The organism is Holzapfeliella floricola DSM 23037 = JCM 16512 (genome assembly GCF_001436605.1).
Lineage (GTDB): Bacteria > Bacillota > Bacilli > Lactobacillales > Lactobacillaceae > Holzapfeliella > Holzapfeliella floricola.
The window spans coordinates 1-57,671 of the sequence record NZ_AYZL01000008.1 but is presented as its reverse complement, the minus strand read 5'-3'; the positions used below and the strand labels follow the sequence as shown (position 1 = coordinate 57,671).

54 protein-coding genes and 1 riboswitch (1 of these 55 running past the window's edge) are annotated in these 57,671 nt (G+C 34.0%); of the genes, 13 read left to right on the top strand and 41 right to left on the bottom strand.

Going from position 1 to position 57,671, the window contains the following annotated elements; translation table 11 throughout:
• The 15 genes from helD to FC86_RS01365 all read right to left on the bottom strand — a co-directional run.
• Positions 1–1,087, bottom strand: partial view of an RNA polymerase recycling motor HelD gene (helD, locus tag FC86_RS01435; protein ID WP_056974255.1) — the 5' portion only. Its footprint begins 1,229 nt before the window's first position; only the first 1,087 of its 2,316 coding nucleotides appear in the window; it begins with the start codon at positions 1,085–1,087; its stop codon lies off the left edge, out of view.
• 307 nt (positions 1,088–1,394) lie between these two features.
• Positions 1,395–2,657, bottom strand: coding sequence for a DUF1542 domain-containing protein (locus tag FC86_RS01430; protein WP_056974254.1), 1,263 nt, complete (start codon positions 2,655–2,657; stop codon positions 1,395–1,397).
• A gap of 199 nt (positions 2,658–2,856) precedes the next feature.
• Positions 2,857–4,317: a PH domain-containing protein gene (locus FC86_RS01425; protein WP_056974253.1), complete on the bottom strand. Its 1,461-nt coding sequence runs from the start codon at positions 4,315–4,317 to the stop codon at positions 2,857–2,859.
• On the bottom strand, positions 4,310–4,786 hold the full coding sequence (locus FC86_RS01420) for a PH domain-containing protein (protein ID WP_056974252.1): 477 nt from the start codon (positions 4,784–4,786) through the stop codon (positions 4,310–4,312). The genes FC86_RS01425 and FC86_RS01420 overlap by 8 nt, the downstream gene beginning before the upstream one ends.
• A 51-nt stretch (positions 4,787–4,837) precedes the next feature.
• Positions 4,838–5,185: a fluoride efflux transporter FluC gene (locus tag FC86_RS01415; protein ID WP_056974251.1), complete on the bottom strand. Its 348-nt coding sequence runs from the start codon at positions 5,183–5,185 to the stop codon at positions 4,838–4,840.
• The gene (locus FC86_RS01410; RefSeq protein WP_056974250.1) at positions 5,182–5,583 is read right to left on the bottom strand and encodes a fluoride efflux transporter FluC; all 402 of its coding nucleotides are present in this window, start codon (positions 5,581–5,583) and stop codon (positions 5,182–5,184) included. Before FC86_RS01410 ends, FC86_RS01415 begins: the two co-directional genes overlap by 4 nt.
• A 54-nt stretch (positions 5,584–5,637) precedes the next feature.
• Positions 5,638–5,699: riboswitch (Fluoride riboswitch) on the bottom strand.
• Entirely contained in the window at positions 5,686–5,865 is a 180-nt protein-coding gene (locus FC86_RS01405; protein ID WP_056974249.1) for a hypothetical protein, read from the bottom strand. It overlaps the preceding riboswitch by 14 nt.
• Positions 5,866–5,929: 64 nt before the next feature.
• Positions 5,930–7,150, bottom strand: coding sequence for a restriction endonuclease subunit S (locus tag FC86_RS01400; protein WP_056974248.1), 1,221 nt, complete (start codon positions 7,148–7,150; stop codon positions 5,930–5,932).
• Positions 7,143–8,702 carry a type I restriction-modification system subunit M gene (locus tag FC86_RS01395; protein WP_056974247.1) on the bottom strand — a complete coding sequence of 520 codons (1,560 nt, stop codon included), beginning with the start codon at positions 8,700–8,702 and terminating at the stop codon, positions 7,143–7,145. The genes FC86_RS01400 and FC86_RS01395 overlap by 8 nt, the downstream gene beginning before the upstream one ends.
• A 20-nt stretch (positions 8,703–8,722) precedes the next feature.
• A complete protein-coding gene (locus FC86_RS01390) occupies positions 8,723–11,608 on the bottom strand; it encodes a type I restriction endonuclease subunit R (protein WP_056974246.1) in 2,886 nt (961 codons plus the stop codon).
• Between the two features lie 102 nt (positions 11,609–11,710).
• Complete coding sequence (locus FC86_RS01385; protein WP_056974245.1) at positions 11,711–12,583, bottom strand: ROK family protein; 873 nt, start codon at positions 12,581–12,583, stop codon at positions 11,711–11,713.
• Between the two features lie 185 nt (positions 12,584–12,768).
• Entirely contained in the window at positions 12,769–13,770 is a 1,002-nt protein-coding gene (locus FC86_RS01380; protein WP_056974244.1) for a hypothetical protein, read from the bottom strand.
• Positions 13,771–13,860: 90 nt separating this feature from the next.
• The gene (locus FC86_RS01375; protein ID WP_056974243.1) at positions 13,861–15,756 is read right to left on the bottom strand and encodes an FtsX-like permease family protein; all 1,896 of its coding nucleotides are present in this window, start codon (positions 15,754–15,756) and stop codon (positions 13,861–13,863) included.
• Positions 15,757–15,928: 172 nt separating this feature from the next.
• Positions 15,929–17,755 (bottom strand): FtsX-like permease family protein, encoded by a 1,827-nt coding sequence (locus FC86_RS01370; RefSeq protein WP_056974242.1) that lies wholly within the window; start codon positions 17,753–17,755, stop codon positions 15,929–15,931.
• A 15-nt stretch (positions 17,756–17,770) separates the two neighbouring features.
• Complete coding sequence (locus tag FC86_RS01365) at positions 17,771–18,529, bottom strand: ABC transporter ATP-binding protein (protein ID WP_056974241.1); 759 nt, start codon at positions 18,527–18,529, stop codon at positions 17,771–17,773.
• A gap of 189 nt (positions 18,530–18,718) precedes the next feature.
• On the opposite strand from FC86_RS01365, the gene hflX reads away from it, so the two are divergent.
• On the top strand, positions 18,719–19,987 hold the full coding sequence (gene hflX / locus FC86_RS01360) for a GTPase HflX (protein WP_056974240.1): 1,269 nt from the start codon (positions 18,719–18,721) through the stop codon (positions 19,985–19,987).
• A gap of 26 nt (positions 19,988–20,013) precedes the next feature.
• Here hflX and FC86_RS01355 read toward each other — a convergent pair whose 3' ends face one another.
• From FC86_RS01355 to FC86_RS01325, 7 genes are all read right to left on the bottom strand, one after another.
• Positions 20,014–21,270, bottom strand: a complete 1,257-nt coding sequence (locus FC86_RS01355) for an ABC transporter permease (protein WP_056974239.1) — start codon at positions 21,268–21,270, stop codon at positions 20,014–20,016.
• Positions 21,263–22,162 (bottom strand): ABC transporter ATP-binding protein, encoded by a 900-nt coding sequence (locus FC86_RS01350; protein ID WP_056974238.1) that lies wholly within the window; start codon positions 22,160–22,162, stop codon positions 21,263–21,265. Before FC86_RS01350 ends, FC86_RS01355 begins: the two co-directional genes overlap by 8 nt.
• Before the next feature lie 99 nt (positions 22,163–22,261).
• Entirely contained in the window at positions 22,262–22,915 is a 654-nt protein-coding gene (locus FC86_RS01345) for an amino acid ABC transporter permease (RefSeq protein ID WP_056974237.1), read from the bottom strand.
• 16 nt (positions 22,916–22,931) lie between these two features.
• Positions 22,932–23,573, bottom strand: a complete 642-nt coding sequence (locus FC86_RS01340; RefSeq protein WP_056974236.1) for an amino acid ABC transporter permease — start codon at positions 23,571–23,573, stop codon at positions 22,932–22,934.
• Positions 23,570–24,394, bottom strand: a complete 825-nt coding sequence (locus tag FC86_RS01335) for a transporter substrate-binding domain-containing protein (protein ID WP_056974235.1) — start codon at positions 24,392–24,394, stop codon at positions 23,570–23,572. Before FC86_RS01335 ends, FC86_RS01340 begins: the two co-directional genes overlap by 4 nt.
• Positions 24,395–24,407: 13 nt before the next feature.
• The gene (locus FC86_RS01330; protein ID WP_056974308.1) at positions 24,408–25,145 is read right to left on the bottom strand and encodes an amino acid ABC transporter ATP-binding protein; all 738 of its coding nucleotides are present in this window, start codon (positions 25,143–25,145) and stop codon (positions 24,408–24,410) included.
• Between the two features lie 205 nt (positions 25,146–25,350).
• On the bottom strand, positions 25,351–26,058 hold the full coding sequence (locus FC86_RS01325; protein ID WP_056974234.1) for a C40 family peptidase: 708 nt from the start codon (positions 26,056–26,058) through the stop codon (positions 25,351–25,353).
• A gap of 195 nt (positions 26,059–26,253) precedes the next feature.
• Here FC86_RS01325 and FC86_RS01320 point away from each other — a divergent pair, with 195 nt between their 5' ends.
• Entirely contained in the window at positions 26,254–26,460 is a 207-nt protein-coding gene (locus FC86_RS01320) for a DUF2187 family protein (protein ID WP_056974233.1), read from the top strand.
• A gap of 33 nt (positions 26,461–26,493) precedes the next feature.
• On the opposite strand, the gene FC86_RS06665 is transcribed toward FC86_RS01320, so the two are convergent.
• From FC86_RS06665 to FC86_RS01305, 3 genes are all read right to left on the bottom strand, one after another.
• Positions 26,494–27,108: a hypothetical protein gene (locus FC86_RS06665; RefSeq protein WP_236692274.1), complete on the bottom strand. Its 615-nt coding sequence runs from the start codon at positions 27,106–27,108 to the stop codon at positions 26,494–26,496.
• A 116-nt stretch (positions 27,109–27,224) separates the two neighbouring features.
• On the bottom strand, positions 27,225–28,541 hold the full coding sequence (gene brnQ, locus FC86_RS01310) for a branched-chain amino acid transport system II carrier protein (protein WP_056974232.1): 1,317 nt from the start codon (positions 28,539–28,541) through the stop codon (positions 27,225–27,227).
• 18 nt (positions 28,542–28,559) lie between these two features.
• Positions 28,560–29,528 carry a hypothetical protein gene (locus FC86_RS01305; RefSeq protein ID WP_056974231.1) on the bottom strand — a complete coding sequence of 323 codons (969 nt, stop codon included), beginning with the start codon at positions 29,526–29,528 and terminating at the stop codon, positions 28,560–28,562.
• 450 nt (positions 29,529–29,978) lie between these two features.
• On the opposite strand from FC86_RS01305, the gene nrdH reads away from it, so the two are divergent.
• Genes nrdH through nrdF form a run of 4 tightly spaced genes read left to right on the top strand, consistent with a single transcriptional unit; the run spans position 29,979 to position 33,750 of the window.
• Positions 29,979–30,212 carry a glutaredoxin-like protein NrdH gene (gene nrdH, locus FC86_RS01300; protein ID WP_056974230.1) on the top strand — a complete coding sequence of 78 codons (234 nt, stop codon included), beginning with the start codon at positions 29,979–29,981 and terminating at the stop codon, positions 30,210–30,212.
• On the top strand, positions 30,209–30,577 hold the full coding sequence (gene nrdI, locus FC86_RS01295; protein WP_056974229.1) for a class Ib ribonucleoside-diphosphate reductase assembly flavoprotein NrdI: 369 nt from the start codon (positions 30,209–30,211) through the stop codon (positions 30,575–30,577). The genes nrdH and nrdI overlap by 4 nt, the downstream gene beginning before the upstream one ends.
• A complete protein-coding gene (nrdE, locus tag FC86_RS01290; RefSeq protein WP_056974228.1) occupies positions 30,567–32,732 on the top strand; it encodes a class 1b ribonucleoside-diphosphate reductase subunit alpha in 2,166 nt (721 codons plus the stop codon). The genes nrdI and nrdE overlap by 11 nt, the downstream gene beginning before the upstream one ends.
• Before the next feature lie 37 nt (positions 32,733–32,769).
• Positions 32,770–33,750, top strand: a complete 981-nt coding sequence (nrdF, locus tag FC86_RS01285) for a class 1b ribonucleoside-diphosphate reductase subunit beta (protein ID WP_056974227.1) — start codon at positions 32,770–32,772, stop codon at positions 33,748–33,750.
• A gap of 20 nt (positions 33,751–33,770) precedes the next feature.
• On the opposite strand, the gene FC86_RS01280 is transcribed toward nrdF, so the two are convergent.
• From FC86_RS01280 to FC86_RS01245, 8 genes are all read right to left on the bottom strand, one after another.
• Positions 33,771–35,138, bottom strand: a complete 1,368-nt coding sequence (locus FC86_RS01280) for a glycosyltransferase family protein (RefSeq protein ID WP_338033309.1) — start codon at positions 35,136–35,138, stop codon at positions 33,771–33,773.
• Positions 35,139–35,374: 236 nt separating this feature from the next.
• Positions 35,375–35,743, bottom strand: a complete 369-nt coding sequence (locus FC86_RS01275) for a DUF1634 domain-containing protein (protein ID WP_056974225.1) — start codon at positions 35,741–35,743, stop codon at positions 35,375–35,377.
• A gap of 1 nt (position 35,744) precedes the next feature.
• Positions 35,745–36,587, bottom strand: a complete 843-nt coding sequence (locus FC86_RS01270) for a sulfite exporter TauE/SafE family protein (protein WP_056974224.1) — start codon at positions 36,585–36,587, stop codon at positions 35,745–35,747.
• Positions 36,584–37,123 (bottom strand): hypothetical protein, encoded by a 540-nt coding sequence (locus FC86_RS01265; RefSeq protein ID WP_156403316.1) that lies wholly within the window; start codon positions 37,121–37,123, stop codon positions 36,584–36,586. The genes FC86_RS01270 and FC86_RS01265 overlap by 4 nt, the downstream gene beginning before the upstream one ends.
• A gap of 190 nt (positions 37,124–37,313) precedes the next feature.
• Positions 37,314–38,027, bottom strand: a complete 714-nt coding sequence (deoD, locus tag FC86_RS01260) for a purine-nucleoside phosphorylase (protein WP_056974222.1) — start codon at positions 38,025–38,027, stop codon at positions 37,314–37,316.
• 17 nt (positions 38,028–38,044) lie between these two features.
• Positions 38,045–39,238, bottom strand: coding sequence for a phosphopentomutase (locus FC86_RS01255; protein WP_056974221.1), 1,194 nt, complete (start codon positions 39,236–39,238; stop codon positions 38,045–38,047).
• Positions 39,239–39,365: 127 nt separating this feature from the next.
• Positions 39,366–40,682 (bottom strand): MFS transporter, encoded by a 1,317-nt coding sequence (locus FC86_RS01250; protein ID WP_056974220.1) that lies wholly within the window; start codon positions 40,680–40,682, stop codon positions 39,366–39,368.
• 234 nt (positions 40,683–40,916) lie between these two features.
• Entirely contained in the window at positions 40,917–41,417 is a 501-nt protein-coding gene (locus tag FC86_RS01245; protein ID WP_056974219.1) for a GNAT family N-acetyltransferase, read from the bottom strand.
• Between the two features lie 119 nt (positions 41,418–41,536).
• Between FC86_RS01245 and FC86_RS01240 the strand changes: the two genes are divergently transcribed.
• Entirely contained in the window at positions 41,537–43,252 is a 1,716-nt protein-coding gene (locus FC86_RS01240; protein WP_056974218.1) for an ABC transporter ATP-binding protein, read from the top strand.
• An 18-nt stretch (positions 43,253–43,270) separates the two neighbouring features.
• On the top strand, positions 43,271–45,055 hold the full coding sequence (locus FC86_RS01235; RefSeq protein WP_056974217.1) for an ABC transporter ATP-binding protein: 1,785 nt from the start codon (positions 43,271–43,273) through the stop codon (positions 45,053–45,055).
• A gap of 41 nt (positions 45,056–45,096) precedes the next feature.
• Here the strand turns inward: FC86_RS01235 and FC86_RS06645 are convergent, their stop codons facing one another.
• The 3 genes from FC86_RS06645 to FC86_RS01220 are packed head-to-tail and all read right to left on the bottom strand — an operon-like array spanning position 45,097 to position 48,285.
• On the bottom strand, positions 45,097–46,356 hold the full coding sequence (locus FC86_RS06645) for a threonine/serine exporter family protein (protein ID WP_056974216.1): 1,260 nt from the start codon (positions 46,354–46,356) through the stop codon (positions 45,097–45,099).
• Between the two features lie 16 nt (positions 46,357–46,372).
• Entirely contained in the window at positions 46,373–47,920 is a 1,548-nt protein-coding gene (locus FC86_RS01225) for an ABC-F family ATP-binding cassette domain-containing protein (RefSeq protein WP_056974215.1), read from the bottom strand.
• A complete protein-coding gene (locus FC86_RS01220; protein ID WP_056974214.1) occupies positions 47,920–48,285 on the bottom strand; it encodes a hypothetical protein in 366 nt (121 codons plus the stop codon). The genes FC86_RS01225 and FC86_RS01220 overlap by 1 nt, the downstream gene beginning before the upstream one ends.
• A gap of 279 nt (positions 48,286–48,564) precedes the next feature.
• On the opposite strand from FC86_RS01220, the gene FC86_RS06705 reads away from it, so the two are divergent.
• Positions 48,565–49,092 (top strand): hydrolase, encoded by a 528-nt coding sequence (locus tag FC86_RS06705; protein ID WP_420835995.1) that lies wholly within the window; start codon positions 48,565–48,567, stop codon positions 49,090–49,092.
• A gap of 50 nt (positions 49,093–49,142) precedes the next feature.
• Here FC86_RS06705 and FC86_RS01210 read toward each other — a convergent pair whose 3' ends face one another.
• Entirely contained in the window at positions 49,143–50,261 is a 1,119-nt protein-coding gene (locus FC86_RS01210; RefSeq protein ID WP_082618814.1) for an LCP family glycopolymer transferase, read from the bottom strand.
• 152 nt (positions 50,262–50,413) lie between these two features.
• Here FC86_RS01210 and pepF point away from each other — a divergent pair, with 152 nt between their 5' ends.
• Entirely contained in the window at positions 50,414–52,228 is a 1,815-nt protein-coding gene (gene pepF, locus FC86_RS01205; RefSeq protein ID WP_056974213.1) for an oligoendopeptidase F, read from the top strand.
• Between the two features lie 227 nt (positions 52,229–52,455).
• Here pepF and FC86_RS01195 read toward each other — a convergent pair whose 3' ends face one another.
• Entirely contained in the window at positions 52,456–52,917 is a 462-nt protein-coding gene (locus FC86_RS01195; protein WP_056974211.1) for a DUF2798 domain-containing protein, read from the bottom strand.
• A gap of 150 nt (positions 52,918–53,067) precedes the next feature.
• Between FC86_RS01195 and FC86_RS01190 the strand changes: the two genes are divergently transcribed.
• Positions 53,068–53,535 (top strand): glutathione peroxidase, encoded by a 468-nt coding sequence (locus FC86_RS01190; protein ID WP_056974210.1) that lies wholly within the window; start codon positions 53,068–53,070, stop codon positions 53,533–53,535.
• Positions 53,536–53,572: 37 nt separating this feature from the next.
• On the opposite strand, the gene FC86_RS01185 is transcribed toward FC86_RS01190, so the two are convergent.
• The 3 genes from FC86_RS01185 to FC86_RS01175 form a co-directional block, all read right to left on the bottom strand.
• Positions 53,573–54,019, bottom strand: a complete 447-nt coding sequence (locus FC86_RS01185; RefSeq protein ID WP_056974209.1) for a hypothetical protein — start codon at positions 54,017–54,019, stop codon at positions 53,573–53,575.
• A 10-nt stretch (positions 54,020–54,029) separates the two neighbouring features.
• On the bottom strand, positions 54,030–54,434 hold the full coding sequence (locus FC86_RS01180) for a hypothetical protein (protein WP_056974208.1): 405 nt from the start codon (positions 54,432–54,434) through the stop codon (positions 54,030–54,032).
• An 85-nt stretch (positions 54,435–54,519) separates the two neighbouring features.
• Positions 54,520–55,206: a hypothetical protein gene (locus tag FC86_RS01175; protein WP_056974207.1), complete on the bottom strand. Its 687-nt coding sequence runs from the start codon at positions 55,204–55,206 to the stop codon at positions 54,520–54,522.
• A gap of 193 nt (positions 55,207–55,399) precedes the next feature.
• On the opposite strand from FC86_RS01175, the gene FC86_RS01170 reads away from it, so the two are divergent.
• Both FC86_RS01170 and FC86_RS01165 read left to right on the top strand, forming a co-directional pair.
• Positions 55,400–56,125 carry a gamma-glutamyl-gamma-aminobutyrate hydrolase family protein gene (locus FC86_RS01170; protein WP_056974206.1) on the top strand — a complete coding sequence of 242 codons (726 nt, stop codon included), beginning with the start codon at positions 55,400–55,402 and terminating at the stop codon, positions 56,123–56,125.
• Positions 56,126–56,137: 12 nt separating this feature from the next.
• Positions 56,138–57,517: an APC family permease gene (locus FC86_RS01165; RefSeq protein ID WP_056974205.1), complete on the top strand. Its 1,380-nt coding sequence runs from the start codon at positions 56,138–56,140 to the stop codon at positions 57,515–57,517.
• The last annotated feature ends 154 nt before the right edge of the window (positions 57,518–57,671 follow it).

The window sequence follows — 57,671 nt, the reverse complement described above, 5'->3', positions numbered from 1 at the left end:
CAATAAATGATTCACCACGGAATTTGATATCGCGAAATTGCACACCACCACGAGCTAAACGATTGCCATAGCGTGTTAATAAATTAAAGAACGCATAACTTGATTTTAAGTTTGTGATTTTTTCACTAGCATTTGATTGTGCTTGTTCAAATTGTTGGAATAAGTTTTGAACTTTGAATTTTGGTACTCTTCGCGATGCAAATTGCCAATATGTCATCTGTACCATGTTTTGTTCACCTAACTCAGGTAACACATTTTGCACATAATCATTGAATAACTGGTTAGGTGAAAACATAATGACTTGATCACTCGTTAGGTTCCCACGGTAACGATAAAGCAGGTAAGCAATACGTTGCAATACGGCACTCGTTTTACCTGAACCTGCAGCTCCTTGAACAAATAGTAAATCAGAATCGGTATCTCGAATAATCGCATTTTGTTCTTGTTGAATAGTTGTGACAATTGTTTTCATTTGAGAAGATGATTTTTCATTCAACACTTCAAGTAGCATTTGATCACCAATCGTTTCTTGGGTATCAAACATGTTTTCAATTTGACCATCTTTAATGATAAATTGACGCTTCAATGATAAGTTCACATCTTGCTTACCTTCAGGTGAATTGTAAGTGACATCTCCTAATTTTCCATCATAATAAATTGATGAAATCGGTGCTCGCCAGTCATAAACCAAGAACTCATCTTTATCATTGGTAAATGAACTCAACCCAATATAAATTGTTTCAGGTCCTGGTTCCCCTTTTTCTTTAAAATCGACACGAGCAAAATAAGGATTGTTTTCTAATTTTTCAAGAACATCTAATCGGCCACTGGCATGTTGCCAACTATTATTTCTTTCCATTAACATCTGCTGTTGTTGGCGAATAGATAAAGCGGTTTCAATCGTTGTTGAATCACCGACATAATTAATTTTGACATCATCATAAAAGTGCTCATTCAGATTCTTTTCTTCTGTCTTTGCACGTTTAATAGATCGATTTAGTTTTTGTTGACGCTTGTTAATTTCCCCTATCACATGGTCTAAACGAGCCTGTTCATCCCTGCGATTTTGTATATTATTACTTGTCATAAACTCACAACCTTACTATAGTTTCCCTAAAAAATTTACTAAATATGATACCACAATTTTTTTGTTAATAGCAACGACTATTCACTATCCTTAATCAAATCATTAAAAATATTCCTTTTTCTTATATCAATGCTTTATACTAATCTCTATTCAAGAAATGAATCATTTTATAACGGTATCTTAGGTTATGTATCCTTCAAATATACCGTAGGTAATGGCGACATTAAAAGAGTTAGCGATATAAAATTTATTAATACTGATTTCTATTAAAACTAAAATCCCCCTAAATATAATTTAGGAGGATTTTTTAATTACTCGGACCTTTGCTGATTGACCATGTTGCTGTCCCCGTATACGTTTCGGCATGCACGTTTTCAGGATAAACAATTAGCTTAACTCCTTCACTTGATTGTCTTTTTAATGTAAACTCACCACTTCTTTGAGTTCCTGAAATAAAGGCAAATGCTGTATTTGGCTTATATAGCTTATTACCCAACGCATACATAGCGCTTAGCGTATGTGTTTTAGACTTCAAATCTGAAATTGATAAGTTAACATTTATGTTTGACGGTGTAGTGGCATTCATCACTACCAACAGACCCTTAATCACTTGATCGTCCACAGTTTCATAGATTGTTTTTTTAGACTGGATTAATTGCACACCGAAATTTAAGTTAGGCAAGCTAGTGATTGTAAATTCACTTAAATTACCATAAGCATCGTTCATATTATCAATGGCTACATCTGCAATAGTTTCTATAGACTGTAATGTTTTATTTTCAAATTGAGTCTCACTATTAATTTTTTGAACAGCCTTACCCAATATATCTTTGATGTCAGAAGAGACCGCTTCTTTTGTTTTTTGACTTAAACTCGAATCATTTATTTTTTTGATTAAATCGTCATAGGTTTTTTTCAGTTTATCGATATTTTGGTCTTTTTCCGATTTCAATAGTGCTTCGTTGTATTGTTTTCCAAATTGACTATACTGTAGAATTCTTACAGCTTCAAATGACGGATAAACAGGTCTTGTAACTTCAGTACTTGAAATCATATAACTCGATATAAACGTGTTTTGAGGTATGAATGATCGACTTAGTGTGATGTAAATATTAGCGTCACCGCCATTATAACCACTTCCAAGATAAACTCCTGAAGAAAAAACTTTATAGCCATCCGAATCTTGTCCAACTCTATTTTCAAAGTTGTATTTCTTTTTACTATTGGGGGGTCTAGGATCTGCTTTGGCTCCAACTGGATCAATGCTAATTCCTGAAACAATTTTCTCTAAGTCTTTAGAAAACTTCACTCGGTATTCTAAAAACCTTTCAGCCCCACCTCTGGTCATTGGATACCCATATTGATAGACCAGTTGAAATTGACCACTGCTTGTCTTTTGTAATCTTGGAGTTGAAATAGCAATATTAGAAGCAATAAAAGGATATCTTCTCTTATTACCATTTGTTCGTTCACGTTCACCAACCTCATTTTCATAATTAGTATCAGAAAAACCATAACTTGTTTTGGCATTAACAGTATCAACATTAAAAGCACCTAGGATTAATATCATTGAAAGTAAGGAGCTCAAAAACCGCATACTTCTAATGCGATTATATTTATAATAATTGGGCAACACATTCTCACTTCCTCTTTTTTAAAAGTGAAAACACATATTAATTAATTGTTTTTCACGTCACTATCTAGTTTACACTAGTCTTTTAATATCCCACAAGTTAACAGTTCACTAATTAAATTAAAATATTATATTTTTAATTTTTATAGAATTCTTTTATCTGTTTACTTATTTCAATTGGAATAAAACGCAGTTTGATTTGCTCACCATGTCCACTGCTGATTTTAAGAGGTAGCTTGAGATGTCCGATTTTTTGATGACGATAAAGTAATGGCGTTGTCCTCTGTGTAATATTTTGCACTTTCTTCTTATCCAAAAAATTAATTTCTTGCGTTAAAAAATGATAACGCTGAATACAAATAAAGCATTGCTGACTAAAACCATAACCTTGTCCCTGGGCTTGTAGGTAATTACAAGCTAAAATAAATAGGCTACAAAACACAGCTAAAATAACAACCCAAATAGGTACAAATCGCCAAAATATAACTTCAAAACCCACCAAAATTGCCATTACTAGTAATGTCCAACGCATAAAGTACCATAATCGATTTTGCGTTAATAAGCTGATTTTAGGTGTGTGCAATTGCCATTCTGGTAAGTAAACAGATAAGAATGAATAAACTTCAGCTGTCTTAATAATAGGAAATAAGTATGTATGATTATCACTATTATCTTCTTTACTTTGTTTATCTTGACCACTGTACACATAAACTAAAATAGATGAAAAACCAAATAAACGACGAATCGGATGTTTTTTCACTTGAACATTTTGAATTTTGTGAATAGGAATTTGTTGCGTTTTTTCTTTTAGCAGACCACTCTTAATAGTCAACGTATTTCCTGTTCGAGCAATGCGAAAATCATAATAATTCAAAAGTGTGCGAATCAACGAATAGATAAAACTTAAAATAAGGACTGAAAAAATACCCATAATAATATAAAGCGTACTACTAAACATTACCCGAGTCACTTCGCTATTAGCTTTACTTCCCGCATGTTCTAAAATACGTGCTCCTAATCCAGCAATCACAGCTGACGAAGCTAAAATATTAAGATTAGTAATCGCAAATAGCAAGATATGTGAAGCCGGTAGCTTCTTAACTGCTGCTCTTTTTTGGGATTCACCCGTTTCAGTTGGTATTTTTTCTACGAATTCTTGTGATGTACTTTGCGGTTGACCTTGATTACGATACTTTTCAATCAAATCAAAAACAGCAATTGGAACAACTTTCAGTACTGCTTCTGATTTATTATCACTACCGCCAGCTGTTTCTATGTTGACTGTCGTCAAATCAAATGGTGCTAAAAAAAACCATTGGCTTTGGCGAACTGTTTGAATGCGATCATAAGGAATCACAGTTGTCGTTTTTTTGATAAGACCCTTTTGAATTGTGATATCTGCTTCATCAACCGTGTAGTAAGTCGTCAAGTAACTTACAATTTCTATTACAATATAAAGGACTGGCAACCATAGAAAAGTTAGTCGACCACTTGCAGCTCCTAAAATTGCCAAAATCAAAAAACCAACTAGCGTTTTGAATGACTTAAACAATGCCAGCACTAACGCCATTGGATGAAAACGTTTGTGATTATACATTCAAATCAGCCACCTTTGCACGTTTTGTCACTTCTTCACGAAGTTCAGAAGCTGTACTTGGATTAAGCCCTGAAATACTATGCTTTGTTGCAGCAGTGTGAATAATTAATTCTTCTAAATCAAAAATTTTAAGTATCGGGCCTTGTTCAATCTCAATATGTTGTACACGATTAAGCGGCACATAAACGGTTTTTCTAAAGAAAACCCCACGTTGAAAAGATATCGCATCCCCATCAATTTGATAACGATGAAAGTGATAACGATAAGGAATCAGCACTAAACTCCCCACAAAGAAAGCAACAATAGCAATCAACACTATTGGCATTACCCACTCCTTGTATGGAATTGGAAAAATATTGCCAACTGTCCCCACAACAATCAACGAAATAATTGCCTCAACAATATCTGATATAAACCAGGCTTTTTTAATTCGGCTAGGCATTTTTTGTGTTAGTAATTGATAATTCATCTTAACTCCTCCTGTTTTGGCATAAAGTATAACACAAGAACTGAACTTATTTTATAACCAGTACCCCAATGCCACAAAGATTAGACCTAAGCTATAGGTTACAACCATATGAATAACAAATAATGACAATTTCTTTTGCCTCATTAACTGAACTAATTCAACATTAAAAGTTGAAAAAGTGGTGTATCCACCCATTAATCCTGCACCTAATAATGGATAAGCCCACCATGAGCTATAGTTGTTGGCAAACACTCCCAGCAAAAAGCTTCCTGATATATTAATTATCATAGTCGCTAAAAAAGAATGAGTAAAATGTTTACGTTTATTCAAAAGTGCTGTCAAATTACGGCGACAAAGTGTGCCAACACCACTAGCAACTCCAACTAATAACCACATCATTTATCACTCTCCTCTTGCTCAATTACTTGTTCATCTGTTTCTTCGTGTGCTACTCCTGTTAATAGTGTCCCTAGATAGGCCAATAAAAAACCACCTAACACTGTTATAGTGGCATAGATTAACAAAGCTATGAATTGACCCTTAATAATCAAGGTTAACGTATCAAGCATCGCACTTGAAAACGTCGTGAATGCCCCAAAGAATCCTACCCCAATAATTTCTTTAAGTAGTGGGCGCTCTTTTTGGCGATCATTCCAAATGGGTAATAAAAAAGCCCCCAATAAATTGATGATAAGTGTTGCAATAGGAAACCCATTGATCATTAACCCTTGCCCGATAAAATAGCGCGTGATACCACCAATCGCCCCAAATATAAATAATAAAACTTGTAAAATCATGTTTCTTCCCCCAATTAATCTATTCAAGCAACAAAAAAACACCTGTTGAAATAAGCTTCAACAGGTGTCATCAGCAATACTTGCATTTAATGGCGAACACCATCACCGTTTATTTTGAAAGTGTCTTTTTAGTTGTGGAATCCAAAAGACAATCACATAACCGACTGCCATTCCCATTAACGTAAAGACAAGTACGGCACTTTTGTGTTGGTTCATTAGGATAATCCCAATAATTAAACCAATTAATGTACAGATACCTAATATCCATCTATTCTTTGTCATACTGTATCCCTCAATATCTTTACTATTATTATTCCACGATAATGACTTCTTTGCAAGGGATGACCTAACAGAATAGCTTTTGCAGATAGCCTTTTTTCAGTTGTTTAAGATGTTCAATCTTTTGTTTCCTAAAATAAATTAATTTATCTATTTTTGTTAAGAAATTGGCTATTTTATTTTGTTCATCGTAACCAGGAACCAATAAATCTAGATTTCCTAACGTCGACTTATTAATACTGGCTTGACTGACTGCTTTATTTGATCTGGAGATTATCCAATTTTTATATTCCTGCTTCGATAAGGTGTAGAAAATAAAGTAAGGATTAACGTTATTTATGGGAGACATTCTTAGTAAATTAATACCATGATAAATGGGTATTTCTAGATTAAATACTGCCATCTTTCCTATATGTTCAATAGAATTTATATTGCTAAACAGTATATCACCTTTTTTCAGAATTTTTTCTGCACTCGGTTTGGAATTAGTAAATCCTAATTTAGTTATATCTACAAATTCTTTTGAAATAGTCTCAATTCTAGTTAACTTATATCTACCACCATTTAATTTTACGTCACCCGAAATACCATTATTGAAATGTACTAATTGGTCAACAAGTTGTTTTACCCACAAAGTTTCTAGTCCTTTAAATCTCAGAGTTGGATAAGAACTGTTTCTCGATGGAATAATATTTTGAATATAAAAGTTTTTCATAATGTAATTATGGTTCATTTTTTTCTCTTGAAGTTCGATTAGCTTATCTATTTTTTTTAAAAAAGAGCCGATTTTTTGTTGTTCTTGTTCTAAAGGCATTAAGAAAGAGAATTTTTTAATATTATTTAAGCTAATAAATTTTTGGGTATTCCCTACGTTACTTTTTTTAATATAATTGGTGAAAGAACCTGATTGCAATAAAAATAATGTGAATAAACTATCTAATGAGTAATATTTTATTAAAGCAACGTTCTTTATAGCAAAATCATCTGAACTAACCCGAACAGGATTGCCTATCGTTCCTATCATTCCAAACAAGATGTCGCCAATATCGACCTTTGATCTATCATTTATATGATTAAAATCTTTTTTTGATATATAAGATACATCACTAAAATCTATTTTGTTATTTTTTAAATTTTTAGAAGTTATTAAAGGATAACCTTCCCCGACTTTTCTGGGTGATTCATGAGTTCCATCCTTAACAATGGCAACATTATTTAACTTGTTCTTCTCCCACTCACCTTCAAAGCCCTTAAATCTTAGTTGTGGCACTAATTTTTCTTTATTCATCAACATCAGTCTCCACTAATTGAGCTTCCATTTCAGCAAGTTCGGCTTCGATTTTGGCGATTTGTTGGTTCACTTCTTCAATATCAGCTTTCACTTGGTTGATATCGATTTCAGGCTCGGGTTCAAAAGTATCCACATAACGGGGGATATTTAAGTTAAAGTCATTTTCTTTAATTTCATCAAGTGAAGCCACATGTGCATACTTATCCACATCTTCACGAGCTTCATAAGTTTGTAAGATTTTATCAATGTGAGCTTGAGTTAAGCTATTTTGATTTTTACCTTTTTCAAACTCTTTTGAAGCATCAATAAAGAAGATGTCTGTTTGTGGACGGTTCTTTTTGAAAACAAGAATAGTTGTGGGAATTGACGTTCCAAAGAATAAGTTAGCAGGTAAACCGATAACCGCATCTAGCACATTATCTTGTTCAATCATGTACTTTCTAATAACACCTTCTGCAGCTCCTCTGAATAGTACACCGTGAGGCAACACAACAGCCATCGTCCCATTGTCATTCAAGTGGTAAAGCATGTGCGTCACAAAGGCTAAGTCAGCTTTTGATTTTGGTGCGACTTTACCATACTTACGGAAACGTTCATCAGTTAACTTATCAGCATTATCCCAGTTAGCTGAATAAGGAGGGTTTGCCACAACCGCATCGAACTTTTCATCAGGGAAGCGGTCATTTTCAAGCGTATCCCCTTGTCTAACACTGAAGTTGCTATAGTTAATGCCATGCATTAATAAGTTCATACGAGCCAAGTTATAAGTGGTTGAATTCCATTCTTGACCGTAATAATGACCAATTCGAGCTTTATCTCCGACAGTTAGTAATAATGATCCTGAACCCATCGTTGGGTCATAAATAGATTTGATTTCATCTTTACCTGCGGTTACAACACCTGAAATAATTTTTGAAACTTGTTGAGGGGTATAGAATTCGCCAGCTTTTTTACCAGCAGAAGCGGCGAATTGACCGATTAGATATTCATAGGCATCCCCTAGGACATCAATTTCAATCTCACTTGAACGGAATGAAATATTGTTCAAATTCAATAACACTTTACGCATTAATTCAGTACGTTCAGCCACAGAATTACCAATGCGTGAAGATTGCAAGTCCATATCATCAAACAGCCCTTGGAAGTCTTCTTGTGACTCTTCACCAATAGTTGAACTTTGAATTGAGTTAATGGCATTTTGTAATTTTTCAATATCAAATTCGCCAGCCTGACAATCTTTCACCAGTGCGCTGAATAAATAACGTGGCTTAATTGTAAATCCTAGCCCTTCGATAATATTCTCAGCTAATAATTTCTCATATTCTGGATTATCATAAGCAGTCTGGTAATCAATACCTTCACCATCTAAAAGCATCACAGCTTCTTCTTCAACTCGATCAGATAAAAATCGATAAAAAATTAATCCTAAAATATAGTTTCTAAATTCGCTAGCATCCATATTCCCACGCAAATCGTTAGCAATTGCCCACAAGTGCTTTTGTAATTCTGCTTGTTGCTGAGATTGGACATTTTGATGTTCTTCTGTCATAAATTTACTCCCTTATTAATCTAGTCTAGCGCTTTGTAATAGTCGCCAATTTCTTTAATAAAAATCATAATCTGTTCTTTTTTTCGGTTTTTTTCAATCAATGATAAGCCGCTAAGTTCTCTAGTAATGCTTCTAGAATCACATTCACCTCTGAACTTGTACTCATCTAGTTGATATTTCAAACTTTCAACTGGGACATCGACTTTTTGCGACATTTTTTTGAATTGTTGTTCTTTTTGTTCCTGAACGAATTGGTTGAACTCACTCAAAATATCAATATTAGCTTGTTGTGCAAATTGTGGTACTTCTTCTTCTAAGAATTTAACCAATAATTCTTTTTTAGTACGAAGTTGTGATTGCGCAGCTTGCTCAATTTGTTGTTTAATTTTTTCACTGTGATCAATAATATCGTCAACCGTGGACATGAAGTCAATATTTTGAATCAATCCCATAATGTAGCTCACATCAATATCATCTTGTTGAATCAAAGCTAGTTCAAAATCTAAATCATCCACAATGGAAATCTTTTTATTATTCTTTGATTCACGTTCTAGGTATTCAACAGCTTCACGATATTTACTCTGGAAAGATTCGTATTGTTGTGCCGTGAGATCTAATGAGAATTCTTCCCATGCAAATTCATCATAAACACGTATTTTATTATAGATACGTAACACATCACGAAAAGCCTTGATGAAATCACTAATGTAGTCTTCACCCTTATTGTACAAGTTATCCACATCTTTTGGCTGATTAATAATGTCATGTAATTTCTCAATTGCTTGTCTGAAGTTTTCAGCCATTTCTTCATAACTAGGTGCCAGGAAGGCTTCTCTTGACCCATCTGAGAATAAACGAATTGCCTCATCTGTTTCAGGCTTAAGATTACGATAATTAATAATATTACCAAATGGCTTGTTCAAGTTATCGATTCGGTTAGTTCTTGAATAGGCTTGAATTAACCCATGATGCTTCAATTTTTTATCCACATATAACGTTGATAGTTTGGGGGAATCAAACCCGGTTAAGAACATATTAACCACAATCAAGACATCAATATTTTGCTCGGGGGTTTTGAGATGATGTTGCTTCATACGCATTGAAATATCATTGAAGTAATCTTTAAAGTCCTCAACAGAAAAGTTTTCACCATAAAGCTGGTTATAGTCTTTTACAATGTGTTCAAGTCCATGACGAGAAGTGACATCATCTTGTCCTTGATGGCTTTCATTATCTTGTTCATTAGCTGCCCAAGTGAAAACACTCGCAATATTTAACTTTTGACCTTCTGGGTTTTGTTCTTGTAGTTTTTTGAATATATCGTAGTAAGCAATTGCAACTCGTGTATTTGGCACAGTCAAAATTGCATTGAATTCTCCATTTTTAGTATATTGGCGATGATTCAAAATAATATGCTTAGCAATTTGTTCTAGACGGTCAGGATGTTCCATAACTTCTTTTTTATCAACAGAATTTCCATCAGCCTGACTCTTCTCATCAACATCTTTTGCATCAAAGGTTTGCAAATATTGCACATTAAAGCCAAGAACATTTTGATCACGAATGGCATCTTTAATCAAATAATGATGCAATTCTTGGTCATATAGATCTTGAGTGGTTCGACCATCTGCACCAATATTTTCTTTAAATATTGGTGTCCCGGTAAATCCGATATGTTGCGCATTTTTGAACCAATTATTCACGTTTTTACGCATGTCACCAAATTGACTCCGGTGTGCTTCATCTTCAATGAAAATTACTTTTTTATCACGATAAGGTGCTAATAGATTTTTATAGTAATCTTTTGACACCGCATTATTCATTTTTTGAATTGTTGTAATAACCAGTTTTTCATCGGTTTTTTGTAACTGTTTGACCAAGGTCTTAGTGTCATCTGTACGATCAATAGCCAAATCACCGTTCTTAGCTCCCAGGTAAGAATTAAAGTTCTTAGATGTTTGCACGTCCAAGTCATTACGGTCAATTAAGAAGATGACTTTGTCAACGTCATTACGCTGTTTCAACAATTGACTGGCTTTAAATGAGGTAATGGTTTTTCCAGATCCTGTTGTATGCCAGATATAACCATTTTTGTCAGGATGATTTTCAACTTGGTTAATAATTCCTTCGACTGCGTAAATTTGATAAGGTCTCATCACCAACATTCGGCTGTGACTTTCATCAAAAATGACATACTTCGCCAAAATAGAATGCAATCGTTCTGGTGGGAAGAATGAATCTGTAAACTCTGTGATTTCATTCAACCATTTATTATGTTTATCCGTCCAACGAAACATAAATTTTGAATTAAGATTACCATCACCATTGGCAAAATAACGAGTATCTTCACCATTTGATACGACAAATAACTGCACCATACGAAACAAACTATCTTTAAAAGTTTCATTACGATAGCGAATGATTTGATTAAATGCCTGGCTGAATTCAACACCCCGACGTTTTAACTCAATTTGTAGCAACGGCATCCCATTAATCAAAACGGTCACATCATAACGATTTTCATAACGGCCCATCATTGTAATTTGATTGGTCACTTCATATGTATTAGCTGCTGCATTCTTTACATCAAAGATATTCAGAAATAATGACTCACCGTTATCTCGAATAATACTAATCTTTCCAACAGGTGAATTGATTGATCCCCTTAAATCATAACTAATTTTATAATGTGATTTAGGTCCAACAATTTCAGCATATACACGTTGAAATTCTAAGTCCGTTAAGGGCTCACCCTTCAGATTATCTTTGTTGCGCTGATTCAGTATCGCCCTGAAATGTGCTAGCAACTCATTATTATCTTTAATGGTGACATATTGGTACCCCAAATTTTCAAGTTGTTTAATAAATTTATTCTCAAGTTGAGCTTCTGATTCATATTGGCCCATCAAAAGTCGCCTCCTTATCCTCCACGTCTTTTAATTACTATACTACTATAATTAGACACAATAAAAAAGCACACAGACAAGCGTCTGATGTGCTTTTAGTTTTTATCTTGCAACTTTTTCAGCTAGTAACAATGAACCAATAATACCCGCATCATCACCTAGTGAAACAGGTACAATATAATCTTTTAAGTCTGGTAATGTGATGTAACCGTTCATCATTTTAGCGAACTCATCACGAATCATGTCCATCAAGTGTTCTTGTTTAGAAACACCACCACCAAAAATCATAATATCTGGTGAAAATGTTAAGGTGAAATCTAAAGCAGCTTGTGCTAAGTAGTAAGCTTCAAATTCCCATGCTTTATGGTTTTCGTTTAAATCGTAGGCTTTTTCACCCCAACGTGCTTCAATAGCAGGACCACAGGCAAGACCTTCTAAACAGTCTTTATGAAATGGACATGTTCCTTCAAAATTATCTTCAGGATGTCTTCTCATCATTAAGTGACCTGTTTCAGGATGAGCACGACCATTATAAACTTCGCCACGCGTAATCACACCACTACCAACTCCTGTTCCGATAGTTGTGTAAAATACATTATCGAAGTTTTGGCCGGCACCTAGAATGTGTTCACCATAAGCGGCAACATTTACGTCTGTTGTCCAAAGCATTGGCACATCATAATGTACTTTCATGTCGCCGATGAAGTTATAATTTTGCCACGCTACTTTTGGTGTATCTGTAATGTAACCGTAGTTTTCTAACTTTTCATTCACACCAATTGGACCAAATGAACCAATCCCAAAGGAAATAATGTCATCTTGGTATTGATCAAAGAAATCAAAAACTTGTGCCATTGTGTCTTCTGGCGTCGTTGTTTTGATTGTTCCACGTTTTAAAATTTCACCATTCTTGTAACCGACTGCCACAGCAAACTTGGTGCCTCCGGCTTCGATTGCGCCATATAATTCTGTCATGCTCTATTCCCTCCATCAAACTTCTACACTTAATTACGATAGTATGTTGTTTTAACTATTAATCCTGTTATATCAATATAATCACAATGACTAGATTATCGTGAAACCGTTATCACGTCAACATCATTCACACTAATTTGTTTTAATGAAAACGTTTTCTCTCTAACATTATAACGTATTTTAAACTAAATCCAAGACCATTTTTTTGCAACAAATGTACTAAATACTAATAGTGCAAAATAACATGTTGAGATTGTTAAGGTTGATGTGAAAAACAACTGAAGATCAACAGACGTCCCGCCAAGTGCAATAAAATTCAAAAACGAAAATCCCGCACCTAATGCAACCGGAAGTAAAAATCCCGTAAACATTTCAAGACGAATAGAAGGCGTTTTGACATGATTTTTTCTAGCTAAATAAACTCTCTGATAAAGATAACTTAAAATTTGATAGAGTACCACTAACGATAATACAATCGTGAAAATAAAGCTCAAGCTATAACTTAACCATTTTAATTGACGGTGTTGCGTCATAATTTGGTTATATTTTTGACTTTTAACAAACGAAATAATTTTGTTTTGGGGCAAGTTCAGCTGTTTCTTTTGTAAGTTATCGATAGTTTGATAGGTTTCAAAGTCTTTAGTGAAGTCTTCTGACTTCAGCAATCTTAACTGCTCTGCATCACTTGGCACTTGTTGAAATTGTAACTCAGTAACTGCTTGTACTTGATTAAAGGGCACGATACCTTGAAATAGTTGTTCAAGATACGTTGTTACAGAATTAGGTAGATGATTTAAAGTCAAAGGTGACATCTTTTGACCATTTGATAATTTAAGTGGAAAATTATTCAATTCGTCAATCGAAACAAACAAAGTCCCATTATGAACTTTATAAGCGTAAAATGATGGATCTTTTAAGTTGAGCTGCTTAACTTGTTGATCAACTTGTGGGCTTGTGCTATAAACCACACCATCATAATAGATATTTGCTAAGTTAGACTCTGTTGTCCGAGCCATTTGTTTTCCCGCAATCAACAAACTGGTAGCAAGTCCTATAAGAAGCATTAGACCAACAGTCACTGAAATCAGTTTCCTAATAGAAAAGTACGGTGTAGCAAACGAACTATTATCAAATCTATCTTTCAATCGTTGTTTTAATTTTTTACTTTGCATGATTAATCCTTTCATTGAACTCCTCCACTTATAATAATACAGCAAATTGATTAAAACTTAAATTTTTATTAACTTTAAAACAAAACTGATTTCCCCATAACTACTTTAATCAGCTGTTTTCAACGCTTCCTTTTGGTAAATAAAAGCAACTAGAATCGCAATAACCAGATATAAAATAACACAAACCGTGATTGGCAAAATACTTAATCGATAAATATCGATGGTTAGATAATTGAATATTTCAAGCCCAATTAGTGTAGTTATTACTCCTGGAATCATTGGCAAGATAAAGAGTGATAGAACTTCTTTGAACAGTGCCTTTTTCATAACTGATGGTTGGAATCCTTGAGTTTGCATAGTTTGGTAAGTCGCTTTATCCTGTTTGAAAGATTGCCACTGCTTGAAGATTAGGATTGAAACAATCGTCATCATTAGTGCCAAGCTAATTCCAATTGCAAAAGTTTTCAAAATAGCAAATTCAGTACTTAAATTTCTAAAGTAAGTAATCCCTTGACCTCCGACTTGGCTATTTCTCATACCACCAACTCTATCGTCGCCCATCTTGTCTCCAAGTTGTAACTTTTCAATAGCCATTAGTGCTGGCCAGTTTTGTGCAATACCACCTTTGGTTTTAATAAGTTGAATTTCATTTGAAGTTGCTTGGACTTGGTCAAATTCTGATTGATCAACATCGTGATAAGTCACATCTTCTGGCAATTGAAATGTGTTAATCCAAATGTCATTATTGGGTTGAATTAATTCATAGGATGAGGCAATTGTATGCTTCAATTCTTTTTTGGCATTCTCACCTTGATAGCTTGTAGTTTTATATTTCAAACCATTATCATTGACTGGCGATGCGCTAAAATCAGCAACCTTCAATTTTAGCTGTTGTGTTTCTAATTCGTTTTTTAGCATGTATACATTCTTACCATCAACTTTGTAATGGTAGGTTGTTTTTTCTTCAATAGGTAACTGTTTAACTGATTCTGTAACTTCGGGTTGATGATTATAAATCACCGTATCATAAAAAGTATTATCGTTAGTTCTTTCAGCACTTACATTTGTAACAGAACTAGCTACTGCTGTAGCACCTATTGCAACAGCAAACAATAAGGTTACTAAACTAAATCCTTTAACATGATGAATAAGCTTTTGGTTAAGTTGGTTCAAACTCATATCATGAAGTTTTCGATTTTTGAACCAAGACCATTTCAATAGTAGTTGAATAACTGTTGGATAGAATGCATTAAAGAAGAAATAAACTCCTGCAACAATCGCAATTGATGTTGTGATTAGTGCTAAGGATTGTGTTTGATAATTCAAAATATCGTGGCTTGCATAATAGGCGACTAAAAAGCCAATACCACTTAAACCTAATTGAACAACTACTAGCCAAGGATTGCGATATTTTCTACTTTCTTCCTTGTAAATTTTTGGCATTATACCACTAACATGAATCTTGTTAGCGACTACACCTACAATAGGTAATCCCACAAAAACCAGCGTAATGTCAATTAAGCTAAGTACGTGAAAACCGACAAATCCTTTAAGTGCAACTCCTTGTGTACTAGCTATTAAGAATCCCACTAGTTGTGAAACAGCCATACCCACGATTACACTTAGCAATAACATCGAAATACTAATCGTTAATAGTTGAACTAGAGTCACCGCAGTTACTTTTGATTGTTTGTCCCCTAGTCGATGGCTTATTTGCTTATTTTGTTGCGCCTGATTTAATAAAAATCGATTAAGATACCCCATATATATCATAGTAATAATAATTAATATGACTTCTCCCACGATAAAAACGGGCGCGTCTTGTGTCATAATCAGCGTCTGGTTAGCGCTTAATGTTTTAGTTAATGTTGAAAAAGTATAAATTAATGTACTTAAAACTAACAGTCCTAAAAATAAGATACTGTATTTTTTGTAGCATTGACGTAAATTTTCAAACGCCAGTTTCATAATTGTGCCAAATTTAATATGTTCTTGTGTCATAAATGATACCCCCCTGATTTGTTTACAATTTCTATGCTATCAATCACTAGAAGGTTGTTACATCGATTTAACTTACAATTTAGCCCTCAATCTTACAATTTTGTAAGATTTGATTAAAAAACTAAAATTTTTATTAATCTAAAACAAAAAGCCAACAACTGTTGGCTTTTTGTTATTTTCTTTTTCGTAACACAATTGAGCGATAAATAAAGAATGTCAGTAAATAATATAAAAAGTATAAAGTCAAAAAGATAGTTACTGGCACTACTACTGTCCCATAAATTTGTGGAATCATAGTTACTTGAAATAATTTCAGACCAAATAACATATGTGTTAATCCAACTAGCGCTGGTAAAACAAACAGAACTGCTAATTCTTTAGCAATTGAACGGGTCATAACTGAACGACGTGTTCCTATTTTATCTAACATTTCATAACGTTTTTTATCTTGGTGTGCTCCACTCAAAATTTTAAAAATTAAGATTGAAGCTAACATTGTTAAAAAGGCCACTCCCAAGAATATTCCCATAAATTGAAAACCAGAATAAGTACTGTTAAAGAGTTGATAGTAGTTAATCACTTGTCCACCAACTTGTGCTTGTGTCATAACATCTAAACCTAAACTAGGAGTTGCGTTTTGTAATTGATTCAATGCATTCAAACTAGAAAGATTTTCACGAATACCTCCAACTGTTTTTATCAATTGAACTGAATGTTGAGTAACTGGAATAGTATTGAAAGTTGACCGATTAACATACTGATAGTTGACGTCCTTTGAAGAAGCAAACAGTTCATTTTTAGGATGCAAATTATTATAAGCTGACGTGATCAAATCGTTGACGCTGTTTTTTGAACTATCACCACTATAACTTGTGACTTTGTTATCAGGTGTTTTCATTTTCATTGGTAGTGTGTTTAATTCGTCTGATAAAGCATAAATCGTTGATCCTTCGACCTTATAATGAAAAGTTGTTTCATCTTCAATAGGTAATTTCGCTACAGCTTTTTTAACACTATCTTTTTCGCTGTATATAGCTGTGTCATAATAAGCTAAATTTTCTGAATTAGTAAAAGTCAAGGTTCTCATCGATAAAGATACTGTAATTGCGCCTACCGCCATAGCAAATAAGATTGATACAACAGTTAGGATTCTTGTGTACTCTGTTATTCTAAATTTTATTTGATTAATCGTGAAGTTATTTAAATTACGATATTTTACTCTATTAGATTGTCTCAAGATATCAATAACAACACCAAATATCGACTTAAATAATAAAAAGGTTCCGACAACAACACCAATTAGTGCTAACCAAAAGCCATCTGTTTTCAGTATCATAATATTATTCATAGCATAATAACCAACGATGAGCGCAATTAAACCTAATATAAATTGAGCAAAGATAAGAACTGGATTTCGACGATATTTAACAGGTTTTTCATTACTTTTTAGTAATGACAATATTGGAATGACAGATAGCTTAATTCGATTAAATAACGCTGCAAATAGAAACAAAACGAAGAAAAAGGCCATTGTCCATAATATTGCTGGCATGTGAAAGCCAATAAAGCCATTAATTGAGAGACTTAAATTACTAATTAGTAAATTAGCGACACCTTGAGTGGCAAATACCCCAATAACTAATCCAACTACTGTTGCCAAAATCCCTAAAAATAAGGTTTCTACGAAAATCAAATTACCAATTTTCGAACTTTTAGCACCTAACATCATGAATAACCCATAATCTCTTTGCCGCATACTTAACAAAAAACTATTCGCATAAATAATATAAACCAGTGTGATTAAAGCTAGTAAAATATCACCAATTATAAAGACGACCCCAATAATAGAAATTGTCGTATTTTGTTTTAAAAATTCTGGATTTGTCGAAAGTGACAAAAACATGTAGAAGATAGCACTTGTCACAATTAGACCAGAAAATAATACGAGGTAGTCTTTAAATCGACTTTTCAGTCCCGATAATGCTAATTTAAATAACATGTTAGCTCTCCTTTTTTACTGTTCATAAGTTCCTAGTGTTTGAATAATTTCTTGATAAAAATCAGAACGTGAGTTTTGGCCACGTTTTAATTCGCGATGAATTTCACCATCTTTGATGAATAAAATACGCTGTGCATAACTAGCTGCTGCTGCATCGTGAGTGACCATCAAAATTGAAACAGCATCTTCTTCATTCAATTGTTGCATTGTATTCAATAGTTCTTTTGCACTTTTTGAATCTAGCGCACCTGTTGGCTCATCTCCAAATAGAATTGAAGGCTCATGAACTAACGCACGGCTAGCTGCCACACGTTGTTTTTGCCCACCTGAAATTTCTGATGGATATTTGTCTAAAATTTGAGAAATTCCTAACTTAGTAGCAATTTTTTGCACTTTAGGTTTAATTTCTTTTGAAGATACATTTTGCAACGATAAAGGTAAAGCAATATTCTCACGGCAAGATAAATTCTCAAGTAGGTTAAAGTCTTGAAAAATAAAACCAATTTCACGACCACGAAAATCTGCCATTTGATTTTTTTTCAACTGCGTAATATCTTGTTCATTAATATAAATATGACCACTCGTTGGTTTATCTAAAGTTGATAACATATTCAATAAAGTAGTTTTTCCTGAACCTGAAGCACCCATAATTCCAATAAATTCACCTTTTTGTACTGAAAAATCAATATCTTTTAATGCCTGATATTTTTTTTCATTGCGCTTGCCATAGATTTTATTTATGTTTTGTACTTTTACAATTTGATTATTTGTCATAATTGGCCTCCTAATTTGTTTACACGATAATCATATCATTTAGATTATTTAGACTACATTTATTTACCTTACAAATCCCCTAAATTTTCTTACAGTTTTGTAAGATTGTCATTTTTAAGGGTTTTATTCGCTTTTTTGACTTATATTGGTTATGATGAAATTACTAAAACTAATAGATGAGGTAACTTAATGCTCTCAAATAATATCGAAAAAACAAAAGTTGTCGTAGCTGGCGTTGATGCTCAAAAATACAATTTTGACTATGCTATTTCAGAATTAAAAGAATTAGTATTTGCCAATAATATGACAGCTAGCGCAACTTTGACACAAAAATTAGATAATCCTGTATCCGGCACTTACTTTGGTAAGGGAAAACTTGAAGAATTAAAACAATTATGTGAACACAAAGACGTAGGCACCGTTGTTTTGAATGATGAATTAACACCCACTCAAATTCGAAATATCGAAAAGATAACTGAATTGAAAGTCATTGACCGTACTGAATTGATTTTGGAAATATTTGCCCAACGTGCACAAACTAAGCAAGCTATACTTCAAGTTAATTTAGCTCGTCTACAATATGCTTTGCCCCGCTTACATCCATCCGAAAATACCTTAGACCAACAACGTGGTGGTGCTGGATTTGCTAACCGTGGTGCTGGTGAGACAAAACTAGAAATTAATCGTCGAACCATTCAAAAAGAAATCACACGAATTAAGCGCCAACTTGAAGAGATTGAACAAACAACATTGACGCAACGTAAAGACCGTCAAAATAGTGATTTACCTAAAGTAGCCTTAGTCGGATATACTAACGCTGGAAAATCTTCCACTATGAATGCTTTGATTAAAGCGTTTACAAAAAACCAAGAAGATAAAGCAGTATTCGAAAAAGATATGCTATTTGCCACACTTGATACTAGTGTTCGTCACATTCGATTACCTCACCATCGAGAATTTATCTTAAGTGATACGGTTGGATTTGTTAGTCGTTTACCTCATAATCTAGTTGAGGCTTTTAAAGCAACTTTACTTGAAGCAAAAGAAGCTGACTTAATCATTCAAGTTGTCGACTACTCTGATCCCAATTATCGTGAAATGATGGCAACAACTGCTGATGTTTTAAAAGAAATTGATGCTGATAAAATCCCAATGATTTTGGCCTTCAATAAAGCTGATAAAACCGATACACCCTATCCTCAAATTAATAGTGACGAAATCATCTATTCAGCAATTGAAAAACCATCAATTTTACAGTTCTCTGACTTTATTCAAAAACAAATTTTCAAAGACTATGAAATAATTGATCTAAAAATTCCTGCTACAGATGGGAAAACATTAGCATATCTACAAGGCAAAACTGAAATCATCTCACAAGAAATTGTAGAAACTGATTTTTATATCAAAGCTGTCATTAATCCAAATGATAAAATTTGGTTGAAAGATTATCTCAAATAAAAAAATCACCTTAAAAGGTGATTTTTTTATTTGACTTGATTTTCACGTCTGATAAATTTGATTGAATGCGCTAAACGTTTCCAAACTGATTGATCGCTGTACATTAAAACATTTGAAGCGTAAAGTTTAGCACCGAAGTATGTAATTAGACCTAAAAACACAATTGAGATTAATAGTGATCCTAATCCTACTCCACCATTCATAAATCCAAGACCTATTTTTGCAGGTGCTATAAAAGATGAAATAAAAGGAATATAAGATAGAATTTGAGTCAAAATATTATTAGCATTCATGGAGAATAATGCTCCAAAATAACCTAAAAGAATCAGATAAGTCAATGGTGCAACCATCTTTGGACCGTCTTCTGTCTTAGACGACATTGATCCTAAAATTGCAGCTAACACAATTGTATAAATGACTGCTACTAGCATGAATAAAACCACGAACATAAAGAATGGTGTCATAATAACTTGATTAATAATAAAATTGCTAATTTCATTATCTTTGAAATAAGTTAGTCCTACTGCTGCAAGAATACCGTAAAATCCAATATAAACAGCAACCATCATCAATACACCAATAATTTTTCCATAAAAATGGTTTTTTGCAGGTGCACTTGAAACCAAGACTTCCATAATTCTTGTTCCTTTTTCTGAACCTATTTCTTGTGCCACGATATTAGCAAAAGCTAAAACAATAAAGAATAAGACAAAGACTGCTCCCATGGATACGCCATTATAGATTGATTTTTTAGTTTCAGGATTAGATAATGCTTGTTCAAGTGTTTGTGTATCGTTAACATCTTTAAACTGAACAGCTGATGGCTGGCTTAGCGTTGCCAGTTGTTGGTCTGAAATACCTGCCTGTTTAGCTGTTAAGTAACTTTGAGCTTGCGTTACAATCCCAGATAATTTCTGCTGAACTTCATTATTTGCATTATCTGTAACAATCGTAAGGTTGTTAACTTGTTCAAAATCGACATAAGCTTGAACTTTTTTATCTTTTAATTCAGTCTTAGCTTCACCAATATCGTTTACTGGTTGAAAATTTTGATTCAATGTTCTTAATGTTTCTTTTGTTTGTTCATTTGTTGATACAACAGCAATGGCAGTTGACTCATTAGTTTTTGAATCAGAACTAGCTGCTGATGACCCAGCAGCTAAATAGCCTATTCCAAATGTAAGCAAAAAACCAAAAACTGGTAAAATAATCATAACCCAAAACGAAATTGTCTTGGCATTTTTCATAAAGACATTACGCGCGATAATCCATGTTTTATTCATTTGGTGCACCTGCTTTCATTCTAAAGATTTCTTCAAGTGTAGGTGGTTGTTGATTAAACATTGGAATATAACCTTGTTTTGTTGCTAAATCAAAAATAGCTTTCCCTGCTTTTTCATCTGTTAAAACAACTTCTAGCACACCATCTTCGTGAACAAATGCATTTTTAACACCTTCGATATTTGAGACATCTTGGGGTGTTAAATCAGATTCTAAAAAGATTCTCGTACGCCCAAATGAACGACGGATTTCAGATACCTTACCTTTTAAGACTGTTTGACCACTCTTTAGCATAATTAAATGATCACAAATCTGTTCAACGTTATTCATATTATGACTTGAAAAAATAACGCATGCCCCTTGTTTTTTCAGTTCTAAAATACCGTCTTGCAAGATACCTGCATTGACGGGATCAAGTCCACTGAAAGGTTCATCTAAGATAACAAGTTTTGGGTCATGCAATAGTGTCGCAATCAATTGAACCTTTTGTTGATTTCCTTTAGATAACTTTTTAAGCTTATCTTTTTTATTACCTTTAACTTGAAACTTTTCCATCCAATAATCAATTTTGGGCTCAATATCTTTGCGTTTCTTTCCTTTTAATTCTGCAAAGAAAATTAACTGATCACGAATTGATAGTTTGGGATATAATCCTCTTTCTTCAGGTAAATATCCAATAATGTTATAATCGTCAGCACTAATTTCTTGACCGTTCCAGAAAATTTGACCTTCATTTGCTCTCAAAAACTTCAATAGCAAACGAAAAGTTGTCGTTTTTCCAGCCCCATTTTGTCCAATTAACCCCATAATTTGACCTTCTTCAATTTTGAAAGACAGGTCTTGGACAGCTGTAACGTCACCAAATGTTTTAGTTACATTTTTAAACTCCAACATAGTTTTAACTCTCTTTCCTATAGATATATTAAAAACACGTCCAATCTTATCACAGAACGTGTTTTTGAGTTGTAATATTAATAATATGTTTAAAAATCCTTAATTTTTTAAGCGACGATCAATAAATCCTGCAAATAGTGACAATAAGTAGTTCACTACAAAGTAAGTTGCAGCCACCAAAATAAAAATTGGAATCATGTAATTCGTATCTTGTCCATAAATCACTTGTGCTCTTTGCATTAAATCAGGCAACAGGATAATTGTGGCAAGCGATGTATCTTTGACTAATGAAATAAATTGACTCACAATTGGTGCAATCATTTTCTTCAGTCCTTGTGGAAAAACAATGTATCTTAACGTTTGTAAATAAGTTAACCCATTTGAACGTGCAGCTTCAGTTTGACCTTTATCCACAGCTTCAAGACCAGATCTAAAAATTTCAGCTAACATAGCTGATTCAAAAATCGTAAATGCAAAGATAGCTGCTGAAAAAGTACTAAACCGAATCCCTATTTGTGGCAATCCAAAATAACTAAAAAATAAAATTAATAATAATGGTAAATTCCTTACAATATCAACTAAAAACCCAACAAATGCAGAGACTTTAGAAATTTTACTGTAGCGAATAATTCCAAGTATTGCACCAAAGATAGAACTTAAAATAATTGAAATTACAGAAATTTGAATTGTTATCCACAATCCTTGCAACAAGTAATTTAAATTAATCCAAGTATATGCTCCTGACCAGTTCATTGTCTCACTCCTTCCACTAATTAGTTATTTTCTTTTCTAAATGACGCATATAATAACTCAATGGCATGGTTAAAATTAAGTAGAGAAGACCAACTATTAAGTATGTTTGATTCGTTTGAAATGTTGTGGAGGCAATGCTGTTAGCTTGATACATCAAATCTGCACCTGCCACAAATGCTAGAATACTGGAATTTTTAACCAAGTTGATAAACTGATTCCCTAAAGGTGGAATAACAACTTTAAATGCCTGTGGTAAAACCACATGCCACATTGATTGAAGATAACTCATCCCATTGGAACGTGCAGCCTCCATTTGACCCTTACCTATACTTAAAATACCAGCTTTAATAACCTCAGCAATGAACGCTGATGTATATATTGTTAACCCAATACTTCCCGCCATAAATCCGTTAATTTTTATAATGTACATCGGAATGACAATATAAAAAATTAAAACAATGACTAACAACGGTATGTTTCGGAAAACTTCAACATAAGCTTTTCCAATAAACCTTAATAGACGATTAGGACTTATTTCAAATAACGCAAAAATTGTTCCTAAAATCAAACTACCTATTAAAGCAATTAAACTTGAAAAAACTGTATTCAATAAACCTGTTAATAACTGGGGTAAATGTTCTTGTATTATTGTAATCATTTGACTTGACTCACCTCAAATCCTGGAATTGATCCAAACCACTTATGAATAAGCTGATCATAACTACCGTCTGCTTTAACTTGTGTTAATGCTTGGTTTAATCTTTCTACAAAATCTTCTTGACCTTTATTAGCAGCAATTCCATAAGGTTCTGTTGTAAACGCACCGCCCACAACTTCATATTCTGAATTGTTTGCAGCTAGGCCATACAAAATCCCGTTATCTGATGTCAATACATCACCTTGACCTGATTTCAATGCCGTAAATGCTTGGGCTAAATCACTTAATTCTAAAACATGCGCATTAGGCGCTGCTTTCTTAATGTTTTGAACTGAACTAGAACCTTGTAATCCCAAAACAGTTTTAGAACTATCTAAATCTTTAACATTTTTAATTGAGCTGCCTTTTTTAACCAATAACGATTGTCCAGCATTAAAATAAGGTTGTGTAAAATCAAGTTGTTTTTGTCGAGCTGGTGTAATCGTCATAGTAGAAATTAAAGCATCAACATTCCCGTTTTTTAGCATTGGCACTCGACTTGAACTCGTTACAGTTGCAAACTCGACCTTAATATCATCACCGAATGCTTTTTTGGATAACAATTGGGCTAAATCATCTTCAAATCCTTCATGTTGACCATTTTCTACATTAATTAAACTAAATAACTTTTGGTCCCCTTTTACTCCCCAAGTTATCGTTTTAGTTTTTTCAACTCTTTCAGTAACGCTTTGCTGTGCTAAACTTTGTCCACAAGCGGTTGTTATTAATCCTACGATTAGAATAACACCTAAAGCGCCTAATTTTTTGAGTACTTTTGGCATACTTTTCACACTCCTAATGACCGATAACTTTACTTAAAAATTGTTGTGCACGTGGTTCTTTAGGTTTCTTGAAAAATGCTTTAGGATCGTTTGAATCTTCAAGGATTTGGCCACTATCCATAAAAATTATTCTATCACCAACTTCTCGAGCAAATCCCATTTCATGAGTAACTACCACCATTGTCATATCTTGACCTGCCACTTCTTTCATGACATTAAGTACATCCCCAATCATTTCAGGATCAAGCGCGCTTGTCGGTTCATCAAACAAGATTGCTTTGGGTTTCATTGCAAGTGAACGCGCAATCGCAATTCTTTGTTGCTGACCACCAGATAATTGTGATGGGTATTTATTAGCTTGATCTTTCAATCCTACCATTTCAAGCAATTTCATAGCATTTTGCTCTGCTTGTTTAGTATTTTCTTTTAGCACAATTCTAGGTGCTAGCGTTATATTTTCCAATATTGTCTTATTGGCATATAAATTAAAGTGTTGAAATACCATTCCAACATCTTTTCTCAACTTATTAATGTCAACTTTTGGATTAGATAAATCATGGTCATCAACAATTAATTGACCTTCATTAATTTCTTCAAGACCATTCATTGTTCTAAGTAATGTGCTTTTTCCAGACCCAGAAGGCCCAATAATAGAAACAATCTGTCCTTGGTTAATATCTAAATTGATATCTTTTAATGCTTTGAACTCTCCGTATGATTTTCCAACATTTTTGAAGCTAATCAATGACATTTGCGACATCCCTTTCTAACTTCTAACTAAAGCCAATATTAATATTGGCTTAAATTGTAATCTTCCTCACATCATTATACTATAAATTATTAATATTTACATAATCTTACATAATCATTCAATTTCAGCATAAAAAAAAAAGACCACAGCAGCGGTCTTTTTAAAACTTTTATAAACATTAAATTTAAATTATATACTGACAATATTAAAGTACACGTACACCAAATGAAGGCATGAAGTATGATGAGATTGTTGAGGTTTTAACACCTTCACCAGGTTGAGGCGCGTGGATGTATTGACCATTTCCAATATATAAACCAACGTGATATGAGTTACCTTGGCTTCCCCAGAATACTAAATCTCCGGCTTGTAATTGAGATACTGAGACTTTACGTCCAGCTGATTCTTGAGCGACTGTATAGCCACCAATTTGACGACCAGTTGCTTGAGCAAATACATATTGCATTAAACCTGAACAGTCAAATCCTGCAGGTGTTTTTCCACCCCATACATAAGGGATTCCACCTTGAGATTGAGCCATGTTAATAACTGATTGTATTTGACTTGAAGCAGCTTGAGAAACAGCACCTGCATCAACAACATATTGTCCTTTAACCCATTGGTTATTTCCCAAATCATACCACAAGTTACCTTGGTAATCATAAGCCTTGTTAGTTACTTTCCACTGTGAACCATGTGCTAATGTTTGACCGGTTACGTCTCCACCTTGATAACCACTCCAAACGGCTACAGAGTATCCAGAAACGTAGTTAATTTGAACAGTTTGGTTAACTTCAGCAGCTTGAACCTGTTGGTTAGCATTATTGTCCATATTGTTTACAGCTGCTACTCCGGCAATTCCAAGAAATGCTGCTGATGTAATTGTTGATAGTCGTTTAGTAAAATTTTTCAAAAGTGAATCCTCCGATAATTATTTTTAAATTTAATGTTTGATTTCTTAATCGATGAATTTATTATATCTAAAGAATGTTTCAGTTATGTTACAGAGATAATCCGATAGTATTACAATTATTAATCATTGAAATTACAGCTTGAGTTTATTATCTTATATAGTATGTGTTAAACTTCATAAAAAGGATGGATAAATATGGATAAAGAAAAACTAGCCGTTGGCCAAAAAGTTAAAGCAAAAGTTGAAGAAGACTTAAAACAACCTTTTTCAGGTACTATTGAAAAAATTTATGAAAACTCAGTTTTGCTTACGATTACTGATAATGAAAAAGAAGATGACAACAACGTTATCGAATTAAACAAAAAAATAATCGTTAACTTAAAAAACATCAAATTAAAATAAAAAGACTAGCCTTTAAAGGCTAGTCTTTTTATTTTAATAAATAACTTGAACATTAGCGTATAAGATCCCGGCTGATGGAATAGCATAGTTTGGCATAGCAACATCCAATTGACGAGGATTACCATAAGCAAATCCGCCTGTATCATTTACAGTACGATACCAAACAGTACCGTCAGATAATGTTATTTTTAATTTAGTTCCCTTAGGAAAAACTGACAAGTTAGCTGCTACACCACTGTAGCCCATGTTTGACCCCAAAACTTTTGGATCATAAAAACTTAGCTTGAATGTTCCTTGATTTGAAGCTTGTTCAGCCGCTTGAGATATCGCAGCAGCATTTTGTGTATAACGGCTATCAATCCATTGATTTGCACCTAAATCATACCAAAGATTACCTGTTGTATCAGTTGCTGTATTAACAATTTTCCATGTTGTTCCATGGTTTAGATATTGTCCAGTGAATGAACCTTCAATATAGCCATTCCAAACAGCTATGCCGTAACCAGGAACATAATTAATAGCAACATCTTCACCCTTTGTTGCAGCTTGTACTTCATCCGATTGCGTTGGTTTTGCAATAATAATCAATGCAACAGCAATCAAACTTGCTAAAATTACTTTTATTGTTTTATTGTTTAAATTTTTCAAGGAAATTCCTCCGAAATAATTGTTTTTGTTTTAAATAACAGAAACCATTGTAACGAAAAAATGTAACAAACAGGTTACAAACCCCCCTTTAAACAATTACAATTGTGTAACAATCGCTAAGTTTTCGATTTTTTCACACGAAGAAAAGCAATGAAATAACCTAAAATAGCTGGTAATAACCAGCCAAAACCCATTGATCCAAGCGGAATACGTTGATTAACAAAGTCGAATTGACTACCAGGATTTGCTGCTGCCAAAACGTTGCAAATAATCGGCAATATCGCAAACGCAACGGAAAATCGATAATACACTGATTGATCACCAAATTTTGGTGAAACAAACATAATTAGAATTAAAATAAAAACAACAGGATAAACAAAGTTCAATAAGTAGTTGGAATACATCAAAATAAAATCCAAGCCAAACATTGCTATTGCAAATGACAAGATGGCACTAAATTTATTGAAATAACCTGACTTTATTCTAGGATAAATCTCGCTCAACCCCTGTTCAAAAGAAGACATCAAGCCAATTGCAGTTTTTAAAGTTGCAGAAATCACAATGACCATCAATAAAAGTCCACCTGCATCCCCTAGGTAATGATGAACGACCTTGACCAAAATTGGACTACCATTTGTCATCGGGTCCATAATAGTCAAGCTGGTTGCACCCAAATAAACTAATCCAAAATAAACAGATGTAATCAAAACTACTGCTACTAGACTACTTTTCAGACTTTCTACAGCCAACTGCTTGGCGTCATTTATCCCGAGACTTTGATAGGCTTTAATAATAATAAATCCAAAAATAACAGAAACCAATGCATCCATTGTGTTGTAACCATCTAAAAATCCTTGAAGTATCGGGCTAGTCTGATAAGTTACATTAAGCGGTTGGGTCGGACTCCCCATTTTAAAAATAAAAACTAATCCAAAAACAATGGTTAGTGTCACTAACAAAAGCGGTGTAAATACTTTACCTACAATACTAACAATGTTACGCGAGTCTTGACTTAATCGATACACAATTACAAAATACCCTGCTGTATATATTGCCATTGCAAGAAAGTAATATTGTTCAGGTATAAAACTGCCTAATCCCATTTTAAACGATACGCTAGCTAACCTGGGTAATAAAATTAACGGTCCAATCACCAAATAAAGTAGCGTCCCAAATAATTTGCCGGGAATAGGCGCTAATTTGGTCATTAATTTTTTAAAATGGTACGTTTGACTGAGGCACAAACTCGCAATTCCTATTAAAATAAATCCGCAATCTGATAAGATAAATCCTAAAAAGGCTTGTGGATAATTTGCTTGTGCTTGTTGGCCTAAAAAAACAGGGAATATTAAATTCCCTGCTCCAAAAAAAAGACCAAAAGTCATTAATCCAATCAACAAAGTTTGCTGAATTGTCACTTTTTTTGTGTTCATTTTTTATCCTCTAATAATTTATTGAATAATTGGCAGCTTATCTCCTGCATAAAAAACAGATGTAATGAAATGCCCATATAACGGCATTACAATTTGCATTTTTTGATCTTTTTCAGTTAAATCACCAACTTGATTAATAGTTAAAGTTTGACTGTAGTCTGTATGATTTTCAATCTTTTGAGATTGAATAGTTACACTAAACTTGTTGGTAATATCTTCATTATCCTGATTATAAACCTTAAAATTCAAAGCTTCGATATTTTCACTAGATGCATTAAACTTATAAGTGAATGATTTCTCTTTTGATATTTCCGTACGATTCAATTCAACATTTTTATGCTTAGTTAATTGACTATCTAAAAGTGCCTTTTTCGAGGCCATCATATATTGTGGGTTATCAAATCGATAATTAATCGTTTTTCCTGCGTTTTTCTTTAAAAATTCAGAGTCATTGATTAACTGTTCTTTATCAAAGTTAGTCCCTGTCAAAACTCGCACTAGTCCCTGATTGCGATAATTCCAATCAGTATTGAAGTTAGTCCCATTATAGGTTAACTTTTGACCTTCTGAATCTTCCAAAATTAAAGTAGCATCGTCTGAAAATGAGTCAATATAAAAAGGCGTTTTTATTTCTAAAATATGTCCTGCCGAAATATCTGAAGGAATGGTTAGTTGCCCTGCACTGTGTTGATAAAGCATACCACCTTCTTGCGAGGTGTAAGCCATTGGATCAGTATGATTTTTTGTTTTATCAAAATATAAATCAGGCTGTAAAGATTCTTGTCCTAACTTAGTTAAGTGATATGTTAAATTTTCTCCTGACTTCAAGCTATCATTAATTTTAGCTTTTGTGTACATCTCACTAATTACGGTTTTCTTCTGGTGAGCAGCTACGTAACGAGCCCCTTTGTACGCTCCAAACATAACTACTAGTATAATCACTAGTAAAGATAGTGCCTTTAACAAGGATACCAAGAATTTTTTCATATATTATAAACTCCCTCAATTTAACAATCACTTAGAATTATAAAATAGATAACAAACTAAAGTCTAGCTATTATCGACTTTAATCCCACATTATTTATTAACATCTTTTTTGAAACAGTATAAACAGGTTGACATTTAGCAAAAATTTTACTTAAATTTATTATTGTGGCTCAATACAAAAGTCATTATTTTACAGATGCAATTAATCCAAAAAAATTCCAAACTCCACAAATATGGGAGGATTACGATTTCTTATCTGTCAACCTTTTTTTATTCAATTTATCGCTTGACTTTAAGCAACAATCATCGCACAATCTACATCATGAGGTATTGAGTTACCTTGGCCCCCACAATATATTGTGGGGTCTTTAATTTTTAAAATACACTTTCAAATGGCCATTACTGTCTCATTATAATGGGCATTTAATAATTTCTAGGGGGATTTTTATCATGACAGAATCAATCATGTACACAAAAAATAACTGTATGCAATGCAAAATGATGAAACGTTTACTTGCTCAAAAAGGAATCGAGTTCAAAGAAGTTAATGTTGATGAAGATGCAACAGCATTGGAAGAACTTAAAGCACAAGGATACCGCAGTGTTCCTGTTTTCTTTTCACCAGATCAAGACCCTATTATTGGTTTTGCGCCTAATAAAGTAAAAGACTTGGTTTTATCATGAAACTAGTTTTTTACACATTGACAGGTCAAACGAGAAGATTCATGAAAAAACTCGATCTGCCATCTTATGAAATCAGCGATGAAGATCCCTTTCATGAAATGAATGAACCTTTTATTTTAATTGTACCGTCATATGAACTAGAACTTGTCGAAAGTATTCTTGAGTTCTTAGATTATGGCTCTAATTCTGAAAACTTAGTTGGTGTCGCTGGTGGTGGTAACAAGAACTTCAACCACCTTTATCTTCACACGGCTAAGAAAATTTCAGAACACTATGACGTTCCTATTATTTTTGATTTTGAATTTAATGGCACTAACAAAGATGTCGCAGAATTCAAGAAAGTTGTGAAAGAATATGAGTCTTAAAGATTTAAATATCAGTGATATTTCATACTTTGTTTTAAACAATGAAGTGAATCGTCCTGTAGACAATCAAATCCCACTTAATAAAGATAAAGAAGCTCTCAAAGCTTTCTTCCATGAAAACGTAATTCCTAACGTTAAACAATTTAATAATTTAAAAGACAAATTGGACTTTTTAATTGAACATGACTACATTGAGGCTGAGTTTTTAGAACAATATTCTCAAGAATTTCTAAATAAACTTCATAAAAGAATGGAAGATAAAAACTTTCGTTTCAAATCATTTATGGCAGCTTACAAGTTTTATAATCAATACGCTTTAAAAACTAATGATGGTGCTTATTATCTTGAGACCTTCATCGACAGGGTCTTTTTTAATGCTCTTTATTACGCAAATGGTGATGAGCAATTAGCTGAAGCACTTGCTGATGAAATGGTTAGTCAGCGTTATCAACCTGCTACACCTAGCTTTTTAAATGCTGGTAAAAAACGCCGTGGTGAATTTGTTTCCTGTTTTCTAATCCAAATGACTGATGACATGAACAGTATTGGTCGTGGAATTAACTCCGCACTTCAACTATCACGAATTGGTGGAGGTGTTGGAATAGCACTATCTAACTTGCGTGAATCTGGTGCTCCAATTAAAGGAATAGAAGGCGCTTCTAGTGGTGTAATCCCCGTTATGAAGTTACTTGAAGATTCATTTTCTTATTCAAACCAATTAGGACAACGCCAAGGTGCGGGTGCGGTTTATCTAAACGTTTTTCACCCAGATATCATTCAATTCCTATCAGCTAAAAAAGAAAATGCTGATGAAAAGATTCGTGTTAAAACACTTTCACTAGGTGTTGTGGTTCCTGATAAATACTACGAACTTGTTCGGACTAACCAAGATATGTATTTGTTCAGTCCCTATGACGTTGAACGTATTTATGGCGAGCCTTTCTCATATGTTGATATTACAAAAGAATATGACAATATGGTTCAAAATGACGAGATTCGTAAGTACAAAATCAATGCTCGTGAGCTTGAAAATGAAATTTCAAAGCTTCAACAAGAATCCGGTTATCCTTACATCTTAAATGTTGACACTGCTAACCGTGAAAATCCTATTGACGGTAAAATCATCATGAGTAACTTGTGTTCTGAAATTCAACAAGTTCAAACTCCCGCTATCTTAAATGACAAACAAGAGTTTGAACAAATGGGAACAGATATCAGCTGTAACTTGGGATCAACAAACATTGGCAACTTAATGACTAGTCCTGATTTTGGTAAATCAGTTAAAACAATGACTCGTGCGTTGACCTATATTTCAGATACATCAAATATTGAAGCTGTTCCAACAGTCGCTAAAGGTAATGAACTAAGCCATTCAATTGGACTTGGTGCTATGGGATTACACTCATTCTTGGCAAAAGAACATATTCATTATGGCTCAAAAGAAGCACTTGAATTTGTAGATACTTACTTTATGCTACTCAACTATTGGACTTTAGCTGAAAGTAATCAAATTGCTCGTGAAAGAAAGCAAACTTTCCACAATTTTGAAAAATCAACTTACGCAACTGGTGAATACTTTGATAAGTACCTTACTCAAAGTTTTGCGCCAAAGTCAAAACGTGTTAAACAACTATTTGATGGTATCATGGTGCCATCACAACAAGATTGGCAAGACTTGAAGGAAGCAATTCAACAAGACGGCCTTTACAATGCTTACCGTTTAGCAATTGCACCTACAGGGTCAATTTCTTACATCAATGACACAAGTGCAAGCCTTCATCCAATTACCCGTCTGATTGAAGAACGTACAGAAAAGAAAAATGGTAAATTATACTTCCCTGCACCTCACTTAGACAATGAAACTATCAACTACTACACATCAGCTTATGATACCGACATGCGTAAAGTTATTGATACTTATGCCGTTGCTCAACAACATATCGATCAAGGTATGAGTTTAACATTATTCCTACGTTCAACAATTCCTGAAGGATTGTATGAATGGAAAGAAGAAGAAGAACAAACAACTCGTGACTTGAGTATCTTACGTAACTATGCCTACTACAAAGGTATCAAATCTATTTATTACGTTCGCACCTTCACTGATGACTCACAAGAAGTTGGTTCTAACGAATGTGAAAGTTGTAGTATTTAGAAATAAAAGTCTAAAAACCCCCTATGGAGATGATATTTTGGAAAAAGTAGATAATTATTATAAAGCAATAAACTGGAACGAAATCGAAGATACTATTGATAAAGCAACATGGGAAAAACTAACTGAACAATTCTGGTTAGACACACGTATCCCATTATCTAACGACTTAGATGACTGGCGCACTCTAAAGCCTGAAGAAAAGACAGTTGTTGGGCATGTTTTTGGTGGCTTAACTTTACTTGATACGCTTCAGTCTCAAGATGGTATGGCTAAACTTAAAGAAAATGTCCGTACTCAAAAAGAAGAAGCTGTTTTAAATAACATTCAATTTATGGAATCTGTTCATGCTAAAAGTTATTCTTCAATCTTTAGTACTTTGAACACTAATGAAGAAATTAAAGAAATCTTCAATTGGACAGACCACAACGAATACTTACAGAAAAAAGCAAAATACATTAATGATATCTATCAAGATGGCTCACCTCTTCAAAAGAAAGTGGCTAGTGTTTTTCTTGAAACTTTCTTATTCTACTCTGGATTCTACACACCACTTTACTACTTGGGTAACAACAAGTTAGCTAATGTGGCTGAAATCATTAAGTTGATTATCCGTGATGAATCCGTTCATGGAACTTACATTGGTTACAAATTCCAACTTGGATTTAACGAATTAAGTGAAAAAGAGCAAGAAGAAATGCAAGACTGGATGTACGATTTATTGTACAAACTTTATGAAAACGAAACACTTTATACACAAGATCTTTATGATGAAATTGGCTGGACAGAAGATGTTATGACCTTCCTTCGTTACAATGCTAATAAAGCTTTGATGAACTTAGGTCAAAACCCGCTATTTCCTGATACAGATGAAGATGTTAATCCGATTGTTATGAATGGATTATCAACAGGAACTTCAAACCATGACTTCTTCTCACAAGTTGGTAACGGTTACCTATTAGGTCACGTTTCTGCTATGAGAGATAATGATTACAACATTGGTTTAGATAATAATAAATAAGCAAAATAAAAACATACTCATTATTTTTGAGTATGTTTTTTTGTTTTATTTTTAAAATCATTAAGTAAAAATCCTGCTAGAAGAAAATAATAAGGTAAAAATTGAATCACGTATCGACCTCTTCCAGATTCAAATAACGATAAAAAGATAAAACCACCTAGCACAGTCAGAGCAAGCCAATCTGTCGACAGCGATGAGGTTTGCTTTCTAAAAAAGTTGATAACCGAACAAGTTACGATAATCCAAAGAACTAACCACATCACTTGTGATAACCACTTAGTAACAGCCGTTTTTGACCCTTGACCATACAAAAATTTTCGCAAATTATTTTTTTCACTGTTAGTTTTTGAAGGGACATCATTAACGACTTTTCCGCCACCCTCTTCATACCATCCCAGTGTTCCATCATTGAAAGTAATGGCATTTTTATATTTCAAAAAATCGACGTACCTATCCAATCCTCTATCATTCACTCTTTGAACAAATTTATCCAGATTTCTTCGTGAACGCTCACTGTAGCTATCAAATGAACGTGTGAAGTCTTGATCAGGCTGATTCCACCATCCTTTTTCAGAAGCTCCTATAGCTAGGTAGTGCGTCATAGGTGTCGCTAAGGTGCTCTCATATGTCACTATAGTTTGAATCTGATTAATTTTTCTCATGCCATAAAATCCTGCTAAAAGTCCAAATACTAAATATCCAAGTAATTCGACTTTAAAGATGTTAAAACGATTTGTCTTAATCATATTAATCCCACTAGCAATCAAAAAAGCTATAAAAAAGATTACTGAAGAAGCTTTAGTATAGTAACTAATTGATGCCGTAAAACCGGCTACGACTACTAGCAATGCACAAAAAGTTTTTTGACTTTGGTAATGCTTCGCTAATAAAAGTAGCACAATTGTTAATAGTGCTGGCAGTAATGATAACGTATCTGAATACGGAATAACTGATAACGGTGAAAAAGTGAAATATATTGAAAACAATCCAACCGAAAATAGGGCTGCTATTGATGAAAGTAAATTTTTAGCAATGTAGGCAAATAACAAACTTGAGATAAGAATGACAATCATATTCATTCTATCAAGCGCTAACCAACTTAATTGTCTGCCAAATAATGCTTCTATAGTATTAGTTAATTGATACATATACATCGTTATCATGTTATTGGGATTATAAGAAAAATAGTTAGGATAAACATCACCATTTCCAGTTATCCACTTAAAAATGGTCCACGGATCCCATCCTTCTATGTCTAACGCTACTTCATGTATCAAAAATAATTGCCATACAAAAGCAATACCAGTTATCCCAAAAACAATACACCAATACTTCTTAGTCGTTATTTTAGTATGTCTAATTTTTATCGCAAGTAAAAATATCCCCATTAAAAAAATTACCAAAAATAAGGACAATATCATCGTTATTTTCCCCGGGTAGGGCAAACTCTGAAATTGCACCACTATTTTTGGTAAAAAGTTAGCAATATAAATAAGCATAATTAATAAAATAAAAAATCTAATACTACGATATAATCGTGGCAAGATTAATCCCCCCCTAATAATAGTTATGAAATACTCCCCATAATATTATTAAAAACCTCTTAGGATAATTTGTCACGATTTTATTTACCTAGATAACCAACAACCATTGAAATAATTAAAATGACTAGCACAATTGATGTTATCCACATATATAAATAATCCGATTCTTTAAAAAAGGCGTAGATTGAAATCACTACTCGTAATACAGGTGTTAAAATCAATAATAAGATTCCTAAAGCCATAATCGCATAAGGTTTTAATGCAATGGAGCCCATAAAAACCTCAGATAAACTGGCTGGCATATTGTTACCTGCATAACCACTATTACCTTGAAGTAGCAATAACAAAACACCAAACGCCATCACAACCGCCGCAATAATGACACCTGCTCTTAAAATCTTACCGATTAAAAGTTCAACATCTTGCATTTCTTTTTGCTTGTCGTTCATCTTACATCACCCCGAATCCTTTAAGTGCCATTTGAATTCCCATGTATAAAATAATTGGAATGAAAATCATTCTAATTACTTTCGGCTTCAAATGAACCATGATGCGAGAACCTATCATGGCCCCTAGCAAAATACCCAATGCAAGCGGTGCTGCAATATCAAATCTCATAGACCCATTGAAAAAGTAAACGGTCGCACTGGCTGCTGCTGTAACCCCCATCATTAAGTTACTTGTAGCCGTTGATGGCTTCAGCGGCATTTTCATGATGGTATCCATAGCAATCACTTTAAAAGCACCACTACCAATTCCAAGTAAGCCACTGGCAAATCCAGCACCTGTCATCATGGCGAACCCACCGGGTATATTTTTAACAGCATATGAAATTTGTTTTTGAGATTGATGATCATAATATCGACCATTCAATTTTAGCTTTTTAGACCACTTATCATCTTCGTTTTGAACAACGTTTTTTTGTTTATTACGCAATTTACGATACATATTATAGGCTGAATAAACCAACAATAACCCAAATAGAACAGACAACAGACTTGAAGGCACAAGTCCAGTTAAAACCGCTCCAATAATAGCACCCGTTGTCGTTGCTAACTCTAGAAACATCGCTACACGAAGATTTAATAAATCATCTTTTAAATAAGCAACGCTGGCTCCTGAACTTGTTGCAATTACAGCAATAATGCTTGCACCAATGGCATACTTAATATCTAGTCCCAAACCAACCGTTAAAAATGGTGTGATAATCATTCCACCACCAATTCCTAGAATTGAGCCCAAAGTTCCAGCGACAATTCCAACTAGCATCATCAACAAAACTTGTGTAATCATTTTTTAGCCTTCTTTGTTGTTTTTTTAGTTGATTTTTCAGTCTTTTTTTTCGTTTCTTTTTTAGATTCTGACTTTTTAGGTTCTTCAACTTGATAATCTTTAACTAATTGCATTTTTTCTTCAACCCAACTAATCATCTGACTTTCAAAACTTTGCTCATCAGAAATAACGTCATCAGCTGTTGCTAATTGATCAATTCTAAATCCTGACTTGTTTAAAAAATCTGAACTAGCTGTCAAATATACTGCAACTTCACGGTTGTCTTCTTCCGTCATAATTTTAGTGACCTTATCGATATTCTCATATGGCAAATTAACAATTCCTGTCTCAACTCCCACAGTTAGAGGTCTCCGTCCTTCTAAATGAAGTTGATGTTGTGCCATATAACCTGAGTTAAGACTTTCTGTAACTGCCATCAGCGTTTCGTGCACAAATTTTTTGAGTTTTGTTTTGTTTAATTCACTACGTTTCATTGTAGTTAATTGTTTTTGATATTTATCTTCTTTTATCAATTCGACAAAATTTAATACGTTCATTTCCAATTGAACAACCCTACTTTATTTGTATTATTAATAAGTTGTGCATCCCTGACACCAAAACAACTTATCGCAATATTCACAATACCCTACGACTATCAGATATGCAAATTTTGTTTGTAAATTTTGGCAATAGCTAGTTAAATAAAAAAAGACCATTATCAAAATAATGGTCTTTTTTTATTGCTAATTATGAAGCTTGAATAGCTGTTTCAAGTGCAAGTTCTACCATTTTACCAAAACCTTCTTGGCGTTCATCCGAACTCGTTTGTTCACCTGTAATTAAGTGGTCACTTACTGTCAAAATACCTAAAGCACGACAATTATATTTTGCAGCTAACATATACAATGCTGGAATTTCCATTTCAAGACATAATAAGTTGTATTCACGTAATTTGTCTTTGTTCATTTCATCATTGTAAAAACGGTCTTCACCAAATGTATTCCCGACATGGTAAGTTAGCCCTTCTTCTTCAGCTAATTCAACAGATTTACGTAGTAAGCCAAAATCTGAAATAGGTGCATAGAAAATACCATCACCAAAAGTGGTACGAATAATGTTTGAATCTGTACTTGCTGCTTGTGAAATCACAATATCACGCACTTTAACTTCTTCACGAATAGAACCAGTTGTTCCCACACGAATTAAGGTTTTAACGCCGTAATCACGCATTAATTCGTTTGCGTAAATACTCATTGAAGGCATCCCCATTCCTGTTGCTTGAACAGAAATTTCAACGCCCTTGTAAGTTCCTGTATAACCAAATGTATTACGAACGCTATTGTAAAGTTTTGCATCTTCTAAAAAGTTTTCTGCGATAAATTTAGCACGCAATGGATCTCCTGGTAGAAGTACAATTGATGCAATTTCGCCTTTTTCAGCTTGAATATGTGGTGTTGCCATAAGTTTAGTCCTCCGTATTATTTTAATTGATTTAAAAAGCTTGTGCCGTGTTCTGTTCCTTTAACTTCAAAATTATCTAAAATAGTCTGTCCTAAATCAGAGAAAGTTTGACGTGTACCAAGATCTTGACTTCCTATTAGTGATGGACTATAAGCAAGCAGTGGTACAAATTCACGTGTATGATCAGTTCCTTTAAAACCTGGGTCATTACCATGGTCTGCTGTAATCATCAATAAGTCATCTTCTTTAAGCAATGGTAATAACTCACCTAGACGGCGGTCAAAGTCCATTAGTGCATCCCCATAACCTTGAATATTTCGACGATGACCATACATCGCATCAAAATCAACGAGATTAGCAAATAAAAAGCCTCTAAATTCACGGTCACTCAGTTCGATTACCTTGTCCATACCATCCCTATTACTTGTTGTATGAAACCCCTCAGTAATGCCTTGACCACTAAAGATATCTTCTGTTTTACCGACTGCAATTACTTCATATCCTGCTTCTTTTAGACGATCTAAATCTGTTGGCTTTTCAGGTAGCAACGCATAATCATGACGATCACTGGTTCGTTCAAAATTATCTTTATTTGTACCAACGTAAGGACGTGCAATGACTCGACCAATACGGTAAGGCGCATCAATTGTGATTGAACGCACATATCGACAAAGATCATGTAATTCTTCAAGTGGCATCACTGCCGTGTTTGCCGCAATTTGTAGAACAGAATCACCTGATGTATAGACAATCAAGTCACCTGTTTCGAGTTGGTGTTCCCCATACTTTTCAATGACTTCTGTTCCTGAATAAGGTTTATTTACAATAACTTTGCGTCCACTATAATCCTCAATTTTTTTGATTAAAGCATCATCAAATCCATCAGGGAAAAATCCAAGTGGTTCAGTCACTGGTAAACCCATCATTTCAAAGTGCCCATCCATACTATCTTTTCCAACAGAAATTTCTTGCATTTTACCAAAACTCGCAAGTGGACTTGGAGCAATTGGGACATTAGTAATTGGATTTTCAGGTCTAATGTTTGATAATCCTAATTTTTGCAAATTTTTTAGTTCAAAGTGACCTTGATAGCCACTTCCGATATGACCTAAAGTATCGGCACCTTCATCGTCATATTTTTGTGCATCGAGTGCTTGTCCGATTCCAACGGAATCAAGCACAATAACAAAAACACGTCTAAACTGAGTCATGTCTTGGCCTCCAATTTTTTAAACTCATTTCATAAAATGTTCGCTTTTTATCACAAACATTTTTGAATACACGTTTATTTTACCAAAAAAACGACCATTTTGCCTGTTTTTTGATTAAATATCCGAATTATTTAACAAAAAATAGAGCAATTAGTAAACCTATTGCTGCGATAGCAATAGCTATCGTAAAAGACAATAAATGACTTAAAGCCAATAAAGTCATCAATATTGTCATACCAAGTGCTGCCGCAATTTCTCTTATTGTTGAAAAAACAGCATTACCATCGACTGTATAATCTTTATTCAAATTTTCCATAGCGTGGGGTAATGATGGAATTAAAACCAATCCTAACCCGCCAATTCTAATCATGTAAAAGATTGTAATAGCTACTAATGATAATGATTCAATCATTAAGTAAGGTAATGTTCCTAAAATCAAAATTGAAAATCCAACGATTGCCAACTTTTTATAACCAAATTTTTGGTATAACCGCCCTGAAAACGGACTAATAACACCCAGTAATAATGATCCAGGTAATAAAATCAACCCTGTCGTTAAGGCATCTAAATTATTCATTTGTTGTAAATATAATGGAATAACCAGTTCAACACCTAGTAATGAGAAGTTACAAATAGACGCTAGTAACATTGGAAGTGTAAATGTTCTATCCTTAAGTACGCGCAAATTCATTAAATAATTTCTGATGGTTAATTGTCTAAGACAAAATACACCCAAAATAACAATTCCCAGCACTAGCATAGATAAAGTCATCATATCTACTTGATGATGTTCGCCCATCAATGACAATGATGACAGTAACAACCCAAATCCTAGTGTTGAATAAGCCAGTGATTGAAAGTCTAGTTTTCTTTCTTCATGTGGACTAATATCAAAAATTAATTTAAGCCCCAAGCTAAATAAGACTAAACTCAAAATGAAGACTATCAAAAACAAACTTCTAAATGAAGTGTAGTGTAGAACAAATCCTGATAGCACTGGCCCAATGGCTGGTCCAATTGCAATAATCATTCCGACTAATCCAAAAATAAAGGGTCTACGACTCTTTTCATAAATCACTAACACGACATTTTGAACCAATGGCATTAAAGTTCCTGCAACAACTGCTTGTAAGACCCTTCCTAACAGCAATATATAAAAATTAGGCGAAACCAAACAAATTAAAGAACCTATGGCAAATAACCCCATCATGGCCACATAAATTACTCGCGTAGAGAAATTATAAAAAATAAATGCCGAAGTCGGTATCATCAGTCCTAACACCAAAATATAAAGAGAGCTCAGCCAATGAACGACTGAAGCTGACACATCGAATGTTTGCATCACAGCAAACAACGCATTATTTAAAAATGTTTCCGTTATTAAAGCGATTAGTAAACTGGTTAAGAATAACCCCATCATACTATTTTTTTGAAAATCACTCATGATTACATCTCCTTTATAATTGAATAAAAAAAATCACCTAACGTTAAAAACGTTAGGTGATTAAAGTGAAGCATCTTATAAAATAAAATGTGTAAAGCAGTTCACATCTGCTTTACAACTCCGCGCTTCCCGCGCTGTGATTGAACACTAGGTGTCTTCTAAGCTTGAAATGTACATTGCTGTACTTTTTCGACTCATCGCATAAATATATTATAATCTATTTTAATCGACTTTTCAAATTTTCTTACCAAAAATATCTACGCTGACAATATTTTCTTTAATCATCGCGATGTCTGGATATTGACCGTAGTGTTTGTAGCCATTTTTTTTAAATAACTTCTTGCTGGGATGATTATGTGAAAATATCAATGCCACAATATTGCGATACCCTAATTGTTGAGCTTGATTTTCACTAAAAGTAATTGCTTTTGTTGCCAATCCTTGCCCTTGAAATTTTTCATCGATATAAATACTGATTTCAACGCTGATATCATATACCATGCGATCATACATTTTAGATAGACTTACCCACCCCATAACTTGATTTTGCAAATCAGTCATGAGCCACAAAGGATGTTGGCTATTTAAATGTCCTTCAAACCATTCCTCTTTTTCATCAACAGTTACAACTTCAACATCAGGTGCCGCTTTTAATGTTAGAACACCTTGATTATAGATTCTAATAACTTCAGCTAAATCTTTTTTTTGCGCTAATTTAAAGCTAGTTTTAACCACTAAAAACCCCCCTAAACTTCTTACGACAAATTACTTGCATCTAATTTTAAATAAGTGGTAAAGTCTTCTATATATACTTATTAACCCATAAATTAATAATATTTAGGAGGAAACTTTTTATGAAGACTTTAATACCTTTTTTAAAACGGTATAACAAAGATATCTTCTTTGCAAGTCTTGGTGTCATCATTGTTGCATTTGCAACACTTTGGCAACCTCACTTGCTTCAAGATATGATTAGTGCCATCATTTCCAGCGATCGCTCTAATGTTGTCAACTTAGGGATGCAATTAATTGCACTTGCAATTATTGGTATCATAGCAGGTGTATTTAACACTTACTTCGCTGCTAAAGTAGCACAAGGTGTAGCGGCAGATATGCGTGAAGCTACTTATCGTAAGATTCAAAGCTTTTCACTTTCAAACATTGAAGAGTTATCATCAGCTAACTTAGTTGTGAGAATGACTAATGACATTAACCAAGTGCAACTAATTGTCATGAACTTTTTGCAACAAATTATGCGTGTGCCTATTTTATTTGTTGGGGCATTTATTTTAGCTGTTATGACACTTCCACAACTATGGTGGATGATCATCGTCATGATGATTGCTATCATTTTAGTTTGTGCTTTCTCATTTTCTAAAATGGGAAAATACTTTGGCAAAATTCAAACTTACATTGAAAACAATAACCGCTTAGCTCGTGAGAACTTGATGGGAATGCGTGTTGTTAAATCATTTGTGCAAGAAGACAGCCAATTCAAGACATTTAGTAAGTCATCTGATGACATGACTGGTTTAACAATTGTTATTGGTAACCTATTTTCAATTTTGATTCCTTCATTCTTCTTAATCGGGAACTTAGCAGTTGCTGCTTCAATCTTTTTAATTGGTGATATTATCAATACTAATCCAGCTATGCTAGCTTCTATCAATGCATTTACCCAGTATTTAATGCAAATCTTATTTGCTATCATCACAGCTGGATTAATGATGACCACTTCTTCTCGTGCATTTGTTTCTTTGAAACGTCTACAAGAAATTTTTGAAACAAAACCTGGTTTACAATTTCCAGACGTTGCCCCTGAAAAACTTAGTGGATCAGTTGAATTTGATCATGTTTCCTTCACTTACCCTGGGGATGACGAACCTACCATCAAAGATGTTAGCTTCTCAGCTAAACCTGGTGAACAAGTTGGAATTGTTGGTGCGACCGGTTCTGGTAAATCAACACTGGCTCAATTGATTCCACGTCTTTACGATCCACAAGAAGGAACCGTTAAAGTCGGTGGCAAAAACATTAAAGATGTTAACCAAAAATCGCTTCAAGGAACTATTTCTTTTGTATTACAACGTTCTACGTTATTTTCTGGAACCATTGCAGAAAATTTACGTCAGGGTAATGAAAATGCCACTTTAGAAGATATGAAGTGGGCTGCAAATATTGCACAGGCTTCTGAATTTATTGAAAAACTTGACGGTAAGTATGATGCAAAAGTAGAAGAACGTAGTGCAAACTTTTCGGGTGGACAAAAACAACGTCTATCAATTACACGTGGTGTTATCTCTCACCCTGAAATTTTAATTCTTGATGACTCAACTAGTGCTTTAGATGCCCAATCTGAAAAAAGAGTTCAAGAAGGTCTTGATCGTGATTTAAATGGGACAACAACATTTATTATTTCAGAAAAAATTTCTTCAATTATTCATGCTAACAAGATTATTGTATTAGACCATGGTCAGATTGTTGGAATTGGCACCCACGACGATTTAGTTAAAAATAATAATTATTATCAAGAAATTTATAACACACAAATTGCAAAAGAAGATAAATAGTGAGGAGGAAATACCTTTATGAAAGATTTAAAAGGTGCCGCAAAGTTTTATGCGCATTACCTTAGTCCCTTTAAATGGATTATGGCTGTAGTTATTTTATTAACTATTGTTGCCACTTATTTACAAGTTAACGCTCCTATCTACATGGGACAAGCTATTACTAACTTGACTAATTATTTACAAGAATGGATGAATCCAGCCACCCGTGCTGGTGCAAATTTAAACGCCTTCCACTCGGCTTTACTAATGATGGTTTTATTCTATGTTGGATATGCTATTTCAATGTTTGCCAGCACACTACTCATTTCGCAAGTATCCGGACGCGGTGCTGGTAACATGAGAACTGGTCTGTTTGGTAAAATGCAAAAAATGAGAATTAATTACTTTGATTCTCACTCAGACGGTGATATGTTATCACTTTACACATCAGACTTAGATAATATTTTTAATGCAATGAATCAAGCGTTGTTTGAAATTTTTTCTTCCGTCGCTTTGTTCATCGGAATGATTTGGATTATGTTTACTCGTGATGCCACACTCGCTTGGGTAACAATTGCTTCTACACCGGTTGCTATTATTTTAGCTGCCGTTGTCATTTTGAAGGCTCAAAAGAATGTCAATGCCCAACAAGATGCAGTTGGTAAATTAAATGGGTACGTAAACGAACAAATTGCAGGTCAAAAGGTTATTATTACAAATGGTCTTCAAAAAGATTCAATCGCAAAATTCACAAACTATAATGACAACGAAGTAAGGCCTAAATCATTCCAAGGACAGTTTTGGTCAAGTGTCTTATATCCATTAATGAATGGTTTTGCTTTACTTAACACGGCACTTGTTACATTTGTTGGTTCCTGGCTAGTCCTCAGTGGTAATATGTCTGTTGCTTCTGGTTTAGGGCTAGTTGTGGTATTTGTTCAATATGCCTCACAATATTACCAACCCATCATCACAATGACTTCACTTTATAACATGATTCAACTAGCTATCACTGGTGCACGTCGTATTAATGAAGTTTTAGAACAGCCTGACGAAGTTCGACCACAAAATGGTAAGACTTTTAATGGTGTAAACGATAACGTAAAAATCGATGATGTTCACTTTAGTTACGTTGAAGGAAAAGAAGTTTTACATGGCATTACAATCGAAGCCAAGCGTGGTGAAATGGTTGCATTAGTTGGTCCTACAGGCTCAGGTAAAACAACGGTTATGAACTTGATGAACCGATTTTATGATGTTGATTCAGGAGCCATCACAATTGATGGCGTTGACATTCGTGAAATGGATCTTGAAAACTTACGTCAAAATGTTGGGATTGTTTTGCAAGATCCACAACTGTTCTCTGGAACAATTGCTGATAACATTAAGTTTGGTAAACCAGATGCTACTCATGAAGAGGTTGTTGATGCTGCTAAACAAGCAAATATCCATGACTTTATTGAAGGTCTTGAAAATGGCTATGAAACTAAAATTAGTGATGACAATTCAGTCTTTTCTGCTGGTCAAAAACAACTAATTTCAATTGCTAGAACAATTATCACAAATCCAAAAATATTGATTCTTGATGAAGCAACATCAAACGTCGATACTGTTACTGAAGCTAAAATTCAAGCAGCTATGGATAACGTCATTGAAGGCCGTACAAGTTTTGTTATTGCTCACCGTTTGAAAACAATTCTCAATGCTCACAAAATTTCTGTTCTTAGAAATGGAAATATCATCGAGTTAGGGTCTCATGAAGAACTACTTAAAGAAAATGGTTTTTACAGTGAACTTTATCATAACCAAATGGTTTTTGAATAAATCACAAATAAAAAAGCTGACGATAAATTCGTCAGCTTTTTTTATAGCTTATATTTTTTCTCGTAATAATTATGTTGAATATGTGAAGTTAACTGCCCACATACCTGCGATAGCATAAAGCCAACCGCAATCGCAGCTGTGATAATCATCACTGTGAAGCTCAAGCGAATTGCTTCGTCAATTCCACCGATTGCTACTTGCCTGATAGCTTGATAAGCAGTGACTCCAGGAACTAGCGGCACAATGGCTGGAATATTGAAAATGATAACTGGCATTTTTTTAGTTCTTGCGAAAACGATACTTAAAATACCAACCGCAAATGCACCCAATAGATAAGCCATCATATGACCAGATCCTGAGTTAGTCCCAATCCAATAAACCATCCAACCCAACATTCCTGAAAAACCACAATAAGGTAAGGCTTTTGCTGGAACATCAACAACAACCGCAAATCCAACTGTTCCTAAGAAACTAAATAAAATATTAATTAAAACTTGTTGTTCAAATGGTAGATAAAGTGCAGTGGACAATGTTCCCATATTATTACCAGAAAATCTCAGAACCGTTGCCACCCCTCCACCAATTGCAGCAGCAGTAATCAGTGCCTCCATACCACGAGCAACACCTGTTAACAGGTGTCCTGCAAAAAGATCTCGCAGTGAGTTCATAATAGCAAGTCCTGGAACTAGTGGTAAAACACCACCTACAATTAATGCATCCATGTTTTGCGCTAAAGATAGCCGCACCATTAAAATTGCAAATGCCGCGACAACCATCGAAGCGATGACTTGCGACAAGAACTTAATATTTGTGTAACGATTAACAAGGTTATTAGCAGAGTACGCTAACATTCCCGCAATTGGTACGAGACAAAATTCAGCTAGGTTAAACTGGCCAACTGATAATACCATTAATGTTGCACTTAATAATGCTGTGGATAGCACTTTCAAGTAGTGTGAAAAAGACGGTGTATTCTCATGTATTTCATGTAACCCTTGATGTAGCTCATGTAGAGTGATTTTTCTAGCCCCAAATTCACGAGAAAGCCGATTGACACGATGAACTTTTTCTAAGTTGATTGTTCGAACATAAACTTGTGTTAATTGCACAATGGGATGATGATTAACACCCACGAATAATCCAGTTGGTGTTGAAAAAACAACTGGATCTTTTAGACCTGCGTTTTTAGCAATATGGTTAATTGTATCTTCAACACGGTACATCTCTGAACCACTTTGAATCATAATTTTTCCTGCCATTAAACAGGTGTTTAGAACAATATCAACATAGCGTTTGTTCATCTTGATGAAACTCCTTTTATTTGTTCATTGCTTCAATATCGATAACCTTATCGACCCAATCACCTTCAAAGAAATCAGCCTCATGACTAACGATGATAACGCCACCTTCATAGTCTTGAATTGCACGTCTTAATGCACCTTTTGTGGCAGTATCCAAATGGTTTGTTGGTTCATCAAGAAACATTAAATTACTAGTTTGATTCATCAAACTAGCTAACTTAACCTTCATTTGTTCCCCACCAGAAAGTGTACCAACTTCAGACATCACTTGTTGTGCAGTCAGTCCTGTTCGCGCTAAAATTTGACGTAAGTGTTTTGACTCTTGGTCTGGATATTGTGCTTGTAAAATTTGAAGTGGTGTATCTTTTTTATTGGCCCATTTTAGTGTTTGCTCAAAGTAATTGATTTTGACATTATGCGCTAATTCAATGTCTCCATCAATTTCAGGAATGATGTTGAGTAAAGTTTTTAATAGTGTTGATTTTCCAATACCATTAAACCCTTTAATCGCTACAATTTCACCATTTGCAACTGAAAAGTTAAACGGATGTTCAACCAATGCTTTTCCATCATAACCTATTTTTAAGTTTGCAGCATTTACTAGGATACGAGCAGAAATTGGTTGATAATCGAATTCTAAATTAGCTTGTTTATTAAATTTAGGCGGTGTCATTCGATCTAGTCGATTCAATTGTTTTTGACGACTTTGCGCACTTTTTGAACGAGAACCAGCTTTAAATTTACGAATATAAGCTTCTGTTTTTTCAATATGTTTTTGTTGATTTTCAAAAGCCTTCATGTACGTAATTTGGTTAGCTTCTTTTTGCTTCATTGCTTGCTCGAGACTACCTGTATATTTAGTGATTTTACCAAACTCAATATCAGCAATCACGTTAGTAATCTTGTCCAAAAAGTCTTGATCATGACTAACTACAATAAATGCGCCTGCAAAATTATTCAAGAAATCAGACAACCAATCAATATGGTTGGTATCAAGGTAGTTAGTTGGTTCATCAAGAAGTAAAACATCAGGATGTTCCAGTAATAGTTTAGCTAAAATCAATTTAGAACGCTGTCCACCAGATAGTTGACTAACATCATGCTCATACCCGATTGCATCAATACCTAGCCCACTAGCTACAACTTCAATTTTAGTATCAATATCGTAGAAACCGCGTTCTTCAAGTAATGTCTGAAGTTTACCCGCTTTTTCTAAGTATTCATCATCCATTTCAGTTGCATATTGTTCGTACAAGCCTTGCATTTTTTGTTCTTGTTCATAAAGCCAATCAAAAGCTGTACGTAAAAATTGGCGAACACTTTGTCCAGGCTTTAAGTTAGCGTATTGGTCTAAATAACCAATGTGTAAATTCTTTTGCCATGTGATTTCACCTTCATCAGGTGTCATTTCACCAGTCAAAATTTTAATTAGTGTACTTTTCCCAACACCATTTTGACCTGTAATACCTAAATGGTCTTCTTTATTTAATTGTAAAGCGGTCTCTCTGTAAATTTCTTTGTCGATAAAAGTATGTGATAAGTTATTAATTGTTAAAACTGCCATTAATTAGTTGGATGCTCTCTTTCGTATTTTTCTAATTTTGTCAAAATTTGTGCCCAATAACGATAGGGCACAATTAATTGTAGTTTACCATTTGTGATTGGAAAATCACGTTCACGTCTTTGTGTTATCTGTGCCAATTCTGCAGAAGTTAAGTTATATTTCAAAACAATTTTCTTAATTTTCAAAGAGGCTTGTGCTCTCATATAAGTCAAACTAAACATCAAAATTGCCAAAACGATTGCAATACCCAACGAAATCTCCGCAGATAAGTGAAAGTTTTGATAAGCAAGATATAGTCCCATTATAAACGTAATAAGAGCGGCAATTCCACCCATTATAATAGGAAAATAAGTTTTTGTCTTCATATTTACTCCTCTTTTCTAATTCACAGCTCCCTTATATTACAACAATGTTTCGATGTAACAATTATACCGCATTTTGTAACATTATCATCATTTGTCCGCAATAATGATAACGTATAATAGATATTGTTCAATACCTGCATGCTTAATAAAGGAGAGATTCTTATTTTTAACACTAAAAAATCAATTATTATAACATTAGCAACACTAACAATATTTTTAATTATTGGATTAGGTAATCGTCTAACTACTGTATTTGCAACCAATCAACCACAAACTTACATGGTTAATCAACAGCTAGTAAGTGAATTGACCCACGCTAAACAAATTATCACTGATTATGATAATCAGCAAGTTGAACAACAAAAAGAAACATTTAAAGCTAATGTTTTAGCTGAACAACAACGCCAAGCCCAAGTTAAAGAACAAGAACGTTTAGAAGCTGAAAAACAAGCTCAATTACAAGAACAACAACGCCAACAAGAAGTTGCTGCACAGACTCAAGCTCCAGCAGCTGTTTCTCAAGCAGCTGAACAAACTTCAAACCAAGGCACATTCAAGCTTAGTTTTTATGATCCTGCTGTTTTGGGTTCGAATATGGGTTACAGCGGTGTCGCCGCTAACTTATCTGTCTTCCCTAAAGGAACGAAACTAAAAATCACATTGTCTGACGGTACAGTATGGTATCGAACGGTTAATGATACTGGTACCTTTGCTTATTCAAATCCACGTCAACTTGACGTTGCAATGCCAAATAATCAAATTCCTTCTGCAGGTATCTTATATGCTACAGTAGAAATTGTTTCATAATTCAAAAAAGACTGGAAAGTTCCAGTCTTTTTTATTTTACTTAATAAAAATCATTCTTCACTAGATGAATGAGATTGTTGACTGGCTTTTGGTAAATTTTTTAACTTTTGATCTGAATAAATCGTGTAATTATATTCAGCATCTAAATCTTTCCAATCAACCTGCTTATTTAATTGATTTTGTTTGGTCTCTGTATTGTCGACCGTTTCTTGTGAAAGCTCTAAGTTTTGACGCAATGCATTTGAAATGCGTTGGAGTTCATCTGTTGACGCTAATTGATATGAGCCTCCTGCAAGCCAAGCATCTTTACCGTGTATGTAATCAGAACTAATCGATTGAGCAGCATGACGATAATTATTGAACAATCCTACCATATTATCGAAGCTTAAATTAGTTTGCATATTAGACTTGATAACATTAAAGATAGCTTCGAAATTGGCAACTGAATCTAATGATAATGCCTTCTTAGCAATGGCTTCAATAACTTGACGTTGACGTTTTTGGCGACCATAGTCACCTTCAGGATCATCATAACGCATCCTTGTATAGTCTAAAGCACCATGACCCGTCAATGTTCGAGGACCCTTTTCAAACTGTGTCCAACCATAATAAAAGGCAAATGGAACATCAACTTCAACACCACCAATGGCATCTACAATATTTTCTAAAGCTCCCATATTAACCGTAACATAGTAATCGATAGGGACATTAACTAATGAAGAAATGGTTTTCATTGACAGACTTGATCCTCCAATATTGTAAGCGGAGTTAACCTTTTGCATCCCCGTGCTATCATCTTGTATTTCTGTCAACATATCTCTAGGTACCGAAGTTAAAGTTGTCTTATTCGTTTTAGGATTCAAAGTTGCCAAAATCAAAGTATCTGAATTCCCGCGGTCATCCCCACGGTCAAAAGCACCTGTATCAGTCCCTAAAAGTAAAATTGAAATTGGCTTTTGGTCTTCAATAGCTGTTGTTTGTTTGTTATCAACAGGATGATAGGTTTGGTTGATAGCGCTTTTTGCATGTAAATAAACTTTAGCAAAACTAGCACCTGAAATAACAATTATTAAAACTAGCACTAACGCTAGAATATGAGTGATTTTTGTTTTCTTTCTTGTTTTCCTTGTGCGTTTTAAGCTCTCATTACGTTGATAATCATCTCTCATTAGATAACCTCCCTATTTCTCTTATTTATTCTATCTAAAATTAACGCTAAATGCATTGATTTCACTGATATTTATCAATCTTTTAGTTTTTTGATTAAATTTAAATGAATATGTGGTACCCTATTCTTAATAATACGACAGGAGGACTTACTATGAGTGACGCATCACATTTACCAAAACGACAAGATGTCCCTAAAGAACTGACATGGGACTTATCGCTTGTTTTTAAAACAGATAATGATTTTGAAAAAGCTTTCAACGAGGTTGAAAATGAAATCCCAAAAATCGAGGCTTTAGAAGATACTTTAATTAGTTCAGCTGATAATTTATTAAACGGTATCACCGAAATTTTATCAACTTGGCGAAAACTCGAAAAAATCTATGTTTACGCTAGCATGAATAGCGATGTGGATACTAATAACGCAAAATACTTAGCTTTTGATGCTAAGGCAGGCTCTTTAGCCGCTAAAGTTAGTGCAGCAACTGCTTTTCTAGTGCCGACTTTAATTCAACTATCTGATGAAGAATTAGGACAGTTCTACAAAGATAATGAAAAGCTTAAGCACTATACTCATTTCTTAGAAGAAGCACGTAATGAAAAAGAACACACATTAGATGCTAAGCAAGAACAACTCATTGCAGCTGCAGGTGATGCTTTTGGTGCCTCAGCCAGCACGTTCAACGTTTTAACTAACTCTGATATGGAATATCCCTTTGTAGAAGATGAAGAGGGTTATATGGTTCAATTATCCAATGGCCTTTACAGCCGTTTACTTGAATCTGTTGATCAAGATATTCGTCAAGGCGCATTTGAAGGTCTTTACCAAGCCTATGGTCAGTTTCAAAACACACTAGCTCAAACACTTTCTGGTGAAGTTAAACGCCATAATTATTTAGCTCAAACTCATCACTACAAAGATGCACGTGAAGCAGCTTTATCACATACTCATATCCCAACACAAGTTTACGATACCTTAGTTGAAGAAGTTAATAACCATCTTCCTTTACTACATCGTTACGTCAAACTTCGTAAAGACTTACTAGATGTGGATGAACTTCATATGTATGATATGTACGTTTCACTAATTGGTGAACCTCAATTATCTTACGATTATGACAGTGCAAAAGTCGAAGCTAAAAAAGCGCTGAGCGTTTTAGGTGACGATTATCTTGAACACGTTGATGAGATTTTCAACAACCGTTATATCGACGTTGTCGAAAACAAAGGTAAACGTTCAGGTGCATACTCAGGTGGTGCTTATGATACACCTCCTTACCAATTATTAAACTGGCAAGATAATTTAGATAACTTATACACTTTAGTTCACGAAACAGGACACTCAATGCACAGTTGGTATACGCGCCACACCCAACCTTACGTTTATGGCGACTATCCTATCTTTATTGCCGAAATTGCTTCAACAACTAATGAAAACTTGTTAACAGAATACTTACTTAACCAAGTAACTGATAAAAAGACACGCGCCTTTTTACTCAACCATTACTTAGATGGTTTTAAAGGAACTGTTTTCCGCCAAACACAATTTGCAGAATTCGAGCATTTTATTCATCAACAAGATCAAGCTGGCCAAGCCCTAACATCAGACCTACTGAGTGATTATTATGGTGAACTAAACGCACATTACTATGGTCCTGATGTCGCTTGCGACCCAGATATTGCACTAGAATGGGCTCGTATTCCGCACTTCTACATGAACTACTACGTTTACCAATACGCAACTGGATTTGCAGCGGCTTCAACACTTTCAGAAGGCATTATGAAGCAGGACTCACAAGCCATTGAAAATTACCTAAATTACCTGAAATCCGGTAGTTCAGATTACCCAATTGAAACGATGAAAAAAGCTGGTGTGGATATGACCAAACCAGACTACTTGAAAAAAGCGTTTGCTATCTTTGAAGAGCGTTTAAATGAACTCGAACAATTAATCGAGGAAGGCTTCTAAAAATGTTTTTCATTTTTGCATTACTCGTGATTCTACAATTTATAACTGGAAGAATTGATCATCGATTATTTCAGCACATCATTCCCATTGGGATAGTGTTTGTTGTCGGTTGTCGTTTAATAACCATCCCACAACATTTCACACTAAAAACAATTTCATTAACAATCTTCATAGTTATTTCACTTTATTTGATTTCATTTGTAGCAAAAAAGCTTAGATAAAATTATCTAAGCTTTTTTTGCATCCGAGTTGTTTTGAATTTTTTGTAAAAAGTAACGTGAAATTGGGCCTACAATAATTAGTTGTAATGGTAATGCCATAATAAAATTAAAGCCCCATGCTCTCAAGTACTTAGGTAAGATATCACCATGAAGTTGTCCTTGCGCAACTAGACCGTAAACAGACATTAAAGTTACCATTCCTAGGACCATGAAAAATGATAAAGTGATAATCACTTGCCATTTTTTACCTAAGTTAAGTGGTAATTTAAATGTAATTTTTTTAGCTAAAATTCCAACTATAAAATTATCTAAAATAAATGCAACAATGAATCCGGGAATAAATCCAATTAATACTCTATCAATTGCAAATGCATTATGAATAGTTAAATTATAGGCACTCATTCCTAGAACCATTAAACCGCACATGATTGTTCCAAAAATTAATTCTTCTTTATGATTTCTTGGCATTAAACTCTCTCCTCTATTTTAAACTCACTAAAGATTACAATAGCATAATAAAATTTTGCTCGTAAGTTTTTTTTGAAATTTTTGACTATACAAAAAAGACCGTCAGGATTACAATAGGAGCCACTTAGAATCAGAAAGGATGTTTTTAACATGGCTACGATTTATGATTTTTCTTTAACAGAAATGAATGGTCAACCTATCAATTTATCAGATTACAAAGAAAAAGTACTATTAATTGTCAATACAGCTAGCAAATGTGGGCTTGCACCGCAACTTGAGACGATTGAACAATTGTATCAAAGCTACAAAGATACAGGATTTGCAGTGATTGGGTTGCCTTCTAATCAATTTCATCAAGAACTAGAAAATGATCAAGAGACATCTGACTACTGTCAACGCCACTATGGCGTAACTTTTCCAATGACCCAAAAAGTAAAATTAAATGGTGATGATGCTGATCCATTAATCAACTACTTGAAAGAGCAATCTGGAAAAGGTGCCATCAAGTGGAACTTTACTAAGTTTTTAATTGGGAAAGACGGTCAACTTATTCACCGTTATGCACCGATGACTTCTCCTAAAAAAATGGAAACTGAAATCGTGAAAGCTTTAGAATAAAAGAAGATGACCACGTGGTCATCTTCTTTTTTAAAATTTATAAATTATTTGATTTTACTGCAGTCTTGAGACTGTAGTAATTAAAAAAGTATAGCCCCGATGCGACAATTGTTATCAATCTACCAATTAAATCAATTGAATTAGCTGTTTGAATATTTTTAATTGCCGATACTTGTTGTACAAATGGACTCGTCTCAAACGGATTCTGTGAATCATATACTGTAAACGATGACGATGCGACTTGATTCACATTCATCATAATATATAATGTTGCACCCGCCACAATAACAATACCCATTATCATCAAAATCGAACTCAAGTTTTTAACTTTTGGATTATTTGATTCAGAATCAAGTAATACAAAACTGATAATCAAAATTATAACTGCTGCAACAATCAGTAACCATCCCGGTAATAATAAGAAAACTAAACCTAAAATAGCATTGGTTAAGATAAAATTAGGCAAGTTACTTTTGTCACTCATAGACGATTACCTATTCTCTTTCTAGTTTCATCACTTTGTGATATTCAATAAACGCAAACACAACCGCTACTATTCTTAAAACACCAACAATAGCTCCTAACACCAATACCAAATTAGCATCTTGTGATTGTAATAAGCTCAACGCGTTGGCTTCAGACGGTATTCTAGGTGTAACGATAAAAATATTACCCCAACTAATAATTGCACTTATAATCAACAACACCGAACTCACATTGATTGTACGTAATTTATAATGTTTGTAGCTTTGGTATAAAACAAAAGCTGACGTCAAAGCAATAATAACATCTGTTAATCCTTTCAATGAAATAGTGTTTGACACCATTGGCAAAACTAACAAAATATTAACAACAGCATTAAACAACAGCACCCATGCTGTTGAACGATATGTTTTCATACTTAAAATCCTCCTTATTTTCTTTATCGTACCATACTTTTTATCATTTTTTGGTGTTGTCGTACTAAAAAAAGACTAGCTATTTCTAGCTAGTCTTTTTTTCTTCAATTAGTTGGGTTAGGGATTTATTAATAGTTTGATCATTATTATCTGGGCTCTTGAAACCTTTGGGGCGTTTATACAAGTTGTCATCATCTTTAAAGAATACGCTTCCTGGTGCTACAAACATCCAGAAATCATCTTTAATACCATTTGTTCCAGTTGACGCTTTATTCATGATACCTGCAATTTTATCACCGTTTTCTGGTAGCTTCGTCCCACTATATTCAACCGTGATGGTTTTGTTAGAAGGTGCGATAGGAGAATCTGTCATAGTACTTTTGAAATCATTTTCCTTAATATCTCCGCCCGCAAATAAAACATTGATAATTTGACCTTTCAAATTACTATCACCACGAATGATTTTATCAACTTTGACTTTTGCAAGCGTCATCGGATAATTATCATAAGGTGCTGGCTGAACACCCACAACCTCTCCACTATAAACTAAATGGCCACTTTGAATTAACTCTTGAAAATTTTTAGGATAGTAATAATAAGAAACCATCCAAGACATTTGTGTCTTGCTAGCTGCATAACTACCTTGAATAATCTCACTTGATTTATTTTGACTGTTTTCGTTAGCTGAAAATGTTGATGGCATCACAAAATAAACAACAGCCAACAATACAACACTAACCAAAATCAGTGCTATTCCCCTTTTTTTATTCATCAATATCTCCCCCAAAAAAGCCAACACTAAGTTCTAACTTAATATTTTACTATACTACTTTAACTAATAATTAGCTTTAACGCAATTCTATTAAGCATGAATTTGACTATTTTAATAAATTTGACTAGCAAAAAGTAAGTATAACACTTATTATTGAGATGATTAATTAAGTTTTACTATTAGGAGGATTTTTATGTCACACCCAATTATTGGTATTTCAGGAAGTTTTATCACAGACGAAGGAGCACCTTTTCCAGGTTACAGACGTAGTTATGTCAATGAAGACTACGTTACTTCAATAAGTGACAATGGCGGCATTCCATTTATTATTCCGTTAACCACTGATTCATCTGTTATTAAAAAACAAATTGAAGCTGTCGATGCTTTAATTTTATCAGGCGGTCATGATGTTTCGCCACGCTTTTATAACGAAGAACCAAAAGCAAAATTAGGAGATATTAGCCCTGAGCGTGATGAATTTGACTTCACACTACTTAAATTTGCGGAAGAAAAGCAAATTCCAGTACTTGGAATTTGTCGGGGCGCTCAAATCATGAATGTTTTTCATGGTGGCTCTTTACATCAAGATCTTTCTTACCGCCTAGAAGAAAGTCTTAAACATGATCAACAAAAACACCCTAACATGCCATCTCATACTGTTGAAATCAAACAAGGTTCAAAGCTTTTTGATATTTTGAAAACAAATGAGACCCTAGTTAATTCATTTCATCATCAAGTCATTAATCAACTAGCTGACACATTTGTTAAATCTGCTAAAGCACCTGACGGCGTTATCGAAGCTTTTGAAAGTCCTACTCATTCTTTCTTATTAGCAGTTCAATGGCATCCGGAAATGCTACATCGAAAATATCAATTAATGAATAATTTATTTAAATCGCTAATCAATCACACAAAATAAGAGGAGTATATCATGAATAAGAAGTTAGGTTTTTGGTCGATTGTGCTACTAACAATCAACTCAATCATTGGATCAGGAATTTTTATTTCACCAGGTTCCGTCGTCAAGATGGCTGGAACTTACACCCCAATTGTGTATGTTGCAGCCGCAATTTTTGCTTCACTACTAGCTCTATCATTTTCTTCTGCTGCAAAATATGTTTCAAAAGGTGGCGCAGCTTACGCTTATTCGCGGACAGCTTTTGGACGTAATGTTGGATTTTATGTTGGGATTACGCGTTTTATTGCAGCAAGTATTGCTTGGGGAGTAATGGCAACAAGCGTGGTTAAGACTGTTCTTGCTATTATGAAATTAGATAGTAGCAATTTCGGGTTATTAACACTTGGTTTTATTATTTTAATGTTGTTATTGCTTGTAATTAACTTGCTTGGCCCCAAAGTATTTGCACTCATCAACAATTTATCAACAATTGGTAAACTACTCGCTTTACTTACCATCATTATTTTTGGAATTTACATATTAATTAGTACCGGTGCTAATCACTTCTTGGATGTGAACAACTTCCAAAATGTAAACGGTCAGCCGTTGATTTCATCGTTTAATACATCTACTTTTGTGATGGCCACAATTACTGCTTTCTATGCTTTAAATGGATTTGAAAGTATAGCTAGTGGATCAAACGATATGCAAAAACCTGAAAAAAACTTACCTAAGGCTTTGCCTTTAGGAATGTTAATTATTGCACTTATTTATATCGGAATTGTCTCTATCTCGATGATGATTAATCCACATGCCTTAGTTTTCAGTAATCAAGTTGTTGCTTTAGTCGATATCTTTGACAATGGTATTGTGAAAAATATTGTGCTTTATGGTGCACTGATTTCAATGTTTGGCATTAACGTAGCCTCATCTTTCCACACACCTCGCGTGCTTGAAGCTATCGCTAAAGAAAAACAAATTCCTGCTATCTTTGCCAAACGTAACAAGCAAGATATTCCATTAACCTCATTTATTGTCACAATCGTAATTGCAATTGTTATCCCCATGGCTTTTCAATACAATATGACAAATATTATTATTATCAGTACAATTTCTCGTTTTGTACAATTCATTGTTGTTCCATTATCAGTTATCATGTTCTTTTATGGTAAAAATTCTGAAAAGACAATCTCAACTGCCAAAAAAAATATACTGACTGATGTCTTTGTTCCTATTATCTCACTATTTTTAACTGTTTTTCTATTAATTAAGTTTGATTGGATTGGACAGTTTTCAATTGCTGATGCAACAGGTTCACATCTCAACCTCTATGCTATATTTGCTATGATTATTGGCTATGTAATTTTGCCAATTACTTTATACTTTTTCAATCGCCATTCAAATACTAACTAGAATAACTTTTTAAAGCCCTATGATTACTGAAAGATAGTAATTATAGGGCTTTTTATATTTTTATTTTAAAACGAGCATATTATAAAAATTCAAAGCATAAAAAAAAGAGCCCTAAGGGCTCTTTTTTAATTATTTTTGGATGTTAACTGCTTGA

Excerpts from the sequence above, each read along its gene's own strand:
- FC86_RS01225 (WP_056974215.1), bottom strand. The coding sequence starts at position 47,920 with ATGGCAGTTTTAACAATTAATAACTTATCACATACTTTTATCGACAAA.
- FC86_RS01275 (WP_056974225.1), bottom strand. The coding sequence starts at position 35,743 with ATGAACGACAAGCAAAAAGAAATGCAAGATGTTGAACTTTTAATCGGT.
- FC86_RS01185 (WP_056974209.1), bottom strand. The coding sequence starts at position 54,019 with ATGAGTGACAAAAGTAACTTGCCTAATTTTATCTTAACCAATGCTATT.
- hflX (WP_056974240.1), top strand. The coding sequence starts at position 18,719 with ATGCTCTCAAATAATATCGAAAAAACAAAAGTTGTCGTAGCTGGCGTT.
- FC86_RS01405 (WP_056974249.1), bottom strand. The coding sequence starts at position 5,865 with ATGACAAAGAATAGATGGATATTAGGTATCTGTACATTAATTGGTTTA.
- FC86_RS01330 (WP_056974308.1), bottom strand. The coding sequence starts at position 25,145 with ATGTCATTGATTAGCTTCAAAAATGTTGGAAAATCATACGGAGAGTTC.
- nrdI (WP_056974229.1), top strand. The coding sequence starts at position 30,209 with ATGAAACTAGTTTTTTACACATTGACAGGTCAAACGAGAAGATTCATG.
- FC86_RS01410 (WP_056974250.1), bottom strand. The coding sequence starts at position 5,583 with ATGATTTTACAAGTTTTATTATTTATATTTGGGGCGATTGGTGGTATC.
- FC86_RS01195 (WP_056974211.1), bottom strand. The coding sequence starts at position 52,917 with ATGCCAAGAAATCATAAAGAAGAATTAATTTTTGGAACAATCATGTGC.
- FC86_RS01395 (WP_056974247.1), bottom strand. The coding sequence starts at position 8,702 with ATGACAGAAGAACATCAAAATGTCCAATCTCAGCAACAAGCAGAATTA.
- FC86_RS01175 (WP_056974207.1), bottom strand. The coding sequence starts at position 55,206 with ATGAATAAAAAAAGGGGAATAGCACTGATTTTGGTTAGTGTTGTATTG.
- FC86_RS01390 (WP_056974246.1), bottom strand. The coding sequence starts at position 11,608 with ATGGGCCAATATGAATCAGAAGCTCAACTTGAGAATAAATTTATTAAA.
- FC86_RS01430 (WP_056974254.1), bottom strand. The coding sequence starts at position 2,657 with ATGATATTAATCCTAGGTGCTTTTAATGTTGATACTGTTAATGCCAAA.
- FC86_RS01335 (WP_056974235.1), bottom strand. The coding sequence starts at position 24,394 with ATGCCAAAAGTACTCAAAAAATTAGGCGCTTTAGGTGTTATTCTAATC.
- FC86_RS01165 (WP_056974205.1), top strand. The coding sequence starts at position 56,138 with ATGAATAAGAAGTTAGGTTTTTGGTCGATTGTGCTACTAACAATCAAC.
- deoD (WP_056974222.1), bottom strand. The coding sequence starts at position 38,027 with ATGGCAACACCACATATTCAAGCTGAAAAAGGCGAAATTGCATCAATT.
- FC86_RS01425 (WP_056974253.1), bottom strand. The coding sequence starts at position 4,317 with ATGTATAATCACAAACGTTTTCATCCAATGGCGTTAGTGCTGGCATTG.
- FC86_RS01350 (WP_056974238.1), bottom strand. The coding sequence starts at position 22,162 with ATGTTGGAGTTTAAAAATGTAACTAAAACATTTGGTGACGTTACAGCT.
- FC86_RS06705 (WP_420835995.1), top strand. The coding sequence starts at position 48,565 with ATGGTTAATCAACAGCTAGTAAGTGAATTGACCCACGCTAAACAAATT.
- FC86_RS01380 (WP_056974244.1), bottom strand. The coding sequence starts at position 13,770 with ATGAAAGGATTAATCATGCAAAGTAAAAAATTAAAACAACGATTGAAA.
- nrdE (WP_056974228.1), top strand. The coding sequence starts at position 30,567 with ATGAGTCTTAAAGATTTAAATATCAGTGATATTTCATACTTTGTTTTA.
- FC86_RS01210 (WP_082618814.1), bottom strand. The coding sequence starts at position 50,261 with ATGAGAGATGATTATCAACGTAATGAGAGCTTAAAACGCACAAGGAAA.
- FC86_RS01280 (WP_338033309.1), bottom strand. The coding sequence starts at position 35,138 with ATGGGGATATTTTTACTTGCGATAAAAATTAGACATACTAAAATAACG.
- nrdH (WP_056974230.1), top strand. The coding sequence starts at position 29,979 with ATGACAGAATCAATCATGTACACAAAAAATAACTGTATGCAATGCAAA.
- FC86_RS01190 (WP_056974210.1), top strand. The coding sequence starts at position 53,068 with ATGGCTACGATTTATGATTTTTCTTTAACAGAAATGAATGGTCAACCT.
- FC86_RS01400 (WP_056974248.1), bottom strand. The coding sequence starts at position 7,150 with ATGAATAAAGAAAAATTAGTGCCACAACTAAGATTTAAGGGCTTTGAA.
- FC86_RS01235 (WP_056974217.1), top strand. The coding sequence starts at position 43,271 with ATGAAAGATTTAAAAGGTGCCGCAAAGTTTTATGCGCATTACCTTAGT.
- FC86_RS01220 (WP_056974214.1), bottom strand. The coding sequence starts at position 48,285 with ATGAAGACAAAAACTTATTTTCCTATTATAATGGGTGGAATTGCCGCT.
- FC86_RS01180 (WP_056974208.1), bottom strand. The coding sequence starts at position 54,434 with ATGAAAACATATCGTTCAACAGCATGGGTGCTGTTGTTTAATGCTGTT.
- FC86_RS01375 (WP_056974243.1), bottom strand. The coding sequence starts at position 15,756 with ATGACACAAGAACATATTAAATTTGGCACAATTATGAAACTGGCGTTT.
- FC86_RS01250 (WP_056974220.1), bottom strand. The coding sequence starts at position 40,682 with ATGAGTGATTTTCAAAAAAATAGTATGATGGGGTTATTCTTAACCAGT.
- FC86_RS06645 (WP_056974216.1), bottom strand. The coding sequence starts at position 46,356 with ATGAACAAACGCTATGTTGATATTGTTCTAAACACCTGTTTAATGGCA.
- FC86_RS01305 (WP_056974231.1), bottom strand. The coding sequence starts at position 29,528 with ATGAAAAAATTCTTGGTATCCTTGTTAAAGGCACTATCTTTACTAGTG.
- FC86_RS01345 (WP_056974237.1), bottom strand. The coding sequence starts at position 22,915 with ATGAACTGGTCAGGAGCATATACTTGGATTAATTTAAATTACTTGTTG.
- FC86_RS01385 (WP_056974245.1), bottom strand. The coding sequence starts at position 12,583 with ATGACAGAATTATATGGCGCAATCGAAGCCGGAGGCACCAAGTTTGCT.
- brnQ (WP_056974232.1), bottom strand. The coding sequence starts at position 28,541 with ATGAACACAAAAAAAGTGACAATTCAGCAAACTTTGTTGATTGGATTA.
- pepF (WP_056974213.1), top strand. The coding sequence starts at position 50,414 with ATGAGTGACGCATCACATTTACCAAAACGACAAGATGTCCCTAAAGAA.
- FC86_RS01320 (WP_056974233.1), top strand. The coding sequence starts at position 26,254 with ATGGATAAAGAAAAACTAGCCGTTGGCCAAAAAGTTAAAGCAAAAGTT.
- FC86_RS01270 (WP_056974224.1), bottom strand. The coding sequence starts at position 36,587 with ATGATTACACAAGTTTTGTTGATGATGCTAGTTGGAATTGTCGCTGGA.
- FC86_RS01365 (WP_056974241.1), bottom strand. The coding sequence starts at position 18,529 with ATGACAAATAATCAAATTGTAAAAGTACAAAACATAAATAAAATCTAT.
- FC86_RS01240 (WP_056974218.1), top strand. The coding sequence starts at position 41,537 with ATGAAGACTTTAATACCTTTTTTAAAACGGTATAACAAAGATATCTTC.
- FC86_RS01420 (WP_056974252.1), bottom strand. The coding sequence starts at position 4,786 with ATGAATTATCAATTACTAACACAAAAAATGCCTAGCCGAATTAAAAAA.
- FC86_RS01340 (WP_056974236.1), bottom strand. The coding sequence starts at position 23,573 with ATGATTACAATAATACAAGAACATTTACCCCAGTTATTAACAGGTTTA.
- FC86_RS01370 (WP_056974242.1), bottom strand. The coding sequence starts at position 17,755 with ATGTTATTTAAATTAGCATTATCGGGACTGAAAAGTCGATTTAAAGAC.
- FC86_RS01255 (WP_056974221.1), bottom strand. The coding sequence starts at position 39,238 with ATGACTCAGTTTAGACGTGTTTTTGTTATTGTGCTTGATTCCGTTGGA.
- FC86_RS01170 (WP_056974206.1), top strand. The coding sequence starts at position 55,400 with ATGTCACACCCAATTATTGGTATTTCAGGAAGTTTTATCACAGACGAA.
- FC86_RS01415 (WP_056974251.1), bottom strand. The coding sequence starts at position 5,185 with ATGATGTGGTTATTAGTTGGAGTTGCTAGTGGTGTTGGCACACTTTGT.
- FC86_RS01265 (WP_156403316.1), bottom strand. The coding sequence starts at position 37,123 with ATGAACGTATTAAATTTTGTCGAATTGATAAAAGAAGATAAATATCAA.
- FC86_RS01355 (WP_056974239.1), bottom strand. The coding sequence starts at position 21,270 with ATGAATAAAACATGGATTATCGCGCGTAATGTCTTTATGAAAAATGCC.